Here is a 55528-nt window from a genome sequence, read left to right on the forward strand (position 1 = left end):
GACTGCGCCCCAGCTCGATCACATCCTCGATCTAAGCGAAGGGCGGATGGACTACGACACCGCGCGGCAATTTCTTCGCCAGGGCGAGGGGCTGCCGCTGTTCTACGAATTTACGTTCCACGAATGACGGCGATCGCGCCGCGGTCGATCCAATAACTGCAATCAGGAGGCTCCCATGGCAGATGCCTATATCTACGACCACGTCCGAACCCCGCGCGGCCGCGGCAAGGCTGACGGTTCGTTGCACGAGGTGACGGCGCTCGCGCTCGCCACCGTGCCGCTGAAGGCGCTGAAGGACCGCAACAATCTGCCGGAAGATTCCGTCGACGACGTCGTGCTCGGCGTGGTCGATCCGGTCGGCGAAGCCGGTAGCGACATCGCGCGTTTTGCCGCGCTGAAGGCGGGTCTTGGTGAAGCCGTCCCCGGCGTGCAGATCAGCCGCTTCTGTGCCTCCGGCCTCGATGCCGTGAACTTTGCCGCCGCGCAGGTGATGAGCGGCCAGCATGAGCTCGTGATCGGCGGTGGCGCCGAGTCGATGAGCCGCGTCGGCATCGGTGCCTCCGGCGGCGCCTGGCCGATGGATCCGTCGATGGCTGTCCCCGCTTACTTCATGCCGCAGGGCGTGTCGGCCGATCTGATCGCCACCAAGTACGGCTTCTCGCGCGACGACGTCGATGCCTACGCGGTGCAGAGCCAGCAGCGCGCCGGCAAGGCCTGGGACGAAGGCCGCTTCAACAAGTCGATCGTGCCGGTGAAGGACATCAACGGCCTCACCATCCTCGCCAAGGATGAGCACATGCGTCCCTCGACGACGATGCAGTCGCTGGCGCAGCTGCAGCCGGCGTTCACGATGATGGCGCAGATGGGCGGCTTCGACGGCGTCGCCGTGCAGTCGCATCCCGAGATCGAGCGCGTCAATTACGTGCACCACGCCGGCAACTCGTCGGGCATCGTGGACGGCGCCGGCGCCGTGCTGCTCGGCAGCAAGGAGGCGGGCAGCAAGTACGGCCTGAAGCCGCGCGCAAAGATCCGCGCGTTCGCGAACGTCGGCTCGGAGCCGGCGATGATGCTGACCGGTCCGGTCGACGTCACCGAAAAGCTGTTCGCACGCTCGGGCATGAAGAAGTCGGACATCGACCTGTTCGAGCTCAACGAGGCCTTTGCCTCGGTCGTGCTGCGCTACATCCAGGCCTTCGACATCGACAACGCCAAGATCAACGTCAATGGCGGCGCCATTGCGCTCGGCCATCCGCTCGGCGCCACCGGCGCGATGATTTTGGGCACCGTGCTCGACGAGCTCGAGCGCACCAACAAGTCCACCGCTCTCGTCACGCTGTGCATCGGCGGCGGCATGGGCACCGCGACCATCATCGAGCGCGTCTAAGGGTAGGGAGCAACCAACATGGCTTACAAGAACTTCAAGGTTGAGACCGATTCCGACGGCATCGCGCTCGTCACCTGGGACATCCCCGGCCGTTCGATGAACGTGCTCGACGAGACCTCGACCAGCGAGCTTGACGCGATCGTCAAGGAAACCACGGCCGACGCCGCGGTGAAGGGCGTCGTCATCACCTCCGCCAAGGAAGCGTTCTGCGCCGGCGCCGACCTGTCCATGCTCGAAGGCATGAACCAGGCCTACGCAAAGGTCTTGAAGGAGCAGGGCGAGACCGCGGCGAACCAGATGCTGTTCGACCAGAGCCGGCGCTTCTCGCTGGTGCTGCGCTCGATCGAAACGTCAGGCAAGCCGTGGGCGGCCGCGATCAACGGCCTCGCGCTCGGCGGCGGTTTCGAGATCACGCTGTGCTGCCATTATCGCGTCGCGGCGGAGAATCCCAGGACGCGTCTCGGCCTGCCCGAGGTCAAGGTCGGCCTGTTCCCCGGCGCCGGCGGTACGCAGCGCGTGCCGCGCCTGGTGCCCCCGCAGGACGCCATGACGATCCTCCTCAAGGGTGACCCGGTCACCGTCGAGAAGGCCAAGGCGCTGAATCTCATTCACGCCATCGTTCCCGCTGCGGATCTCATCAAGGCGGCGAAGGACTGGATCAAGGGCGGCGGCAAGGCCGTCGCGCCCTGGGACGAGAAGGGCTTCAAGCTGCCCGGCGGCCCGGTGTTCTCCAAGGCCGGCATGATGATGTTCCCGGCCGGCAACGCGATCTATCGCCGCGAGACCTACGACAATTATCCGGCCGCGCGCGCGATCATGAGCTGCGTCTATGAAGGCCTGCAGTTGCCGATCGACGCCGCGCTGCGCGTGGAGTCGCGCTACTTCACCTCGGTGCTGCGTTCGAAGGAAGCAGCGGCGATGATCCGCAGCCTGTTCCTGTCGATGCAGGAGCTCAACAAGGGCGCACGCCGTCCGAAGGACGTGCCAGCAACCAAGGTGAAGAAGATCGCCGTGATCGGCGCAGGCTTCATGGGTGCGAGCGTGGGCTACGTCTCGGCTCGCGCCGGCCTCGACGTCGTCCTGATCGATCGCGACCAGGCGAGCGCGGACAAGGGCAAGGCGCATGCGCAGAAGGTGATCGAGGACCAGATCAAGAAGGGCCGCGCCAAGCCGGATGATGCCGAGAAGCTGCTCGCGCGCATCACGCCGACCGCGGACTATGCTGCGCTCAAGGACGTCGACCTCGTCATCGAAGCGGTGTTCGAGGACCGCAAGGTCAAGGCCGAGACATTTGCCAAGGCGCAGGAGTATCTGAAGCCCGACGTGATCTTCGCGTCGAACACCTCGACGCTGCCGATCACCTCGCTGGCCGAAGGCTTCAAGGACCAGGGCAAGTTCGTCGGCATCCACTTCTTCTCGCCGGTCGAGAAGATGATGCTGGTCGAGATCATTCTCGGCAAGAACACCGGCGATGTCGCGCTCGCGACCGCGCTCGACTACGTCCGGCAGATCGGCAAGACGCCGATCGTCGTCAACGACAGCCGTGGCTTCTTCGCCAATCGCTGCGTCGGCCGTTACGTCGCCGAAGGCAACGAGATGTTCCTCGAAGGCGTGCCGCCCGCGATGATCGAGAACTGCGCCAAGATGGCCGGCATGCCGGTCGGCCCGCTCTCGCTTTCGGACGAAGTCGCGCTCGACCTCGGCCTCAAGATCATGAAGGCGACGGAAGCCGATCTCGGCCCCAACGCCATCAACCCCGATCAGAAGAAGCTGATGGTGGAGATGGTCGAGACGCAAGGCCGCCTCGGCCGCAAGAACAGCAAGGGCTTCTACGACTACCCCGAGAAGGGCAAGGGTCAGAAGAGCCTGTGGCCGGGCCTCTCGGCGCTGCAGCCGAAGCAGCTCGACCCTGATACGCTCGATATCGAGGAGCTGAAGCAGCGTTTCCTGGTGGTGCAGGCGGTGGAAGCCGCGCGCACGGTCGAGGATCACGTCATCACCGATCCGCGCGAGGCGGATGTCGGCTCGATCCTCGGCTTTGGCTTCGCGCCGTTCACCGGCGGCACGCTGTCCTACATCGACTTCATGGGCACGAAGAAGTTCGTCGAGCTCTGCCACAAGCTCGAGGCGAAGTACGGCTCGCGCTTCACCCCGCCGAAACTTCTCGAGGAGATGGCGGCGAAGGGTGAAACCTTCTACGGCCGGTTCGCGCCGAAGAAGACGGCGGCCTGAGTCGCATTCGTAGCCCGGATGGAGCGCAGCGAAATCCGGGACAGCTCTGCCCATACGTGAAGACCCGGATTGCGCTTCCATCCGGGCTGCGTAGAAACAGAAAGGCCGAATCATCGATCCGGCCTTTTTGCTTTTGGCGCCATCATCACGGTTGCGTCAGAACAATTCCGGGTTGTGGAACCATTCACAGAAACCGCGTAGGAACCGTGGCAGAGTCCCGCCCACGGTGTCGCGCAATTGTCATGAGCGCGTCAAAGCGGCGCCGTTCTTTTGCTTGGTCCTGGCACTAGTCTTGCTCTGGGTCAGGGTCACGAACTGGTTGGGACACTTGCCGACCCATCGGCAAGTCGAAGACGAAATAAGAAAGTGTCCTTGATGAACTCCTTGGTGCTGCGGAAGACCGCGCTCGCTCGCGATCTCACCGTGAAATATGCCTTTGCGCCCACAACCGGGCGCGTCGCCCCCCTGCCGAAGCCGGCGCGTCTGCGCCGCAAGGGGCCCGTGCTTTGGGCGGCGCTGGCGTTACTTGTTCTGGCGGCGGATTTCCTGCTCGCTTATCTCGCCTGGCTCGCCGTCGACTTCGTCATGCGCTGAGACGTGCCGCGCGTGCCGCAGATAGGATGTGGCGAGGTAGGCGAGCTGTGAGGCGGCAAGACAGAGCGCAATGACGGTCACGCCCGCCAGCATTCCGAATTCGTAGACGCGAAGAATGATGGCCGACACAATTGCGATGAACGGCGAGATGATGATCAGCGCCCAGATTCTGAAAATATAGCCTGTCGCTATGCCAACCAGTGCGCTTGCAGCGATCAGGACGATGGCACTCGTCAAGTTCAACCCCGGTGCGAGCCCAAATATTCTCTAAGCAATCCCGCAAGCTCGCCCGCTTTGCGGGTGCTGACAAGACAGCACTACTTACATTTGGCGAACAGTAGTTCATAAGTCCAATGAAAGGTACGATGATCCGGCGGAACGGTTGCGCGCCGGCGTCGCCTTGTTGCGAATAAAGGGCCGGATCGTTGATCCGGCGGGCCGTTTTACTTGCGGTCTCCGAACGGAGAGAAGGCGCGGCCCGAGACCGCCTCGTCGGCAAGACTGGCTTTCCAGGTGCCTTCGTCGCCGCGGCCGATCCGGACCACGAAGCGCCAGCCATTCTGGTTGGTGAAGGCGATGTCCGTGCCGCCCTTCGTCCTGGCGTAGCTGCAGGGATATTCGGTCGGCCGATCGGGAAAGACGATCTTGCCTTCCTTGCTCTCGAACACGGCCGAGGTGATCTGGGGATGGACCATGAAGATGCAGTCGCGCTGCGGCGCGACCAGCGTCGACAAGCCAAGCATCGCGAGCGGTGCGCCGGCGGCGGTCATGAGGACGATCATGTTCATGGGGCGGCAAGTCCCGTGGCGATGTCCCTTCGACGCCGTTGCCGGCCGGCCGGTTCACAACGAAGAAAGGCCGGATCGACGATCCGGACTTTGGTTTGTTGCCTGCCTCGAGCGTTCAGGCGGTCTGCGCCAGGCCTTCCTTCTTCAGCGCTTCCTGCACCTGCGGGCGCGCGGCGACGCGGGCCTTGTAGGCGGCGAGGTGAGGCATCGCCGAGAAGTCGAACTTCATCCGGTCGGCCCAGGTCAGCATCGTGAAGAGATAGCCGTCGGCGACGGTGAACTGCTTGCCCATCAAATAGTCGCGGCCGGCGAGCTGGCTGTCGATATATTTCAGCTTGCCCATGACGCGGTCCTTGAAGAACGCCTTGGCCTCGTCATTCAGCGCCGGCGCGAACAGCGGACCGAAGCTCTTGTGGACCTCCGAGGTGAGGAAGTTCAGCCATTCGAGCAGCTTGTAGCGCTCGGAACTGCCGTGGGCGGGCGCCAGCGCCTTGGCGGCGGCCCGGTCGGCGATCATCTGGACAATGACCGGGCCTTCGGTCACGATCTCGCCGCTGTCGAGGCCCAGCGCAGGGACCTGGCCCTTGGGGTTCAGCTTCAGATAATCCTCACCATTTTCGAGCTTCTTGGCCCGGATATCGACCTTGACCAGCTCATAGGGCAGGCCGGCTTCCAGGAGCGCGATGTGGGGGGACAGGGAGCAGGCGCCGGGCGAGTAATAGAGTTTCATGGAATTTCCTCCTCTTGATGCTTGGTTATGGCGAAAGAACGACTACATGCGCCTGCATGGAATAGTCAAGATTGATGCAGGTGCATCGAGTGGGGTAAGAGACGGACGACGAGCTTGAGCGGGACCATGAAACGCAAACCATCGACCGAGGCTACTTCCGCCTGGATCCGCCTGATGCGGGTGCAGAGCCGCGTGCTCGATTGCGTCGAGCAGGACCTGAAGAAGGCGGGGTTCCCGCCGCTGGCATGGTACGACGCGCTGCTCGAACTGTCGCGTGCGCCGACCGGTGAACTCCGGCCGGTGGAACTCGAGCGGCAGATGCTGATCCCGCAATATTCCACCTCGCGCCTGATCGACCGCCTGGTCGACGAGGGCCTCGCCTCACGGCGCGAATGCAAGATCGACAAGCGCGGCCAGTTCGTGGAGATCACGGAAGCGGGCCGCGAATTGCAGAAGCGGATGTGGGGCGCCTATTCGGCCGCAATCGAGAAATATGTCGGCTCGAAACTGTCCGATGCGGATGCCGTCAAGCTCAGCGGTCTGCTCGACCGGCTGGGCTGCTCGTGCGGTGAGATGAAGCTGCCGCCCGTCGTCCACGCCAACGAAACAACGCCGTCGCGATGATCCCGCGGCACACCAGCTCGTCCGTGCACCCGATGGGTTCGCGGACCATCCCCATCACCCGCGCGCCTTCGATCGAAGCGCCCTTTTGATTAGAGTTTGATATGGCGCGAGACCAGATCGATATGACGCCGCTGCAATCGCGCGACGAACTCGTCGCGTGGTTCGAGGCCGGCTGCAAGGACCCGTCCGAATTCCGCATGGGCACCGAGCACGAGAAGACGCCGTTCACGCTCGAAGGCCACCGCCCGGTGCCCTACGAGGGCGCGCGCGGCATCGGCGCGCTGCTCGAAGGCATGAAGCTCCTGCTCGGCTGGGAGCCGATCATGGAGAAGGGCAACATCATCGGCCTCTACGACGTCACCGGCGGCGGCGCGATCTCGCTCGAGCCCGGCGGACAGTTCGAGCTCTCCGGCGCGCCGGTCGAGAACGTACACCAGACCCAGAGCGAGCTGATGGCGCATCTGGCGCAGGTGCGCGAGATCGCAACGCCGCTCGGCATCGGCTTCCTCGGCCTCGGCATGACGCCGTCCTGGTCGCGCGCCGACATCCCGGTGATGCCCAAGGGCCGCTACAAGATCATGACCAATTACATGCCGAAGGTCGGCCAATACGGCCTCGACATGATGTACCGGACCTGCACGGTGCAGACCAATCTCGACTTCTCGTCGGAAGCGGACATGGTCAAGAAGCTGCGTGTCTCGCTCGCGCTCCAGCCGGTCGCGACCGCGCTGTTCGCCAATTCGCCGTTCACCGAGGGCAAGCCGAACGGCTTCCTGTCGTTCCGCTCCGAGATCTGGCGCGACACCGACAATGCGCGCGCGGGCATGATGCCGTGGGCGTTCGAGGACGGCATGGGGTTCGAGCGCTATGTCGACTACGCGCTCGACGTGCCCATGTATTTCGTCAAGCGCGGCGACGATTACATCGACGTGTCGGGTTCCTCGTTCCGCGCCTTCTTCGAAGGCCGCAACAACAATCTGCCCGGCGAGCGTCCGACGCTGTCGGACTGGGCCAACCATCTCTCGACGATCTTCCCCGAGGTTCGCCTCAAGCGCTATCTCGAGATGCGCGGCTCCGACGGCGGGCCGTGGGGCCGTCTGCCGGCGCTGTCGGCGTTCTGGGTCGGGCTGCTCTACGACGATGTGTCGCTCGATGCCGCCTGGGACATCGCCAAGCACTGGACCGCGTCCGAGCGCCAGGCGCTGCGCGACGACGTGCCGCGCTTCGGCTTCAAGGCGCGGATCAAGGACCGCTATCTGTTCGAGATCGCCAAGGAATGCCTCGTTCTGGCACATGCCGGCCTGCGCCGCCGCGGCCGGATCGACCAGCTCGGCCGCGACGAGACCCGGCATCTGGAGCCGCTCGACCGCATCATCGATTCCGGCCGGACCCCGGCCGAGGAGTTGCTCGAGAAGTTCAACGGCCCCTGGAAGGGCTCGGTGGAACCGGCCTACGCGGAATACGCCTTCTAGGGCGGCGTTTTCGAGCGAAGTGGATACCGGTTCGCGTCAAGAAAACGCGTCCAACCGAGAAGCTCTAGGTAAATAGGTCAACGACGGGCCATCAGCCGTTCATCGCCCATACAGGTTTGCGGCGATCAAATGACCGGCTGAAAAAACCTGAGCGTCGTCAATAACTCGAAAGCTGTTCCGATGGGGAAGGGCCGCCTGTCCGGGGCCGTCATGGCAAAGGGCCTGGCAAGGGGCCTGGTAAGCGTCGTGGCCTGCGTCACGCTGCTTATCCTCGTGCTTGCGAGCTCGCCTGCGCGCGCCCAGACGGCATTCGACCGCCCGGGCGGCGACTATTTCAGTCAGCCCGTCACGTCAGGCGATCCCGAGGACTGCGCGCTGCTGTGCGAGCGCGACCGCAAGTGCCGCTCCTGGAGCTTCAGCTATCCCGACATCGACGGCGCTGCGGCGGTGTGCTGGCTGAAGAACACGGTGCCGCCGCGGGTCCCTGGCAGTTGCTGCATCTCCGGTGTGCGCGGTGCCGGCGTGATCGAGCCGCGCGTCGAAGGCGTGGAGACCTCGATCGACCGCCCCGGCGGCGACCTGCGCAATTTCGAGCTCAAGGACGGCGAAGGCGAGGAGGCCTGCAAGGCCGCCTGCACCGCCGACAACAAGTGCCGCGCCTTCACCTATGCCCGCCCCGGCTACACCGGCCGCGAAGCGCGCTGCTACCTGAAGAAGGAAATCAAGCCGCCGCGCCGGAAGGCGGGGTTCACATCGGGCGTGGTGCGGTGATGCTTGCTCTCGCGCCCCGGGCGCAGCGCAGCACGTCAGTGATGCGCTGCTGAAGCGGGGCCCAGTCGCTGGGTCCCGGCTCTGCGTCGCGTCATTTCATGCCGCGCCGCGTCCGGGACACGAGACGGTCACTCTGCTGCGATCACGGTGATCTCCGGCCATAACGCCTTCCACCGCGCGGCTTTCGCTGCGTAGTTCGCCACCGAAAAATTCAGCGCCCGATTGGGCCGCACGATCAGCGCTGCCATGTCGTCGAACCCATGCGGCGCGTAGACCTCATAACCATCGCGCGTGCGCCTGACGCCGACTTGCGTGTTTTCGGTCAGGAAGCGGTCGATGCCATCCGTCGAGCGCATCAATGGCGGATAGGGCAGGCCGTGTTTGTCGGGATACCACAAGTGCACGCGGGCCTGGTTGCGAATCTCGACCTTGGCGCCGAGATGCCCGAGCCGCGCATGCACCTCGCGGATCACCGCGTCCTCCGCATCCCATGAGGTGTCGGGATCGAAATAAAAGACGTCATAGTCCGAGATGCCATGGTCGACTGCGCGCTTGGTGAGCACGTTCCACACGCTCTGCACCAGGCATCCCGCAACCAGCCATGCATCCGGCAGCGCGAGGCGATGGAGCTCCTCGACGATCGCGGCATTCACCGGATTCGTCAGCGCCAGGGCGATGAAGCGATCGCGATCCATCGCGGCCTACAGGTTTGCGTCGAGCTGCGTGCGCGCCGCTTTGGAGCAGAGCACAAGCCAGCGCCGCCGCAACAACGGCTCGACGATGGCGCGTTTCGCCTTGGACAGGCGGATCAGCACGATCGGATAGTCGGCATAGTGATCGGTGAAATAGAAGATCTTTGGCTGGCTCTCGACGAGCATCGTGCGCTCGTCGACCGGAACGTCAGGCATCACCAGGCTGTCGCCGTCCTCTTTCAGGCGCGCCAGCATCTTCTTGCGCACTTTCAGTGCGGGCGTGCCGTAGGACGTGCCGTCCTCGACCTCCGGCCACGTCAGCGCAAGTTTTCTGACGTCGTCGAAGGTCATTTTGAGATCAGCTCAGTGCACGGCGGTGAAGAACCGGGCGAGGCGGAAGCCGGACAGCCAGGTCCAGACCGGCTGGCCCCGCATGCCGAGATCCCAGGAGCCGAGCACGGCATCCGCGCGTCCGACCAGATTGTCGATCGGCAGCATGCCGACGCCGCCGGAGCGCAAGGGCACGCGGCTGTCGGCGGAGTTGTCGCGGTTGTCACCGAGCACGAAGAGATGGCCGGGCGGCACCGTCACCTCGGGCGTGTTGTCGAGCGGGCCGTTATCGCGCATCTTGAAGATCAGGTGCGAGACGCCGTTCGGCAGCGTCTCGACATAGCGATAGGCGGGCTCGCTGCCGCCATTGTCGTCCTCGGCAGCGCCAACGCCATCGGGCTTCAGCTCGGCGGGACGGTCGTTGATGAAGAGCTGGCCCTGGCGCATCTGGATGCGGTCGCCGGGCAGACCCACGACGCGCTTGACCCAGGCCTGCGAGCGATCACCCGGCCAGCGGAACACCACGACATCGCCCTGCTTCGGCGTTTCGGCGAAGACGCGTCCGGTCTCGGGCAGGTTGATCTGGATCGGCAGCGACGAGGTGCCGTAGCCGTAGGGGAATTTCGAGGCGAGCAGCGCGTCGCCGATCAGCAGCGTGGGCTCCATCGAGCCCGACGGCACGTAGAACGGCTCGGCGAGCGCGCCCTTGGCGATGAACACGGCGGCGACGATGCCGGCGAGCTGCATCAACTGGCCGCCCCATCCGCTGCTCTTCCGCTTCGGAGCGGCAGTTACCTTCTCAACGCTCATGCACCCGTTCCACCTACCGTAATACGTTCCATCAGAAGCGACGGCTGGCCGACGCCGACAGGCACGCCCTGGCCGTTCTTGCCGCACGTGCCGATGCCGGTATCGAGCGCGAGATCGTTGCCGATCATGCGGATGCGATGCAGGTCGGTCGGCCCGTTGCCGATCAGCATGGCGCCCTTCAGCGGTGCGCCGATCTTGCCGTTCTCGATCTTGTAGGCCTCGGTGCACTGGAAGACGTATTTGCCCGAGGTGATGTCGACCTGGCCGCCGCCGAAATTCGCGGCGAACACGCCGTTCTTCACGGACGCCAGGATCTCGGCCGGATCACGGCCGCCGGCGAGCATGTAGGTGTTGGTCATGCGCGGCATCGGCACATGGGCATAGCCCTGGCGACGGCCGTTGCCGGTCGGCTTCATGTTCATCAGGCGCGCGTTCTGGCGGTCCTGCATATAGCCGACCAGGATGCCGTCCTCGATCAGCACGGTGCGGTTGGTCGGTGTGCCCTCGTCGTCGATCGACAGCGAGCCGCGGCGCGAGGCGATGGTGCCGTCGTCGACCACGGTGACGCCCTTGGCCGCGACCTGCTGGCCCATCAGGCCGGCGAATGCCGAGGTCTTCTTGCGATTGAAGTCGCCTTCGAGGCCGTGGCCGACGGCTTCATGCAGCATCACGCCGGGCCAGCCGGCCCCGAGCACGACGTCCATCTCGCCGGCGGGGGCGGGAATCGATTCCAGATTGACCAGCGCCTCGCGCAGCGCGCCGTCGGCAGCATCGCGCCAGTTCTTGCTCTCGATGAACTCGGCATAACCGGCGCGGCCGCCATAGCCCTTGCTGCCGCTTTCCTGGCGGTCGCCCTGGCCGGCGACGACGGAGATGTTGACGCGCACCAGCGGGCGGATGTCGCGATAGCTCTCGCCGTCGGGCCGCAGGATCTCGACGACCTGCCAGGTCGCGCCCAGGCTGACGCTGACCTGCCGCACCCGCGGATCCTTGTCGCGCAGATAAGCGTCGATCTCGGCGAGCAGCTTGACCTTGGTCTCGAAGCCGGGGGCATCGAGCGGATTGTCATCGCCATAGAGGCGGACATTGGTGTGCGGGGGCGGCGCGGCGAAGCTGCCGGAATAGCCGCCGCGCACGGCTGCGACCGCGTCGGCGGCGCGAATCAGCGCCGGCAGCGACACGTCGGAGGAATGGGCGTAGCCGACCGCGTCGTCCTTGACGGCGCGCAGTCCAAAACCCTGCGAGGTGTCGTAGGTCGCCTGCTTGAGCCGCCCATTGTCGAACATCAGCGCTTCGGTCTGGCTGTATTCCAGGAACAATTCGCCGTCGTCGGCGCCGGCAAGCCCGCGCGCGACCTCGTTGCGAACCTGGTCGCGGTCGAGATTGGCACGGTCGAGCAGGGAGGTTGTGGCGGGGTTGGTCATCGATCACCCATTGTCGGAGAGATGTCAGGCAAGATAATGGCTTCCCGGCCGTTCGGCGAGAGGGCGGACCGTCACATTACTGAAACGACATGATTGAAATCATTGCGATATCCGAAGCACATATCGAAAGCTTCCATCGTGCGCTCGTCGCGAGCCCTCATCCATCCCCGACGCCCTTCGAGGCTCAACTCGCGACGCTTCGCATCGCGAGCGTCGCACCTCAGGATGACGGGATCTGCAGTTTGGATGTTGTAGCCGCAGCCTACGGCAGCTTGTCGTAGCCCTCGCCGAGGCCGTTCAGGCTGAGCGGGAAGCCGATGCCTTCTTCGGGCGTCTCGAAGATGATGAAGGTCGCGGTCTTGGCGCTGCGGAGCTGGCCGAGCAGCTTGTCGTCCATGACCACCTCGGCGACGCAGCCATTGGGCAGGCAGCGGACGAAGCCGGCGCGGCCGACGTCCTGATTGTCGAGCTTGAGGCCGAGGCCGGAGGGCAGGAGGACGCCGAGTGGCGCCACCACGCGCATCAGGCGGCTCTTCTGGTCGGCGGTCTTGAGCACGATCACGGTCAGGCCGGCATTGGAGCGGTCTTCGGCCACCACGCTCTGGATCAGGGCGCATTGCTCGGTCTGGGCGCCCGGCGGGGTGTCGCAGCGGATCTGCCAGTCGCCATGGACGGAGCGCACCGCGCCCTGCGCATGGGCAAGGCCGGGCAGCGCCAGGAGGGTGACCGCAGCCAGCAGGGCCGCCAGAAGCGTGAGGCTGCCAGCCTGCCCCTCAGCCCGCCTTGCCATGCCTTTCGAAAACCCCATCGGGTCGGTCCCTCTGCTCGCCTGGATCGCTCGCACCTGGCGGACTGATACGGGAATGACGGCGTCTTGAAGGCGATTCGCAAGCAAATTCCGCGCCGCCCACACCGCCATCGCCCGCACGAATCAGGCTCCTGCGCGGCTGTCCGCCAGTGCCTACCGCGGACAATTCCGCTGTCAAGCGGCAGCATCCCGGGAAACGGTATTTTTGTCTGATCTTACTAGGAAATATCTTGCGGGTGATCGCTGGCAGACAGGCCTCAAGACTGCATTGCGATAGATCAAGAATTATGGTTTGAGAAGCTTGATTTCGGCGTTCTAGCGATCTGGCCCCAATTCCTCTTAGAGGTATTCTTGCGTGGCGGTTTGTCAGGCGGACGAATCGAATAAGCGTTTCCCGGAAATAGGGGAATGCACTTGGGGTGATTTCGTAAGGGGAGCGCGACGGCATGAGGATGTCGATGGGCCAGGTGGGCCGGCACTTGCTGGGATTGGCCGTGGCGGGTCTGACGCTGGCGACGGGTGGCGCGGCATTCGCCGAGCTCGGGCAGCCGAGGCCGTGGGAATGGACACTTCAGGAATCCGGTTCCCCGGTGATGGACAACATCGTCTGGTTCCACAATTTCCTGTTCGTGCTGATCACGCTGATCACGCTGTTCGTCCTGGCGCTGCTGGTGATCGTGGTCATCAAGTTCAACGCGAGGGCCAATCCGGTGCCGTCGCGGACCACCCACAACACGCTGATCGAGGTGGCGTGGACGCTGGTTCCGGTGCTGATCCTGGTTGGTATCTCGGTGCCGTCGTTCCGCCTGCTGTTCCTCGAGCTCGACGTGCCGAAGGCGGATTTGACCATCAAGGCGACCGGCAAGCAGTGGTACTGGTCCTATGCCTATCCCGATAACGGCAAGTTCGAGTTCGACTCGCTGATGGCCCAGGACAAGCAGCCCCGCCTGCTCGGCGTCGACAACGAGATGGTGGTGCCGGTCAACAAGGTGGTTCGTGTCCAGGTCACCGGCGCCGACGTCATCCACGCCTTCGCGCTGCCGGCTTTCGGCGTCAAGATCGACGCCATTCCGGGGCGGCTGAACGAGACCTGGTTCAAGGCCACCAAGACCGGCATGTTCTACGGCCAGTGCTCGGAGCTCTGCGGCAAGGATCACGCCTTCATGCCGATCGCGATTCGCGTGGTGAACGATCAGGAGTTCGCCTCCTGGGTCGAGACGGCGAAGAAGAAATTTGCGAGCGGCGGCACCAGCACCTACGCCTCCGCGGCCGGCCCGACGCAGTAAGCGCCGGGTGACGGCCTGAGGGGAATGAGAGCGATATAAAAGGGCGGGACCTCCAAAGGTCCGATTGGGACGCAAGGCAGGATTTGAAAATGGCAACCAGCGCAGCGGCACACGGCGATCACGCGCAAGACCACGGACATGACCACGAGCACGCCCATCCGACCGGATGGCGACGTTATGTCTATTCGACCAACCACAAGGACATCGGCACGATGTACCTGATCTTCGCCGTCATCGCCGGCGTGATCGGTGCCGCGATGTCGATCGCGATCCGTGCCGAGCTGATGTATCCGGGCGTCCAGATCTTCCACGAGACGCACACCTACAACGTCTTCGTGACCAGCCACGGCCTGATCATGATCTTCTTCATGGTCATGCCCGCGATGATCGGCGGCTTCGGCAACTGGTTCGTGCCGCTGATGATCGGCGCGCCGGACATGGCGTTTCCGCGCATGAACAACATCTCGTTCTGGCTGCTGCCGGCCTCGTTCGGCCTGCTGCTGATGTCGACCTTCGTCGAGGGCGAGCCGGGTGCCAACGGCGTCGGCGCCGGCTGGACCATGTACGTGCCGCTGTCGAGCTCCGGCCATCCGGGCCCGGCCGTCGACTTCGCGATCCTGTCGCTGCATCTGGCGGGCGCCTCGTCGATCCTCGGCGCGATCAACTTCATCACCACCATCTTCAACATGCGCGCGCCGGGCATGACCCTGCACAAGATGCCGCTGTTCGTGTGGTCGATCCTGGTGACGGTGTTCCTGCTGCTGTTGTCGCTGCCGGTGCTCGCCGGTGCGATCACCATGCTGCTCACCGACCGCAATTTCGGCACGACGTTCTTCGCGCCCGATGGCGGCGGCGACCCCGTGCTGTTCCAGCATCTGTTCTGGTTCTTCGGTCACCCCGAGGTGTACATCCTGATCCTGCCCGGCTTCGGCATGGTCAGCCAGATCATCTCCACCTTCTCGCGCAAGCCCGTGTTCGGCTATCTCGGCATGGCCTACGCCATGGTCGCGATCGGCGGCATCGGCTTCGTGGTGTGGGCGCACCACATGTACACGGTCGGCATGTCCTCGGCGACGCAGGCCTATTTCGTCGCTGCCACCATGGTCATCGCGGTGCCGACGGGCGTGAAGATCTTCTCGTGGATCGCCACGATGTGGGGCGGCTCGATCGAATTCCGCGCCCCGATGATCTGGGCCGTGGGCTTCATCTTCCTGTTCACGGTCGGCGGCGTCACCGGCGTCGTGCTGGCGAACGCGGGCGTCGACCGCGTGCTCCAGGAGACCTACTACGTCGTCGCGCACTTCCATTACGTGCTGTCGCTCGGCGCCGTGTTCGCGATCTTCGCCGGCTGGTACTACTGGTTCCCGAAGATGTCGGGCTACATGTACAACGAGACACTCGCGAAGGCGCACTTCTGGGTCACCTTTGTCGGCGTCAACCTGGTGTTCTTCCCGCAGCACTTCCTCGGCCTGTCGGGCATGCCGCGCCGCTACGTCGACTATCCCGACGCGTTCGCGGGCTGGAACCTGGTCTCCTCGCTCGGCTCCTACATCTCCGGCTTCGGCGTGTTGATCTTCCTCTACTGCGTGCTCGACGCCTTCATGAAGAAGGTGCCGGCCGGCGACAATCCCTGGGGTGCAGGCGCGACCACGCTGGAGTGGACGCTGTCCTCGCCGCCGCCCTTCCATCAGTTCGAAGTGCTGCCCCGCGTGCAGTGATCGATCTCCCGCGGCGCCCGTGACGGGCGCCGCGGCTCTATAACGAAGCGAGTAAACTTAAGTGTCCGTCCTCGACCACAATGCCATCGACATCAATCCCCGCATCTCCGAAGCGGAGGTGGGCGACTATCTCGCGCTCCTGAAGCCGCGGGTGATGTCGCTGGTGATCTTCACCGCGCTGGTCGGGATGGCGATGGCGCCCGGACATTTCCACTGGGTGCTGGCGATCACCTCGCTGCTCTGCATCGCCGTCGGTGCCGGCGCGTCCGGCGCGCTCAACATGGCGCTCGAAGGCGACATCGACGCCAAGATGTCGCGCACGGCGAACCGGCCTATCCCGCGCGGCCGCATCACCCGGCCGGAGGCGATGGCGTTCGGCCTGACGCTGTCCTTCTTCTCGGTGATGACGCTCGGCATCCTCGTCAACTGGGTCGCGGGCGGGCTGCTCGCCTTCACCATCTTCTTCTACGTCGTGATCTACACGATGGGCCTGAAGCGCCGGACCGCGCAGAACATCGTGATCGGCGGTGCCGCCGGCGCGCTGCCGCCGGTGGTGGCCTGGGCCGCGGTGACCGGCACTGTCGACGTCGAGCCGCTGCTGCTGTTCGCCATCATCTTCTTCTGGACCCCGCCGCATTTCTGGGCGCTGGCGCTGTTCCGCTCCGACGATTACGCCCGCGCCGGCATTCCGATGCTGCCCAACGTCGCCGGTCCCGACGCGACGCGGCTTCAGATCCTGCTCTACACCATCGTGCTGATCGGGGTCGCCGCCGCGCCCTGGGCGCTCGGCTATTTCGACGCCGTCTACGGCGTGGTCTCGCTGATCCTCGGCGCCGGCATGCTGGTGCTCGCGATCAACGTCTATGTGCGCCGCGAGCGCAGCCAGTCGCTGCGCGCGACCCGCAAGCTATTTGCCTTCTCGATCCTGTATCTGTTCGCGCTGTTCGCGACCCTGCTGGCCGAGGTCGTGTTCCGGGCGCTTGCTCCGATGGTTTGGGGCGCATGAGGCAGGAATGGCTGACAAACGCGAGCCAGATGGAATCGTCCTCACCGAGGCGCAGCAGAAGAGCCGTCGCCAGCGCTCCATCGCCATTGCGTTGGCGCTCGGCGTGCTCGTGGTGCTGTTCTTCGCCGTCACCATGGTCAAGGGACCGGCAGTGCTAGTCCGGCCGATGTAGGAAACATGGATCACGAGCCCGCCATATCGCAGGACGTCAGCGCCAAGCCGGCCAAGAACCGTGCCAAGGGCCGTGGGCTCGGTCGCGATGTGGTGGTCGCCTCGATCTGCGGCGCCGTGGTCGCGCTGATGGTCGGTGCCTCCTACGCGGCGGTACCGTTCTACAATTGGTTCTGCCGCGCCACCGGCTTCAACGGCACGACGCAGGTTGCGACCTCGGCGCCGGCGACCGGTCCGATCGCGCGCAAGATCGCGGTCCGCTTCGACTCCAACGTCGCGCCAGGCCTGCCCTGGAAGTTCGAGCCGGAGCAGAACGAGATCGAGGTCAATATCGGCCAGGTCGTGACGGTGTTCTACACCGTGACCAACCAGGCCGCGCGGACCACCGCGGGCCAGGCGGCCTATAACGTCGCGCCACTGACGGTCGGCTCCTACTTCCAGAAGATCAACTGCTTCTGCTTCACCGAGCAGACCATGGCGCCGGGCGAGAAGCGCGAGATGCCTGTCGTGTTCTATGTCGATCCGTCGATCGCCGACGATCACGAGAACGACGGGCTGAACACGATCACGCTGTCTTACACGTTCTATCCGGTGAAGGATCCGGTGGTGAAGCCGCTGGCATCGGGCGACGACGACAAGCGCAAGGGAAATCTCTGACCTCTGGGCTTCAGGCCGCGGGGGTTGGACATAAGGGGATAAGTGCCGAACAGGCACGGGATTGAGGAGAGAGACGGAAATGGCTACGGCGCAAGGCAAGCATCACGACTATCACCTGGTCGATCCCTCTCCGTGGCCGGCGGTCGGTTCGCTCTCGGCCTTCATCATGGCGGTCGGCGCGATTGCCTGGATGCACCACATGTTCTCGGCTGCGCCGATCGTGTTCGGCGTCGGCACCGTCGGCGTGCTCTACACCATGGCGAGCTGGTGGGGCGACGTGATCAAGGAAGCCCAGTACAAGGGCGACCACACCCGCGTCGTGCAGATCAGCCATCGCTACGGCATGATCCTGTTCATCGCCTCCGAGGTGATGTTCTTCGTCGCCTGGTTCTGGGCCTATTTCAACGCCGCGCTGTTTCCCGCCGATGCCGTCCACGCCACCCGCGACGCGGTGTTCGGCTGCGGCCTCGGCACTGCGGCCGGCGCGTGCACCGCGCCGGGCACCTGGCCGCCGCATGGCATCGAGACCTTCGATCCCTGGCATCTGCCGCTGCTGAACACGCTGATCCTGCTCACGTCAGGCACCACGGTGACCTGGGCGCACCACGCGCTGCTCGAGAACGACCGCCAGGGCCTGAAGTACGGCCTGATCCTCACCGTCGTGCTCGGCGCGCTGTTCACCTGCGTGCAGGCCTATGAGTACAGCCACGCGGCGTTCTCCTTTGCCGGCAACGTCTACGGCGCGACCTTCTTCATGGCGACCGGCTTCCACGGCTTCCACGTGCTGGTCGGCACGATCTTCCTGCTGGTCTGCCTGTTCCGCGCCTATGCCGGCCACTTCACGCCGAAGCAGCATCTCGGCTTCGAGTTCGCCGCCTGGTACTGGCACTTCGTCGACGTGGTGTGGCTGTTCCTGTTCCTCTGCATCTATGTCTGGGGACACGGCGCCGAGACCATGGCCCACGGCGCGCACTAGGCCGCTTTGGATCGATCAGAGAGGGCGGCCGCAGGGCCGCCCTTTCGCTTTCCGGCCACGGCAAGCATCCGCAGAACTGTGATAGAGTCCGCGACATGAACGACACCACCGGCACACCCGCGCCCGAAGCCACCGTCCTGCAAAGCGCGATGCGCGGGCTTGCCTGCAAATGCCCGCGCTGCGGCCAGGGCAAGCTCTATGCGGGCTTCCTGACTCTCGCGCCTTCCTGCGACCGCTGCGGTCTCGACTACGCCTTCATCGACACCGGCGACGGTCCGGCGATCTTCATCATCATGCTGGCCGGCGGCATCGTCGTCGCCTGCGCGCTGATCGTCGAGGTCAAGTACCAGCCGCCATACTGGCTGCACGCGGTGCTGTGGCTGCCGCTGATCCTCGCCACGACGCTGTTGCCGCTACGCGCGATGAAATCGCTGCTGATCGCGCTGCAATTCCACCACAAGGCGGCGCCGGGCCGGCTGATCGACCGCCCGAAATGAACGAGACTGCGCGCAAGCCTCGCGTGGCCGGCTTCGCGCTGTTCACGCTGTTCCTGACTGCCGTCTTCCTCGGGCTCGGCTTCTGGCAATTGCAGCGCCGGACCGCCAAGCATGAACTCGTCGCGGCGCTCACCGAACGCCTTGCCGATGCGCCGGTCGCGCTGCCGCCGCCTGCGCAATGGTCCGCCCTCAATCCCGCACGCGACGAATTCCGCCGCGTCAGCTTCACCGCGACCTATGCGCCGCTGCCCGATGCGATGGTCTATTCGTCCGGCTCGGCGGTGCGCAAGGACGCCTCCGGTCCCGGCACCTGGGCTTTCCTGCCGGCACGGCTGCCGACCGGCGAGATGGTCGTGATCGATGCCGGCTTCGTCGAGAACACGATGCAGGACCGCAGCGTCGAGGATCGCGCGGTGAAGAAGCTCGTGACCGGCGCGCCCATCACGCTCACCGGCTATCTTCGCTTTCCCGAGCTGCCGGGCTGGATGACGCCGGCAGACAACCGCGACAAGCGGCTGTGGTTCGTGCGCGATCATCTGGCGATTGCGAATGCGCTCGGCTGGGGCGCGGTGGCGCCGTTCTATGTCGATCTGGAGCAGCCTGTGCCCGAGAACGGCATCCCGCGTCCGGGTGCGCTCGACGTGCATCTGAAGGACGACCATCTGCAATACGCCATCACCTGGTTCGCGCTTGCAGGTGCGGTGCTGATCGCATTCGGCGTCTGGGTGAGAGCACGTCGCCCGGCCTGAACTCCGTAGGTTCCCGGTGAGGAACCCGGTATCGCCCGGGGTTTATTATTCAGCGCATATTCACGAGGGTGATCCTAAGCCGCGCAAAATTTTTCGCGGCAGACAGGATGTTGGCGTGAGCGATATTGATCAGATGGGAATTGTCGTCGACTGGGTCGACGCCTGCCGCAAGGGCGACCTCGCGACGCTGCTCGACCTCTATGCGGACGACGCCCAGGTCGAATGCAGCTGCAACGGCACGCAGCACTATCGCGGACGGCGCGAGCTCGAGCGCTATTGGGGGCCGCGGCTCAACGCCTTCTCGTCGGCCGGCTTCGGCCTCGAGGAGATCAATCCCGTGCCTGATGGCATCGACCTCGAATATTCGGTCGCCGGCTCGCTGCGCGTTCACGCCTCGTTTCGCTTCAGCGCGGAAGGCAAGATCTACAGCACGCTGTGCACGCCATCGCCGCAGAACTCCAACGACGGCTGCGCCTGCTAAAGCATGATACGGAAAAGTGCGCAGCGGTTTTCCGAAAAGATCATGCTTAAACAACAGCCTGAAACGCGATAGCGATTCATCCACATCTCATCGCGCTCTAGACTAGCGTCTACGCTGACTCGTTTCGTGTCGTCTCGACCGGCAATCGGCAGCGCACATAGGTCCGCTCATCCGCGCGCAGCAGTGACAGCGATCCGCTGAGCGCACGCACGCGCTCGTGCATGCCGGTCAGGCCGCGGCCGAAGACGTTGCCCTCGGGAAAGCCGCCGCCGTCGTCGGAGATTTCGATCGCGAGCAGATCGCCGGCAATGGTCACCTCGACGTTGGCGCTGCTTGCTCCGGCGTGGCGCAGCACGTTGGTCAGCGCTTCCTGGATCACGCGGTAGACGGTCTGGGCCAGCGGACCGTCGATTGCGTTGAGATCGGGATCGAGCGTGGCTGTCAGGCCGACATGCGGTGCTTGCCTGCGAAAGTTCTGGAGCAGCGTCTGCACGCTGGTCGCGAGCCCCAATTCCTCGATGTAAAGCGGCCGTAGCCGGTCGAGAATGCGGCGATTGGTCTGCTGCAGCGCCTCGACCGATCGCATCACCTCCTGCACCGGCCTGCCGAGATTTCCCGCCGCCGGCGCAGCCTCGCTCAACGCGATTGTGCCGGCGCGGATGCTGAACAGCAGCGGACCGAGCTCGTCATGCAGCTCGCGGGCGAGGTCGCGCCGCTCGTTGTCCTGCAGCGACACCAGTCGGTGCAGCAGGTCGCGATTGTCCTGGCTCAATTGTGCGAGCGTCGTTGCCAGCGCGTTGGCTTCCTCACAGCTCTGGCGGAGCTCCGGCGGCCCCGCGACGGGGATCGGCGTCGTATAGTCGCCGCGACGGATTCGGGTGAGTCCTGCACCCAGATCTTGCAGGGGACGCAGCGCCGATCCCGCGAAGAGATAGGCGATCGTTCCAGTGAGCAGCATCAGCACCGCGATAAGGCTCGTGAGCGCCAGGAAGCCGATCCATTTTTCGAACAGGTCGGCCGACAGGTCGGGCATGAATACGACGTCGCCGACGTGCTTGCCGTCGATCATGACAGGAGTTGCTGCGTCCATGTCCGGGATGGCGATCAGGTCGATGAACCATTGCGGCACGCCATGCACACGGCGCAGGCTGTCCTTCGGAGAGGGCGCGGGACCCGCCTCCACTGGACGGAATTGAATATCCGAGGACGTGCCCAAAGAATGGACGAACGCGTCGAGCATCTTCCGCGGATTTTCCGAGACGCTCAGGGCGTCGTTGAGCGCCAGGGCGACGGTCCGGGTCGAGCGTCTGCCCGGCTCATTCTCGTCGGCCAGCTGGCCTGTGGCGAAGGTCTGGAGCAGCAGGCCGCCCATGGCCAGCGCGGCGAGAAAGCTGAGGCCAAGCGGAAGAAACAGTTGGGTTCTGAACGAAAGCCGTTGCCACATTAGGTCAATTCTAACGCGTCTTGGCGGGATTCTCTCTTTCCATTTGTTCCCGTCGGTCTATGAGTTGAAAAACAAGAGAGCGCGCGATGCAAGATACCGCCAAACCGGCGACCAAAGTTCTGATCGTCGACGACCATCCTGTTGTGCTGTCCGGTTGCCGGACCCTGTTCGCTTCCGACCATACGATCCGGATCGACGAAGCCACCGACGCCAAATCCGGGCACCGTGCCTATGTCAGCAAACGGCCCGATGTCACCGTGATCGACATCAGCCTGCCCGACGTTTCGGGCTTCGAGCTGATGCGGCGGATCCGCAAGGACGACCCCGACGCCAAGATCATCATGTTCAGCATGAACGACGATCCGGCCTTCGTGGTGCGGGCGGTGGAGCTGGGTGCGCAGGGCTATGTCTCCAAGGGCGACGATCCCCGGATCCTGCTGAAGGCGGTGCGCAAGGTGGTCGCGGGCGACAATTACATTTCGCCGCAGCTCGCGGAGGCCGTGACGTTCTCCGGCGCGGCGATCAAGGCCAATCCGGCCTCGCAGATGACGCCGCGGGAGCTCGAGATTCTCCGCCTGCTCGGGCGCGGCGACAAGATCGTCGAGGTCGCCGAGGCGCTCGGCATTTCCTACAAGACCGTTGCCAACACCACCTCCCTGCTCAAGCAGAAGCTCGGCGCCAAGAACCATTCCGACCTGATCAGGATCGCGGTGGAAATCGGGATGGGCTGATATTTCGGGGCATTCGCCAGGCACTGCCGGCCCGAGGGCACCGAACCGGCTGCTCCAGGATGCAGCCGGTTCGGCGGGGCGGATCGGCCTCGGCGTGCAGCCGGGCAATGCATGGACACCGCCGATTCCTTCCGCGGACACAATGGACGGAGGTGGCGTTCGTTCCAGGCTCATCTGTATTTTCGGGAAAAAGTGGTAATACCGCCCTGGGTGCTCGCCCCCGGCCTATCACCAAGCCCGCAGCATGTCGGGAAAAATAGGAACATCTTCCCGCATTCGTCGTTTTCACCCTTGACGATGTCGTGACAGGCGACGAAAGCTTGGGCCGACAGTTTTAGCGGGTCGGCGACCCGCACGAGGCAAACCGGGTCTGCACTTTCAACGACAGACCTTCCAAGAGGAGGGCTGCGGCATCGCCGCAGCCCTTTTTCGTTGGCGGGGATGTTTTCGTCAGCACTGCCCCTGTTTCGCTGGCGCGGCTTTGGCGGGAAGCGGTTTCCCGTTGCCGCAAAACACTTTATGGTGGCCCAAAGCCTCTGGCTGTTGACAAGTATTTTCGTAAAATCAAGGGCTTACGGATCGAGCTTCGGCTCGGCCTGCCTTTGGAGGGCAGTTTGACTCGTTATATCTCGACCCGGGGCGAGGCCCCCGAACTCGGCTTCTGCGACGTGATGCTGACCGGGCTTGCCCGCGACGGCGGCCTGTATGTGCCGGCCACCTGGCCGCAGCTTTCGGCGGAGACCATCGCCGGCTTCTTCGGCCGTCCCTATTGGGAGGTCGCCGTCGACGTGATCCGTCCCTTCGCCGGCGGCGAGATTTCGGATGCCGAACTCGGCCGCATGGCCAACGAGGCCTATGCCACCTTCCGCCATCCGGCGGTGGTGCCGCTGCGCCAGATGTCGCCGCACCAGTTCGTGCTGGAGTTGTTCCACGGTCCGACGCTCGCCTTCAAGGACGTGGCGATGCAGCTGATCTCGCGGCTGATGGACCATGTGCTGGCCAAGCGCGGCCAGCGCACCACCATCGTGGTCGCGACCTCAGGCGACACCGGCGGTGCCGCGGTCGAGGCCTTCGCGGGCCTCGAGAATGTCGATCTCATCGTGCTGTTTCCGCACGGCCGCATCTCCGAGGTGCAGCAGCGGATGATGACGACGACGGGCGCGGCCAACGTCCACGCGCTCGCCATCGAAGGCAATTTCGACGACTGCCAGGCGCTCGTGAAGGGCATGTTCAACAACCATCGCTTCCGCGATGCGACCTCGCTCTCCGGCGTCAACTCCATCAACTGGGCGCGCATCGTCGCCCAGGTGGTCTACTACTTCACCTCGGCCGTGGCCGTCGGCGCGCCGGCGCGCGCGGTGGATTTCGTCGTGCCGACCGGCAATTTCGGCGACATCTTCGCCGGTTATGTCGCCAAGCGGATGGGGCTGCCGGTGCGCACGCTGCGCATCGCCGCCAACGTCAACGACATCCTGGCGCGCACGCTCAAGACCGGCATCTACGAGGTGCGCGAGGTGCACGCCACCGCATCGCCCTCGATGGACATCCAGATCTCCTCGAATTTCGAGCGCCTGATGTTCGAAGCCGGCAAGCGCGATGCGGCCGGAGTGCGCCGCCTGATGGAGTCGCTGAAGCAGTCGGGGCGCTTCGTGCTGCCCGATGCGACGCTGGCTGCGATCCGCGAGGAATTCGACGCGGGCCGCGCCGACGAGACCGAGACCGCAGCCGCGATCCGCGCTGCCTGGCGCGAGGCGGGTGAGCTGGTCGATCCCCACACCGCGGTCGCGCTCGCTGTCGCCGACCGCGACACCACCGACACGACGGTTCCGAGCATCGTGCTCTCCACCGCCCATCCGGCCAAATTCCCCGACGCCGTCGACGCGGCCTGCGGCCAGCGGCCGCAACTGCCGGCCTGGCTCGACGGTCTCATGACCAAATCCGAACACATGAAGGTGATGAAGAACGATCAGGGCGAGGTCGAGCGGTTCGTGCTGTCGGTCAGCCGGGCTGCAAAACAAGGAGTTGCCGGATGAGCGTCGAGATCTCCAAGCTTGCCTCCGGCCTGACCGTCGTCACCGACAAGATGCCCCATCTCGAAACGGCGGCGCTCGGCGTCTGGGCCGGCGTTGGCGGCCGGGACGAGAAGCCGAACGAGCACGGCATTTCGCATCTCCTGGAGCACATGGCGTTCAAGGGCACGACCAGGCGCACCTCGCGCGAGATCGTCGAGGAGATCGAGGCGGTCGGCGGCGACCTCAATGCCGGCACCTCGACCGAGACCACGTCCTATTACGCGCGCGTGCTGAAGGCCGACGTGCCGCTGGCGCTCGACGTGCTCGCCGACATCCTCGCCAATCCGGCCTTCGAGCCGGATGAGCTCGAGCGCGAGAAGAACGTCATCGTGCAGGAGATCGGCGCGGCGCAGGATACGCCCGACGACGTCGTGTTCGAGCATCTCAACGAGCTCTGCTATCCCGACCAGCCGATGGGCCGCTCGCTGCTCGGCACCGCCAAGACCTTGCGCAGCTTCAACCGCGACATGCTGCGCGACTATCTGTCGACGCATTATCGCGGGCCCGACATGGTCGTGGCCGCGGCCGGCGCGGTCGACCACGCGCAGGTGGTCGCCGAGGTCGAGAAGCGCTTTGCGAGTTTTGAGGGGACGCCGGGTCCCAAGCCGCAAACCGCCATGTTCGGTAAGGGCGGTGCCAAGGTGGTGCATCGCGAGCTCGAGCAGGCGCATCTGACGCTGGCGCTGGAAGGCGTGCCGCAGAACGACCTGTCGCTGTTCTCGCTCCAGGTCTTCACCAACATCCTCGGCGGCGGGATGTCGTCGCGGCTGTTCCAGGAGGTGCGCGAGAAGCGCGGCCTCTGCTACTCGATCTACTCGTTCCACGCGCCCTATACCGATACCGGCTTCTTCGGCCTCTACACCGGCACCGATCCCGCCGACGCACCGGAGATGATGGAGGTCGTGGTCGACATCATGAATGATTCGGTCGAGACCCTGACCGAGGCCGAGATCGCCCGCGCCAAGGCGCAGATGAAGGCGGGCCTGCTGATGGCCCTGGAGAGCTGCTCGTCCCGCGCCGAGCAGCTCGCCCGGCATGTGCTGGCCTATGGCCGGCCGCAGACGGTGCAGGAGCTGGTGGCCCGGATCGACGCCGTCAGCGTCGAATCGACCCGGGACGCGGCGCGTGCGCTGCTTTCGCGGAGCCGCCCTGCAGTTGTCGCATTAGGCAGCGGCAGGGGTCTGGACACGGCGGTGTCTTTTGCGGAAGGATTGACCCGGGCACGTGCCAAGGCGCGGTTGCATTAGGAGCCGCGCGCGGGCCGATCTGCCCCGGGAAGCATCACCATGGCCCTCTTTCGCCTGCCTTCCAGTGGACCCGCCGCCCTCGCACCGCGCGGCAACGGGCTCTTGCTGCGCGCGCCGCAGATGTCGGACTTCCTACAGTGGGCGCATTTGCGCGAGTCCAGCCGCGATTACCTGACGCCGTGGGAGCCGATCTGGCCCTCCGATGACCTGACCCGGTCCGGCTTCCGCCGCCGTCTGCGCCGCTATTCCGAGGATATCGCCGCGGACCGCTCCTATCCCTTTCTGATCTTCCGCGAGCTCGACGGCGCCATGGTCGGCGGCATCACGCTCGCCAATGTCCGCCGCGGCATCGTGCAGGCCGGCACCATCGGCTATTGGATCGGCAAGCCCCATGCGCATCGCGGCTACATGACGGCGGCCCTGCGGGTGCTGCTGCCGACGCTGTTCGGCGAGCTCAATCTGCATCGGGTCGAGGCCGCCTGCATCCCCACCAACGCGCCCTCGATCCGGGTGCTGGAGAAGTGCGGCTTCTCCCGTGAGGGCCTGGCGCGTCGCTATCTCTGCATCAACGGGGTCTGGCAGGACCATCTGCTGTTTGGCCTGCTGCACGAGGATTTCCGCGGCTGAGCCGTTCATTCCTGTGACCAAAGTCTCTTGGCTGCCCTGTTTGCTGCCTTGGGTTCGCCGATTTTGACGATATAACCCGCAGGGCCTACCGGCGATCGGCCGGGATTTTGTCATGGAGTACGGGCTTTGATGGTGAAGCAGCTTCGGTCATCGCGGAATGTGCTGCGGCGGGTGCCGGCGATCGCGCTGGCTTTGTCGGTGTCGCTTGCGGCGGTCTCGCCGGTGGCGGCCCAGTCGTTGACCGACCGCTTCAAGGATCTGTTCGGCGGCAAGTCCGACGAGCCGGCCCCGCCCAAGCCGGCGCCTGCGCCCGGTCAGCCGCCCGAAGACGACCTCGATTGTCCGCAGGTCACGGTGCGTGCGGGAGCCTCGACCTATGCAGTCGGCGCTACCGGCAAGCCGGCCGTCGGCAACGATATCCGCTTCCAGGCTTCGGTTACCAAGATGGCACGCGAATGCGCCCGCAGTGCCGGTGGGATCACGGCCCGGATCGGCATCCAGGGCCGCGTCATTGCCGGTCCCGCGGGTGCGCCCGCCACGGTCGAGGTGCCGCTGCGTATCGCAGTGGTGCAAGGCGGCGTCGGCGAAAAGGTCATCGCCTCAAAGGCCTACCGGACCACGGTCGAGATGACCGACGGCGGCAGCGTGCCCTTCACCTTCGTTGCTGAGGATCTGACCTACCCGGTGCCCGCACCTTCGGTCGCCGATTCCTACATCTTCTATGTCGGCTTCGACCCGCAGGCACTCACGCCGGAGCCGAAGGCGCGGGGGAAGAAGAAGTAAGGCAAGGTCCCGCGCCGCGTCCGGGACACGAGCGCCATTCAGCCCAACAAAAAAGCCGGCGCTCATCGCGCCGGCTTTTTGATTGGTGAAGGCTGCGCCCTCAGTTCAGCTTCTGCCGAACCTCGGTGATGCCCTTGGTGAGCAGGTCGTCGGCAACCTGGCCCTTGACCGACTGCGACAGGATCGTGGAGGCGGCCTGGACGGCGGCTTCCGCGGCTGCGGCGCGGACATCGGCCAGCGCCTGGGCTTCGGCGAGCGCGATCTTGCTCTCCGCGGTCTTGGTGCGGCGGGCGACGAAGTCTTCCATCTTCGCCTTGGCCTCGGTCGCGATGCGCTCGGCTTCGGCCTTGGCGTTGGCGATGATGTCGGCGGCCTCGCGTTCGGCCGAGGCACTGCGCGCCTTGTAGTCGGCCAGCACCTTGGCGGCTTCCTGCTTGAGGCGCGTCGCGTCGTCGAGCTCGGCCTTGATGCGCTCGGCGCGATGGTCGAGTGCCGTCAGCGCCGACTTGAAGACCCCGAGATAGCCGAACACGACCATCAGGATCACGAAGGCGATGGCGACCCAGGTTTCAGGATCGAAGAACATATCGACTAACCCTTCAAGGACGCATCAACGGCGGCATTGACCGACGCCGCATCCGGAACGACGCCGGCGAGCTGCTGCACGATCTGGCCAGCCGCATCGGCCGCGATGCCGCGGACGTTGCCCATGGCGGTCGCGCGGGTCGAGGCGATGGTCTTCTCCGCCTCGGCGAGCTTGGCCGCCAGTTGCTCTTCCAGGATCTTGCGCTCGGCTTCCGCCTGCGCATTCGCCTTGTCGCGGGATTCGTTGCCGATCGCCTGCGCCCGCGAACGCGCCGAAGCGAGCTCGCCTTCATAGGCCTTCAGCGCCGCCTCGGACTGATCCTTGAGCGTCTGCGCTTCGGCGAGGTCACCCTCGATCTTGTTCTGACGCGCTTCGATCGCACCGCCGACCTTGGGCAGAGCGAGCTTGGACACGATGACGTAAAGCAGGACGAAGAAGATCGCGAGCGACACCAGCTGTGAAGCGAAGGTGCTGCTCTCGAACGGCGGAAACCCGCCACCGTGGTGACCACCGTCAGCCTCGGTGTGAGCGCCCGCCGCCGGACCTTTTGCGCTGCCATGACTCTCAGCCATGGAGTACTCCCGTTGCTGTCACGCGCCGCTTCGGATGAAGCGGCGCGAAAGAAGTCGTTCTCAGAAAACGAACAGCAGAAGCAGCGCGATCAGCAGCGAGAAAATGCCGAGCGCTTCGGTCACGGCGAAGCCGAAGATCAGGTTGCCGAACTGGCCCTGAGCGGCCGAGGGGTTGCGGACGGCCGCGGCGAGGTAGTTGCCGAAGATCACGCCCACACCGACGCCCGCGCCGCCCATGCCGATGCATGCGATGCCCGCGCCGATAAGTTTTGCTGCTGCCGGATCCATTTTAGACTCCTTGGAAGAAAGATTGGGTTGTGGGTGGAAATTCCCCGGACCGCTCAGTGTCCCGGATGAATGGCGTCGTTGAGGTAGATGCAGGTCAGGATCGCAAACACATAGGCTTGCAGGAACGCGACCAGAATCTCGAGCGCGTACAGCGCGATCGTGAGCGCCAGCGGCAGCACGCCGCCGACCCAGCCGATGGCGCCGAGGGAGAAGCCCAGCATGGCGACGAAGCCCGCAAACACCTTCAGCGCGATGTGGCCGGCCAGCATGTTGGCGAACAGACGAATGCTGTGCGAGACCGGCCGCAGGAAGAACGATAGGATCTCGATGAACATGACCAGCGGCAGGATATAGCCGGGGACGCCGTGAGGAACGAAAATCGAGAAGAATTTCAGGCCGTTCTTGGCGACGCCGTAGATCAGCACGGTGAAGAAGACCAGCAGCGCCAGTCCTACGGTGACGATCAGGTGGCTCGAGATCGTGAAGGTGTAGGGGATGATGCCGACCAGGTTCGAGACGCAGATGAACATGAACAGCGAGAAGATCAGCGGGAAGAACTTCATGCCTTCCGCGCCGGCCGTCGAACGGATGGTCGAGGCGACGAATTCGTAGGAGATCTCGGCGACCGACTGGAGGCGCCCGGGAACCAGTTGCGTGCCGCTGGCAAGCATCAGGATCGAGATGATGGCGACCGCCACCAGCATGTAGAGCGATGAATTCGTGAAGGCGATCGTCTGATTGCCGATATGGCCGATCGTGAAGAGAGGCTCGATGTTGAACTGGTGGATCGGATCGATTTTCATCGGCGCGGCATCTCTTGGTCTGCCGGGCGATGCCGGCTGGTCTCGGTCTGCCGGCCGGGCCGGCCCGCACCGGCGAAACCGGCGCGATCATTCCTCTCCTGTGCGGATCGCCTAAGAACCACCGCGCCTGTTTTGACCCGCGCCCGCCGACCTCACCACATTCACCACGCCGGCCACGAAGCCCAGCAGCAGGAACACGATAAATCCGAAGGGCGACGTCGACAGCAAGCGGTCGAACCCCCAGCCAATCCCCGCTCCGACAGCGACACCGGCGACCAACTCGGAGGATAACCGAAAACCAAGCGCCATCGCCGAGGCTCTGGCCGCTCCGTCTTCACCGTCACCTGCGGGTTGCTCGGTCTTGATCCTGCGGTCGCGAAATTCGGACAACCGCTGATCGAGATTTCCGAGCCGATCGGAAAGCGCAGCTTCCTCGGACGATCTATCGCGATCCCCATTCTCGCCGTGCCCCGTGCCCTGTGTCATGCAACGAAGACCCGAAACGCCGCGGCTGAATGGAAATTACGCCCGCCACCCTCAAAAGCCGCGCGGACCATACTGATGGCCTATAATCAAGTCAAGCCAAGTCACGATTGCGTCGCTTTCTATTATGTACCTGATTTATTTGATGATATTGGCCTGTCGGGCGGCGCTGCACACAGCGTGACGCCGCACCGCAGCAGCTCTCCGCGGGAACGGCGAATGAGGCCGCTGTTTTGTCCGCCTGGCGGGATCAAACCGGCCGCCGCGCTCGTTGATTGAATGGCTGTGTTTTCGGCGGCGGATTTGGACGCCCAAGTGTAGAACAAAGTGTAGAATGAGGATGGGCCACCTGCGCGTCGTGGCGGAGAGCGCGATGAGACCTGCGACGTCATCCACAGCATCTTGCACGGCATCCTGGTTTGCGGCGGCTGCGTTCGCCATGGTGATGACCGTTGGCGGCGGCCTCGTGGCCGCGCAGTCCGGCCCCGATAGCGAAAACGGCCGTTACAGCATGACACCGATCCCGGAAGGCGTGCTGCGGCTCGACACCCGCACCGGCACGGTGTCGACCTGCACCAAGAATGGTGCCGGCTGGGCCTGCTACGCGGTGCCCGACGAACGCACCGCGCTCGACGCCGAGATCGGCCGGCTCCAGTCCGAGGTCGAGAAGCTGAAGGGGCAGATCGCGGCGGGGCCGACTGTGTCGGGCAAGATCGACGAGCCGCTGCCGAAATCCGACCCGCTCAAGAAGGCCGAGCCGAAAGCCGCCGAAGGCGACCGCAAGATCGAGATCCCGCTGCCGAGCGACCAGGACATGGACCGCGTGATGTCATTCCTGGAAAAGGCCTGGCGCCGGCTGATCGACATGGCCAATCGCGTCCAGAAGGACGTGTCGGGGAAGATTTGAGGACCCCGTCGCGCTCTCCACGCGTTGAGCTGCCGTTGGTGGGCAAAGGCGTTCTTACGCCGTGCCCACCATGGTTCTACAACAATGAAGGAAGACGTGGGTACGGCGCGTACGCGCCTTTGCTCACCCTACGGCACTTTCCGAGTTGAGAGAATTTGATGACATCGGCCAAATCCGTCACCCGCTCGGCGCCATCGTCGGTGCAGGCCACCACCATCGCTTCGTCGCTGCTGACCGTGCAGACACACGGCCGCAGCTTCACCGATCTCACCAGCGAAGCTGCCAAATTCATCGCCGAGGTCCGCGCGCGCGACGGCGCCTTGACGCTGTTCATCCGCCATACCTCGGCGTCGTTGACGATCCAGGAGAACGCCGATCCGTCCGTGCTGGTCGATCTCGCCACCACGCTGGCGCGGCTGGCGCCTGAAAATGCGGCCTGGACCCATGACACCGAAGGGCCGGACGACATGCCCGGCCACATCAAGACGATGCTGACGCAGACCTCGCTTTAGGTCCCGGTCCTGAACGGCAAGCTCGCGCTCGGTACGTGGCAGGCGATTTATCTGATCGAGCACCGCGCTCGTCCGCACCGGCGCGAGGTGGTGCTGCAATTCATCGGCGGCAATCAGTAGGACGCCAAAAGCAAACCGGCCGCGGAGCGATCCGCGGCCGGTTTTCTTCAAGCGCCTTGCGAGGCGATCAGATCTTGCTGATGTCGACGTCCTTCGTTTCGGGCACGAAGAAGAAGCCGACGACCGCCGTGATGGCCGCGAAGATCACCGGATACCAGAGGCCGGAGTAGATATCGCCGGTCGAGGCCGTGATCGCGAAAGCGGTCGCGGGCAGCAGGCCGCCGAACCAGCCGTTGCCGATGTGATACGGCAGCGACATCGAGGTGTAGCGGATGCGGGTCGGGAACAATTCGACCAGCATCGCCGCGATCGGGCCGTACACCATGGTCACGTAGACCACGAGGATGAACAGCAGCGCGATGACCGCCGACACCTGCGGACGGAAGATGTCGAAGGGATGCGCCATCTTGACGATGCCGGCATCACCGACCTTCGGATAGCCCGCCGCCTGCACCGCCGCGGTGATCGCGGGGTTCGAGGTCTTGGCGTCCGTGTAGGGCACTTCCTTGTCGTTGACGACGATCTTCACCGCACCGGCAGGTCCCGGAACGGTCGCGTACTTCACCGACGACTGGGCGAGGAAGGCGCGTGCCGTGTCGCAAGGCGCGGTGAACACGCGGGTGCCGACCGGGTTGAAGAGATCGCCGCAGCTCGCGGGATCTGCCACCACCTGGACCTTCACCGACTCATAGGCCTTTTCCAGCGCCGGGTTGGCGTTGCTCGAGATCATCTTGAAGATCGGGAACAAGGTGAGGGCGCCGATCAGGCAGCCCGACAGGATGATCGGCTTGCGGCCGATCCTGTCCGACAGCGCGCCGAACACCAGGAAGAAGCCGGTGCCGAGCAGCAGCGACCAGGCGATCAGGAGGTTGGCGGTGTAGCCGTCGACCTTCAGGATCGATTGCAGGAAGAACAGCGCATAGAACTGGCCCGTGTACCAGATCACGGCCTGGCCCATGGTCAGGCCGAGCAGCGCCAGGATCACGATCTTGGCGTTGCTCCAGGTGCCGAAGGCTTCGGTCAGTGGCGCCTTGGAGCCCTTGCCCTCCTCCTTCATGCGCTGGAACACCGGCGATTCGTTCAGGCGCAGACGGATCCAGACCGAGATGCCGAGCAGTGCGACCGACACCAGGAACGGAATGCGCCAGCCGCCCCAATAGGAGCCGGGTGCGCCGGCGAAGGCAGCCTCGCCGGTGGCGGAGCGGGTGAACAGGATCACCAGCAGCGACAGGAACAGGCCGAGCGTCGCTGTGGTCTGGATGAAGGAGGTGTAGTAACCGCGCTTGCCCTGCGGCGCGTGTTCCGCGACGTAGGTTGCAGCACCGCCATACTCGCCGCCGAGCGCCAGGCCCTGCAGCAGGCGCAGGCCGATCAGAATGATCGGCGCCGCGATGCCGATCTGGGCCGCGCCGGGCAGGAGGCCGACGATGAAGGTCGAAAGACCCATGATGAGGATGGTGACGAGGAAGGTGTATTTGCGGCCGACGATGTCGCCGACGCGGCCGAACACGATCGCACCGAACGGGCGGACGAGGAAGCCCGCAGCAAAGGCCAGCAGCGCGAAGATGTCGCGCGTGGCCTGGTCGAACATCGGCTTGCCGTCGGCGCCGGCGATCGTGAAGAACTGCGTGCCGATGATGCCGGCCAGCGATCCGTAGAGGTAGAAGTCGTACCACTCGAAGACGGTGCCGAGCGACGATGCGAGGATGACGAACCGCTCATCCTTCGTCATGCCGGTCGATCGAGCCGACGTTGCAGCCATTGTGGACATTGTGCGTGCGCTCCCGAAATGCGTTTCCCCGCGCCCCGGCTGTCCGGGCAAGCCGGATCAACCTGGGTCTTAACGGCAAGGTAACATCGGCGTGAAACCTGCCCCAATACGACTTTCGGCTTTGCGCACTGACGCGCACCTGACGGTGCGGGGCCCCGGCTCCGGCATGATAGTGCTGGTCCATGGGTTAACCCCGTTGCAGCAAAGGGATAATGTCCACTTGCATGCCACGGCCGGCCGGGAAAGAATTGACCAAGGCCCCGGGCCGGCTTACTGGCCCGGTGCGATTGACCAAGAGAACGATGAACGCTCCCTCGACCCATCTTGTCATTGCCGATGATCATCCCCTGTTCCGCGATGCATTGCGGCAGGCGGTGGCTGGCGTCCTGACCTCGGCCAGGATCGACGAGGCCGGATCGTTCGAGGATCTGACCAAGCTGTTGGAACAGACCTCCGACGTCGATCTGGTTCTGCTCGATCTCTCGATGCCCGGGATATCGGGCTTTTCCGGCCTGATCTATCTGCGCGCGCAATATCCGGCGATCCCGGTGGTGATCGTCTCCGCCTCCGACGACAGTGCCACGATCCGCCGCTCGCTCGATTTCGGCGCCTCCGGCTTCATCCCGAAGCGTTTCGGCGTCGAGACGCTGCGCGATGCCATCCTCAAGGTGATGGAGGGTGACGTCTGGGTTCCCGCCGACACCGACCTGTCGGCCGCCGCCGACCCCGATATGACGCGCCTGCGCGACCGCCTGGTGACGCTGACGCCGCAACAGGTCCGGGTGCTGATGATGCTGTCCGAAGGTCTGCTCAACAAGCAGATCGCCTATGAGCTCGGCGTCTCCGAAGCCACCATCAAGGCGCATGTCTCGGCGATCCTGCAAAAGCTCGGCGTCGAGAGCCGCACCCAGGCGGTGATCGCCGCTGCAAGGATCGCCGGCGGCCAGTGGAAGCAGGGCACACCGACGGGGTAGGTGTCGGCTTTCTTCGTTAAATCACTTCAAGGGAAATCCGAGTCGCGCGTGTTGCGTTGCGACATCCATTTGCTACAACTTCCGCGTCAAATGGAATGTCGTGCCGGAGCAGGGGCGTGGGGCTGGAATGGAATGCGCGTGATCTCGTAGATTGTGCGCCGGTGCCGGAATGGGTCGATCACCAGCCCTACCGCTTTCCCATCCCCGAGACGGAAGCCGCGTGCATCGCAAATGGCACATGCCGGCTGCTGTTCGATGCTCAAACTGATCTCTCCACTAACGCCGTCGCCTGGCATTATCGGGTCGCCCAAAGTGTACTGACCCGCGAAGGTGCCGAGCGGGTGGCGCATTTCGTCGTGGATTTCGATCCCGGCTATCAGCGGCTCGAAGTGCACTTCATTCGCGTCATTCGCGGAGGCGAGTGCATCGAGCATGCGCGGCCCGAGGCCTTCCAGATCCTGCGCCGGGAGAGCAATCTCGAGCGTCTGGTGTTCGACGGCCGTCTGACTGTGTCGCTGCTGGTGCCCGACGTGCGGATCGACGACATCGTGGAGTTCAGCCTCACGATCTACGGCGGCGTACCGGTACTGAACGGCAAGTACCACTCGTGGATCACTTTCGACCGCGTCAATCCGTTCTATGAGGTACGTCAGCGCCTGCGTCGGCCGGTCGCGCGCAATATAAGCTTCAAGAGCTTCAACGATCCGCCGCAACCGCATGCCGGTACGACCGACGGGATCGAGGATCTGCGTTGGCAACTGACGGGTCAGAAGCGCCGTGATCCGGAGGACCTCACGCCACCCTGGGTTCTTCTGCACCCTTCGCTGCAGTTGAGCGAGTTCGAGAGCTGGAATGATGTGGCTGCGCTGCTGTCACCCCACTACGAGGCGAAAGGTCTTCCCGACGCGCTTGCAGAGGAAGTCGACCGCATTGGGCGAGAGCACGCCGAGTCGAGCGAGAGGGCTGCCGAATGGTTGCGCTTCGTGCAGCGGGAGCTCCGCTATTTTGCCTTCTCGGTCGGCGAGGGCGGGCTCACGCCGCGGCCGGTCGAGACGATCTGGAGCACGCGCTTCGGCGATTGCAAGGATGCATCGACACTCTATGTGGCCGGCGCGCGCCGGCTGGGCCTCGATGCCTGTGCGGCGCTGGTCTCGACGACCCACGGTTACGCGCTCAGGGATTTCCTCCCGAGTGCAGCTGTCTTCAATCATTGCATCGCGCGCCTGCGGCTCGATGGGCGGAGTTATTGGCTCGACCCGACGCTGTCGATACAGTGCGGTCGCTTGGAAGATATTTATCAGCCCCATCCCGGCTGGGCACTGCCGCTCACGCGCGAGACGGTCGAGCTGGAACAGATGGGGAGCGAAGAGCCGATCCAGATACTTCATTGGGAGGACGAGATCACGCTAGGTCCACGGCGCGACTCGCCTGCCACCGTGGATCGAACGATCGACTTCACGTCTTGGTATGCCGACGGGATGCGCAACCGGTTCGCCAATGAGGGCACCGGCGGCTACGTCGATGCCATGCTGAAGGAATGGCAATCCGTCTGGCCCGGCGTTGCCGAGGCCGCTCCGATCGAGATTCATGACGATCGCCTCCGCAATACGGTTTCGCTGGTGTTGAAGCTCACCATTCCAGGCGGCTGGAAAACCGGCGGCGCCAATTCGCCGCTGGTGTTTGCCGTTGCTGACATGGCGACGGTGCATGAGCTTCGTCCGCTCGCCGAAGTTCGGCGCGAGACCGAGATATTCCTTGGCCGGCCGCGCAAGGTCACCAATCTGATGAGGGTGCATATGCCACGGCGCTGGCCTGGTGACGGCTGGATACATCGGCTGGAGGCGCCCGGCATCGCTTATCAGAGCCGGGTTACGTTCGACGGGCGGACCATGAACAGCTTCCGAGAACTGACCGTTCATGGATGGTCTTCGCCGGCCTCCGGCGCGTATGCTTATAATGAAGTCGCCAACAAGCTGCAGGAAAATCTCTTACATGTCTGGGGAAGCGAGTTGTTTGGCCGGATCCGGCCGCATATCAGTATGCGCGGTCGGATCATCCTTGCCATTCGCTGGGTCGCGGGCGGTGCTTGGGGCGCGTATTTGTTATTCATTCTGCTGCGTACATTCCTCGCCTCCCTGCATTAGCTGGGCCGGTAAGGCTCGCCGAAGCCGCGCCATCTAGGTCATGCTCAACAGGCTGTTAGCGGCCCTGATATCTGCCGTCTCCGAGCCGTCCGCCAGGCCTTCGAGCGCCGATCGAAGCAATCGCCTCGCTTCCTCGTGCCGACCGCGTTCGGCTAGAAGCTTTGCAAGATCAATCGTTACTCGCAACTCCCAGACTCTTGCACCTTTGCGGCGGCTCAGATCAAGCGATTGCATGAAGTGAGCTTCTGCTTGCTCCACATTGGGCTCCGGCAACGACAATAGGACTCTGCCTCTTATCCGCAGCAGTTCGGGCATGTAGAGATGGTCGCCGCTCCGCTCGACGAGGCGGATGGCTTCGTCGATCAGGCGTGCGCTTGGCTCGACCTGCCCGAGCGCCAGAAGGCCATGAACCAGCGCGATGTTGAATGTCGTGGTGAGCAGCTCATAGCCGGCATCGTGAAGCTCGCGAAGGCAGGCTTGTATCGTCTCGACGCCGCCTGCGGCGTCGCCGCGCCGGATCGCGAGCTCGCCTTTGACGCCGCGGCCGGCTGCGAGATAGGGGCCCATCGCGTGCGAATCGGCATGGGCGATGAAGCGGTCGATGTTCGCGTCCGCACTGTCGAGCTCACCGCTCCAGAGATCGATCGACACCAGCCAGATCAGCGCGATGCAGAGCGTGATCGGATGATCCATCTGTGCGGCTTCGGCGACAGTCTGCAGCGCCAGTTGTTGCGCATCCGCGGGCCGGCCCTGCAGCCACAGCTCGCGCGCAAGCGAGATGCCGGCGCGGTTGCGGTGGTCGAAGCCGTACACCGTGCTGATGCGCTCCGTGCCCGGCCCCTTCCACGCGGCCTCCAGCATGGTCAGTGCGTCGCGATGTTCGCCGGCCAGATGCAAGGAGACACCGAGGAGCGAATGGGCGAGGGCGAGGGAGGCGGCATCGCCGAGCTTTTCGGCGACCGCGAGGCTCTGACGCGCATAGCCGAGCGCAGCGTCGAACTGTCCCATCCGCTCGTGGAAGATGTGCATGCGGCCGAGCAGCTGGAGCTGGTTCGGTGCGTCGCCGCGCGCCTCGGCGATCGCAAGGCTCCTGCGCAGCGCGGCGAGCGCCGCCTCGCTGCCGCCTCGCGTGAACATCAAGGTCAGCCCGAGCGCTGCCTGGATGTGCATTTCCTCGGTGCCGCCACGCGAAGATGGATCGATCGCAAGCAGCGCCCGTTCCGACCAGCGCCGGCATTCGATCAGCAGGGACATCGCGAGGAAGATCGGTACTGCTGCCGCGGCGAGCGCGATGCCGATGCCCGCATCGCCGTTCGCGCCAAAGCACCAGTCCAGCGCGGCGCGCACGTTGTGCAGCGCGGAGAAATGGATCGCGCGCTCGTCGGCGCTCGGCACCGTCGCCCATGTCGTGCCGGCCTGCTCCAGCCATCGCCGGTAATAGGTCGCGTGGCGGGCGGAAAGCGCCGCGTCATCCGGCTCGCTCTCGATCAGATAGGCGCGTGTCGTATCGAGCAGGCGGTAGCGCATCATGGCGCCGATGGGGCGCGGTGCGACCATCGACTTGGCGACAAGGCTGTCGATGGCGTCGAACAGGCGGGCGCGGTCGACCCGCTCGTCCGGCACGATGTCGAGCGCGGCGTCGATGGTGAAATGGCCGGCGAAGACCGCAAGCCGGCGCAGCACGAGGCGCTCGGTGTCGGACAAGAGCCCGTAGCTCCAGTCCAGCGTCGCCTGCAACGTCTTCTGCCGCGGCGGCGCGGTGCGCTGGCCCTGCCAGAGCAGATTGAGGCGCTCGTCGAGCAGCGCCGCGGTCTGCTCGAGGCCGTAGGCTTCGACCCTTCCGGCGGCAAGCTCGATCGCCAACGCCATGCCGTCGAGCCGACGGCAGATCCCCGCGACGATCGCCGCATTGCGATCGTCGAGCGCGATCTGCGCGCCGCCGGCCGTGGCGCGTTCGAGGAAGAGCTGGAGCGCTGGGTAGGTCTGTGCAGCAGCCGCCGTCAGTGCGGGATCGTCGGGTGGAACGGCAAGCGGCGCCAGCCGATAGACCTGCTCGCCCTCGACGCGCAGCGGCTCCCGGCTCGTGGCGAGGATGTGGACGTGCGGCGCGGCGTGGAAGATCTCCGCCGCCAGCGGCGCCGCAGCGGCGATGACGTGCTCGCAATTGTCGAGGATCAGCAGCATCCGCTTGTCGCGCAGATGCGCGAGTAGCGCCGGCAGGGGATCGTCGGCCTGCGCCGGCAGGCCCAGCATCAGCAGGATCGACGTGATCACGAGATCGGGATCGCTGAGTGCGGCCAGATCCACGAAATGTGAGGCATCGGCGAAGGTCTCGAGCAGATCGTGTGCGATCGCGACGGCAACGGCGGTCTTGCCGACGCCGCCGGGCCCGGCGATCGTGACGAAGCGCGAGATCATGAGCCTGTCGGACACGGCGGCGATCGCATCATCGCGCCCCACCATCCGTTGCAGGCGGTTAGGTAGTTTTACGGGCGGCAGGTTCGCTCGCGATGCAGGGTGCGGCTCGGCTGCGACATTCGCCCGCGAGATAGGCGCCACGAAGCAATAGCCGCGGCCGGAGAGCGTGGTGATGTAGCGGGCGCCGTCCTTGCCGTCGCCGAGCGCCTTGCGAAGCGCTGCGACGTGAAAGCGCAGGTTGGTTTCCTCGACAGCCATGCCGGGCCAGACCTGTGCCATCAGGTCCCATTTGCTGACGACCTCGTTTGGCCGCGACATCAGTGCGATCAGTGTATCGAAGCTCTTGGCACCCATCGGCAGCGCGACGCCGTCGCGCGTCACGAGCCGCTCATGCGGCTTCACGGTGAATGGCCCGAACGACAATGTCGCTGCCGCGGGCGCGGCCGGTTCAGTCATCGCGAAATCTGCTCATTTGGCAAACCGGATAGCCAGCGGGCTGCGATCCGGCAAGGCCGGCTTTGCATCGGCATCAGACCGCGTTTGCAGGTCTCGTAACCGGGTTCCCTGCCGGCCTCACAACTTCTCACAAGTCCCAACGGGTGCCTGGCGAAGGCGGCTGATAGTCAGTTGCGTGTCGGCAAGGAGACGATCATGACGCAAGCGGCAAAACTGCTCTACACGGCCAACATCCACACCAGCGGCGGACGACACGACGGCATCTCGCGTAGCTCCGACGGCCGCCTCGATGTAAAATTGTCGCCGCCGGGCGGCGCAGGCATCGGCACCAATCCCGAGCAATTGTTCGCGGCCGGCTGGTCGGCATGTTTCGAAGGCGCGATGGAGATCGCCGCGCGCAAGCGGAACATCGTGCTTCCGAGAAAAAGTGCGATCGATGCGGAAATCGACCTTCTTGTCGATGATGGAGCTTACACGCTCCAGGCGCGCCTCAATGTCAGCCTGCCGGGCCTCGATCGCGAGGTCGCGCGCGGCATCGTCGATGAGGCGCACCAGACCTGTCCTTATTCCAAGGCCGTGCGCGGCAACATCGACGTCACGGTCGCACTGATCTGACCATCACTAATCAACAAGGTAGCACCATCATGAAGCAGCTCATCGACCAGCATCGTCGCAAGTTCTTTGGCGTCGCCGCAGGAACCGTCGCCGCCGGTCTCGGCGTGATCGACCTCGTCCGCGCCGAAACGAAGGCGCCGCGATCCCAGGCATCGAACGCATCCTTCGGTCCGATCAAGCAGATCGACGCCGGCGTCCTCAACGTCGGCTATGCCGAGGCTGGTCCGTCGAACGGTCCCGTCGCGATCCTGCTGCACGGCTGGCCCTACGACATCCACGCCTTCGTCGACGTCGCGCCGATCATGGCGAAGGCCGGCTATCGCGTCATCATCCCGTATTTGCGCGGCTACGGCTCGACGCAGTTCCTCTCGAGCGAGACGCCGCGTAACGGCGAACCGGCGGCCTTGGCCGTCGACATCATCGCGCTGATGGACAAGCTCGATATCAAGAAGGCGGTCGTCGCCGGCTTCGACTGGGGCGCGCGCACCGCCGACATCATCGCCGCGCTGTGGCCGGATCGCTGCCGCGCACTGGTGTCGGTCAGCGGCTATCTGATCTCCAGCCAGGCCGCGGGAAGCGCCCCGCTGCCGCCGTCGGCCGAGCTGCAATGGTGGTACCAGTTCTATTTCGCGACCGAGCGCGGCCGTGCCGGATACGAGAAGTACACGCACGATTTCGCGAAGCTGATCTGGAAGCTCGCTTCGCCGCAATGGAAGTTCGACGATGCCACCTTCAACCGCAGTGCGGCGGCGCTGGACAACAAGGATCACGTCGCGATCACGATCCACAATTACCGCTGGCGGCTCGGGCTCGCCGAGGGCGAAGCGAAGTACGACGAGATCGAAAAGAAACTTGCGGCGGCGCCCTTCATCGAAGTGCCGACGATCACGATGGAAGGCGACGCCAACGGCGCGCCGCATCCCGATCCGAGTGCCTATGCCAAGAAATTCAGAGGCCGGTATGACTTCCGCCTGATCACCGGCGGCATCGGTCACAATCTGCCGCAGGAAGCGCCGCAGGCCTTCGCCAAGGCCGTCATCGACGCCGACGGCGCGTGATTCGTTCAATGCCCCGGTCCGGCGCGGCTGGACCGGGGATGTGTTGCGATCCCAGCTTAAAGAAGCGTCATGACGACAATCGAATCTGAAAAGAACAAGCGATCCTACGCGAAGGCGATTACTTTGGCCGTGCTGCTTCTCGTTATTCTCCTGACTTGCGTGCCCTACCTCGTCTCGATCGCGCTTGCCGAGGGCCCGGCGCAGAGCAACACGGCAGACGCTTCGCCGATCTTCGGTGTCACAATCCCTGAGGGCTACAAGCAGTGGGAGCTGGTTGCGCCGGCCGAAGAGGCCGCACCGCTCGACGAGCTTCGTGCCGTGGTCGGCAACCAAGCCGCTATCGACGCCTATCAGGCCGGAAAGCTCCCGTTCCCCGACGGCACCATTCTGGTCAAGCGCGCCTGGAAGCGGAAACAGTCGCCGGAATTCGCATCCGCGACGATCCCCGGCGCCGCGACGACGGTGCAGGTCATGGTCAAGGATTCCAGGAAATATGCCTCGACCGGAGGTTGGGGCTTTGGCCGTTTCATCAATGGCAAGCCGGTCGACGAGGCCCAGCACCGCACCTGCTGGGGCTGTCACGAAGCCCGCGCCAAGAGCCGCGATTACGTTTTCACCCGGCTTGCGCCTTGAGGTCTTGCGGAGGCAGATATGAAGACATGGTTCATCAGCGGCAGCTCTCGCGGGCTCGGGCGTGCCATCACGGAAGCGGCGCTCGCCGCGGGAGACCAGGTGGTTGCCACCGCCCGGGATCTCACCCCGCTCACACCCTTGCGTGAACGCTTCGGTGAGAGACTGCGGCTCGCAAGACTCGACGTCACCGATGAGGCCGCCGCGCAAGCAGCCATCGACCTCGCCGTGACAGCGTTCGGCGGCCTTGATGCGGTCGTGAACAATGCCGGTTATGGCGATCTCGGATCGGTCGAGGACACGAGCCTGGACTCGTTCCGGCGGCAGATCGAGGCCAATTTGATCGGCACCATCATCGTCACCAAGGCCGCCATCCCCGTGCTGCGCCGGCAGCGCCGCGGACACATCGTGCAGGTCTCGTCTGTCGGCGGCCGGATCGGCGCGCCGGCACGCGCGGCCTATTCGGCTGCGAAATGGGGAATCGAAGGTTTTTCGGAGTCGCTCGCGCGCGAGATGACGCTGATCGGCGTCCATGTGACGATCGTCGAGCCCGGCGGCTTCCGGACAGGATTTGCGCAGGCCGCGCATGCGACCGATGAGGGGCGCGCCGAGTACGACGCCGTCGTCGGGGCCGCCGTCAGGATGCAGCGCGATTACGACGGCCGCCAGCCCGGCGATCCCGCCAAGGCGGCCGCCGTCGTCCTGAAGCTTGTCGGGATGGATCGTCCGCCCTTGCGCATCGCGCTCGGCAGCGACGCTGTGAACGCGATCGCAGCCACGGACCGGCAACGTCTCGAAGAGCTGGAGCGGTGGCGCTCGCTCAGCGTATCGACCGACTACTGACTGCGTCTCACTCCGCCGCAACCATCTGCTGCGTGCGCCACTGTCCGAGCAGCGCGCGGAGCGAGGCCGGCTTCACCGGCTTGTTGAGCACCGCGATCTTCTCGTCGCGCGCGGCGACCTGGACGGCCGGGCTGCGGTCCGCGGTGATCAGGATCGCCGGGATGGTGTCGCCGAAGCGGCGGCGGATATCGCGGATGGCGGCGATGCCGTTGCCGCGGTCGAGGTGATAGTCGACCAGGAGGCCGGTGACGCGCTTGCCGGCGGCCTCGATCGCGGCGATCGCGCCTTCGGGATCGGCGACCGCGATCACTTCGGCGTCCCACGCCTTCAGGAGCGTGCGCATGCCGTCGAGGATGGCGGCATCGTTCTCGATGCAGACGATCAGCGCGCCCGCGATGGGCGTGCGCGCCAGCGGCGTTGCACTGGTGACGGCGGCGGTGAGGGTTATCGCTTTCGCCGTCGGCACTGTTACTGAGAATACCGAGCCGCCGCTTTTGTTGCCGTCGATGGCGATGCCGTGCTTGAGCACGCGCGCCAGACGTTCGACGATCGACAGGCCGAGGCCGAGGCCGCGCGCGATCCGCGCGCCCTGCTCGAGGCGGTGGAATTCCTTGAAGATCTCGCCGCGCTTGACCGCGGGGATGCCGACGCCGGTGTCGTAGACGCAGATCTTGAGCGAGGGGCCCTGACGGCGGCAGCCGACCAGCACGCGGCCGCGCGGGGTGTATTTGATTGCGTTGGAGATCAGGTTCTGCAGCAGCCGCCGCAGCAGCAAGCGGTCGGACTCGACCGGCAGCGAGCAGGGCACGAAGGTGAGCTCGAGGCCCTTGGCGCGCGCGATCGGTGCGAACTCGATCTCCAGCGAGCGCATCAGATCGGCCATCTTGAAGCTCGAGATCGAAGTTGCCATCGCGCCGGCGTCGAGCCTCGAGATATCCAGCAGCGCGCCGAGGATCTCCTCGATTGCCTGCAGCGATTCGTCGATATTTTCGACCAGCCGTGTCTCCTCGCCATTGTGCTGGCGTTCGACGAGGCTCGTGACATAGAGCCGTGCCGCGTTGAGCGGCTGGAGGATGTCGTGGCTGGCGGCGGCAAGGAAGCGCGTCTTGGAGATGCTGGCGTCTTCCGCCGTGCTCTTGGCCTGCGCCAGCTCTGAGTTGAGCCGCGTCAGTTCCTCGGTGCGGTCGCGCACACGCTTTTCCAGGGTCGCGTTGGCGCGCTCCAACGCTTCCGCCGCCTCGAAAGTGGGCGTGACGTCGGTGAAGGTGATGACGAAGCCGCTGCCGGGCATGCGGTTGGTCAGGACCTCGATCACCATGTGGCGTTCCGGCAGGCGTTCGAGATAGGGCTCGCTGTCGGTGGTGTAGGCGGCAAGCCGCCGCTCCAGCATGGCCTCGCGCTCGACCGGGTCATCCGGGTTGCTGACATCCATGAATTCGAGGATTTCGCGCAAGGGCGTGCCGAACTGGATGAAGTGCGGCGGAACGTTGAGAAGGTCGCCGAACTGCCGGTTGGAGCAGATCAGTTGCAGATCATCGTCGAAGACCGCGATGCCCTGGCGCACATGGTTGAGCGCGGTCTGGAGGATCTCGCGGTTGAAATGCAGCGCCGCATGGGAATCGTCGAGCAGTTTCAGTGCGGCCTTCGCGGACACCGTGCGTTTGCGCAGCAGCAGCGACATCACGAGGCGCGAGGACGCCGCGCCGATCGACGAGGCGATCAGGTGCTCGGCATGCTGCAACAGCTCGAAATCCGCGGGCGCGGCCGGCTCGAGCCGCACATTGCGCCGCGCCGAGAAGGCCTCGAACGAATGCCGGGCGCGGTCGGGGCCGAGATATTGCGCCACCGTGGTCTGGATATCCTGCACCGTGACGGTGGTGCGCCAGCGGCGGAAGCTCGGGGCGATCGGCGCGAGCGTGTTGGGCACGAACAGGTCGGCCTGCACCAGCTCGATCGACGACGGCCGCCGTGCCAGCGAGAGCAGCACATAGGTCAGGATGTTGAGCGAGAGCGACCAGATCACGCCGTGCATCAGCGGCGGCAGATCGGCGCCGAACAGCGCCTGCGGCCGCAGCGCCTCGATGCCGAACGGGCCGTGCTGCAGCCACAGGATACCGGCCGTGGAGGAGTCCATGAAGCTCGGCATGAACAGCGTGTAGAGCCAAACCGCGAAACCGACCAGCATGCCGCCGATGGCGCCGCGCGCGGTGGCGCGACGCCATAGCAGTCCGCCGAAGAAGCTCGGTGCAAGCTGGGCGATGGCGGCAAAGGAGAGCAGGCCGATCGCGGCGAGCTGGGTGTTGCCGAGCGCGCGGTAGTAGAAATAGGCCATCACCATGATGGCGAAGATGGCGAGGCGCCGCGAGCGCAGCAGGAAGTCGCTGAAATCGGCGCCGCCGGTGCGTCCCTCCGGCCGCCGTTGCAGCACCAGGGGCACCACGAGGTCGTTCGAGACCATGATCGAGAGCGCGACGCATTCGACGATCACCATTGCGGTCGCTGCCGACAGGCCGCCGACGAACACGGCGACGCTGAGCAGATCCGCGCCGCCCTCCATCGGCAGCGCCAGCACGTACATGTCGGGATCGGCGGCGCCGAACGGGAAGGTGACAAGGCCGGCGATCGCGATCGGGATCACGAACACGTTGATGGCGACGAGGTAGAGCGGGAACAGCCAGCGCGCGCGGCCGACTTCGGCATCGGATGAATTCTCGACCACGCTGACATGGAACTGGCGCGGCAGCAGCATGATCGCGCACAGCGACAGCAGCGTCATGGTCAGGAAGTTGCCGATCGACGGCGCGTAGTTGATGGCGCGCACCGCCTCCGGCGTCTTCATCGCGCGCTCGATCAATTCATGCGGCGAGAACATCCAGAAGGTGACGAAGATGCCGGCGGTGAGGAAGGCGACCAGCTTGACGATGGATTCGGTTGCGACCGCCAGCATCAGGCCGTGCTGGTGCTCGGTGGCATCGGTCTGTCGCGTGCCGAACAGCACGGCGAAGGCGGCCATCGCCAGTGTCACCATCAGCGCCATGTCGCCGAGGATCGGAATGTGGGAAAACGCCTGGTCCTCACTCAGGATCGTTTCGAGCGAGGACGCCACCGCCTTGAGCTGGAGCGCGATGTAGGGCACCGAGCCGATGATCGCGATCAGCGCCACGGTGGCCGCCACCGCCTGGCTCTTGCCGTAGCGCGCGCCGATGAAGTCGGCGATCGAGGTGATGTTGTGGGCCTTGGCGAGCTGGATCACGCGGCGGAGCACGCCGGCGCCGAGCCCGATCATCAGGATCGGACCGACATAGATCGCGAGGAAGTCGGTCGAGGTGCGGGTGGCGAAGCCGACCGAGCCGAAGAAGGTCCAGGAGGTGCAGTAGATCGCCATCGACAGCGGGTAGATCAGCCCGGACGCGCGCCCGTGCCCCGCCGGCGAGCGGCGGTCGCCATGGCTCGCCACCAGGAACAGGAAGCCGATATAGCCGAAGGCCGCGGCGATCACGCCCCAGTCGTGCAGCATTGCGAGCGCGCTTCTCCCTGGGCGCGCATGCGCCCGGTCTCATTTTCCCAGCAAATCTAGCGCGTTGGGCGGGTGGAGGCGACAGCGAAATGGCAGATTGCGGCGGGAACTGGGGTTGTCGTTAAGCCATGGGTGAGCTGCCTGCTCACCCTCGCCCCGCTTGCGGGGCGAGGCGAAAGAAGCGCCTACTCTGCCGCCAGCGACTTCTCGCGCAGCGGCAGGCCGAGGCGGTCCCACACCTGCAGCAGGGCTTCGGCGAGCTGATCGATCAGGCCGTCGTCGTGATACGGCGAGGGCGTGATGCGCAGGCGCTCGGTGCCCTTGGCCACGGTCGGATAGTTGATCGGCTGGATGTAGATGCCGTGCTCTTCGAGCAGCATATCCGAGGCCTGCTTGCACTTTTCGGGATTGCCGACGAACAGCGGCACGATGTGGGTGTCGTTCGACATCACCGGCAGGCCGGCGGCATTGAGGATCGCCTTGACGCGCGCGGCGCGGTCCTGGTGGCGCTCGCGCTCCCAGCTCGAGGTCTTCAGATGCTTGATCGCGGCGGTCGCGGCCGAGCAGATCGCCGGCGGCAGCGCGGTGGTGAAGATGAAGCCCGGCGCATAGGAGCGCACGGCGTCGATGATCTGGCCGTTGGCGGCGATATAGCCGCCGAGGCAGCCGAATGCCTTGGCGAGGGTGCCTTCGAGAATGTCGATGCGATGCATGACGCCGTCACGCTCGGCGATGCCGCCGCCGCGCGGACCGTACATGCCGACGGCGTGGACCTCGTCCACATAGGTCATCGCGCCGTACTTCTCGGCGAGATCGCAGATCTTGGCGAGCGGCGCGACGTCGCCGTCCATGGAGTAGAGGCTCTCGCAGGCGATCAGCTTCGGCCGGCTAGGACCCGCCGCCTTCAGCTGCGCTTCGAGATCGGCGAGATCGTTGTGACGAAACACGACGCGCTCGCAGCCGGACTGGCGGATGCCCTCGATCATCGAATTGTGGTTGAGCTCGTCCGACAGGATCAGGCAGTTCGGAATGAGTTTTGCGATGGTCGCGATGCCGGTCTGGTTCGAGACGTAACCCGAGGTGAACAGCAGCGCGGCTTCCTTGCCGTGGAGGTCGGCGAGCTCGGCCTCGAGCTGCACCAGCGGATGATGCGTTCCGGCGATGTTGCGGGTGCCGCCTGCGCCGGTGCCGACGCGGGTTGCGGTTTCAACCATAGCGCCGACCACCTTCGGGTGCTGGCCCATGCCGAGATAATCGTTGGAGCACCAGATCACGACGTCGCGCTTGCCCTTCGGCGAGTGCCATACGGCGTGCGGGAACCGCCCGGCGGTGCGCTCGAGGTCGGCGAACACGCGGTAACGCCGCTCGGAGTGCAGACGATCGAGGGCGGAATTGAAGAACTGGGCGTAATCCATCGGTGCAACCTGAGAAGGAACTGACCAAAAGGGCGCATCTTCTTAGAGCTTTTCCAGCTCCAATGTCTATGCGCTATCCCACATTTGGCCGTGAGGGGCATTTGGGCAAAATGCCCTATCGTGCGATTTGAAACTTGATCCCGATCAAGTTCGCGCGAGATGTGATGTTGCTCTGCACCATCCGCCGAAGCGCTGACTTAACCAGCCTTGGTCCTTTTGCGCGGCTCGGCACGCGCGTCCTTGACCACGACCGGCTTCAACCAATCGGAATTGCGCAAGGCATGCGCGACGCAATCGTGGATGTGGGTGTGCAGCACCTTGTTCGCGCCTTTGGCGTCGCGCTTCAGCGCGAGCTCCTTCAACTCGCGATGCTCGGATGCCGCCATCTCGCCGCGGAACACAACGGCGATCATCTGGTAGCGCAGATAGCGGTCGTAGACCGCAGCATGCGCGTCGAGCAGCACCTTGGAGCCGCAGGCCGCGACGAGTGCGCGATGAAACTGGAAATCACACTGTTTCCAGCTCTCGGCGTCGGATCGCTCGCCTGACAGCAGCATCCGCTCCATCGCCGCGAGCTTGTGATGCGCGGAGACGATGTGCGCCTCCCAGTCGAGATCGCCGGCCGCGAATGATTTCTCGATCATGTGGCCTTCGAGCAGCTCGCGAAGCTCCGCGATCTCCTGGAATTCGGTCGCCGAAATCGGCGCGACCTCGAAGCCGCGTTGGCCCTCGGCGACGACAAAACCTTCCGAGCACAGCCGGTTCAGCGTCTCGCGCAGCGTCGAGATGCTGGTGCCGTAGGCACCGCTCATGCGCTCGAGCTTCAGCTTCTGCCCCGGCGTCAGCTTGCCGAAGATCAGGTCGGTGCGGATGCGGCGGTAGGCACTGTCGCCCACCGTCTCGGCGGTCGTGTCGGGAGAGATGTCCATGCCTCATCCTAGCGTCTTGGACGTGCGTTTCGACAAATTTCGCAACTTTATCAAGCGTTTCTCATAATATCATATGAAATACAAAATATAGGTTGATTTATATTTCGTCATATAAGACCTTTCCGCCCCTAAGAACGAGATCATCAGGGGAGGGCACGATGCCTGTTCGGTTCAAAGGTCTGGCGTGGGTGGCGGCGATCGGCGCGGTCGCTTTGGGGACGATGGGGCCGGCCTCGGCGCAGGCCATCCAGGAACGCACTATCCGCTGGGGACACCTCAACAACACCGACCATCCCGTCAGCAAAGGCGTGCAGAAATTCGCCGAGATCGTCGCGGCCAAGAGCGGCGGCAAGATCAAGGTGCGCGAATATCCGGCCAATCAGCTCGGCAGCGAGATGCAGCAGCAATCGGCGCTGCGCGCCGGTACCCAGGAGATGCAGTCGCCGGCGACGACGTCGCTGGTCGGCATCGTCAAGGACTATGGGCTGATCGATTTCCCGTTCATCGTCTCGACGCCGCAGCAGGCGGACGCCTTGCTCGACGGCCCGCTCGGTGCGGCGCTGCTCGCCAAGCTGCCGGAGAAGGGCCTCGTCGGCCTCGCCTATTGGGACCTCGGCTTCCGCAACGTCACCAACAGCAAGCATGCCATCACCAAGGGCGAAGACCTCGGCGGCATCAAGATTCGCGTGATTCCGAATCCGGTCTATCTGGAGACCTTCAAGGCCTTCAACGCCAATCCGGTGCCGATGAGCTTCTCCGAGCTCTACAGCGCGCTGGAGACCGGCACGGTCGACGGTCAGGAGAACCCGTTCTCCGTGATCCTGTCGAACAAGTTCTATGAAGTGCAGAAATATCTCAGCGTCACCAACCACACCTATTCGACTAACATCATCCTGATCAGCAAGAAGTTCTGGGACGGGCTCTCGCCCGACGAGCAGAAGATCCTGCAGGACGCCGCGATCGAGGCGCGCGACTACCAGCGCAAGGTCAGCCGCGAGCAGGCCACGGCGGCGATCGACGAGCTCAAGACCAAGGGCATGGAGGTCAACGCGATCGCGCCGGCCGAGCTCGATCGCATGCGCGCCAAGACGAAGCCGATCGCGGAGAAATTCTCTGCCGACTACGACCCGGCGATCGTCAAGCTGTTCAACAGCGAGCTCGACCGCGTTCACGCTCTGAAGCCCTGAGCCGGCACGCAGGGCAGGCCGGAAATCATGAAAACGATCGTGAACGCATATTTCTGGCTGCTCCGCGCTGTCATCGCCGCGCTGCTGGCCGCTATGGTGGTGCTGGTGTTCGGCAATGTCGTGCTGCGCTACGGCTTCAACTCCGGCATCGCCATCTCGGAAGAGCTGTCGCGCTGGCTGTTCGTCTGGATGGTGTTCCTGGGCGCCATCATCGGTATGAAGGAGCACGCCCATCTCGGCGTCGACAGCCTCGTCAAGGTGCTGTCGCCATTTGGACGCAAGGTCTGCTACGGCCTCAGTCACGCGCTGATGCTCTACGCCTCCATCCTGCTGACGGAAGGCTCGTGGAAGCAGACGGTGCTGAACTGGGACACGGTGGCGCCGGCCTCGGGCCTTTCGGTCGGACTGTTCTACGCCGCCGGCCTCGTGTTCGGCGCCTCCTCCTGCGCGATCATCGTCTACGAGCTCTACCGGCTCGTGACCGGGCAGATCGCCGATGCCGATCTCATCGCCATCAGCGAGTCCGAGGAGCTCTCGCATTCTCCTGACGCCGCCGGCGGAAAGCTCCAGGCATGACCGTCGCCGTCTTCACCTTCTCGCTGCTGGGCGCGATGGCGATCGGGATGCCGATCGCATTCGCGCTGATCATCTGCGGCATCGCGCTGATGACGTATCTGGCGATGTTCGATTCCCAGATCATCGCGCAGAACGTCATCAACGGCGTCGATTCCTTTCCGCTGATGGCGGTGCCGTTCTTCATCCTCGCCGGCGAGGTCATGAACACCGGCGGGCTGGCGCGCCGCATTCTCAACTTCGCCATCGCGCTGGTCGGCCATTTCCGCGGCGGGCTCGGCTATGTCGCGATCCTCACCTCCTGCATCCTGGCCTCACTGTCGGGCTCGGCGGTCGCGGACGCCGCGGCACTCGGTGCGCTGCTGGTGCCGATGATGGCCGCCGCCGGTCACAATCGCGCCAGTGCGGCCGGCCTCGTGGCGGCCGGCGGGATCATCGCGCCGGTGATCCCGCCCTCGATCGGCTTCGTCATCTTCGGCGTCGCCGCCAATGTCTCGATCTCGAAGCTGTTCCTGGCCGGCATCGTGCCGGGCCTCTTGCTCGGGGTCGGCCTGTGCCTTGCCTGGTGGTGGGTGGTGCGCAAGGAGAACCCGGCCCGCCTGCCGCGCAAGAGCGCCGCCGAGATCTGGCGCGCGCTGATCGACGGCTTCTGGGCCCTGATGCTGCCGATGATCATCATCTTCGGCCTGCGCTTCGGCATCTTCACCCCGACCGAAGCGGCCGTCGTGGTCGCGGTCTATTCGCTGGTGGTGGCGATGGGCGTCTATCGCGAGCTCAAGCCGGCGCAGTTGCCGGCGCTGCTGGTCTCGACCGCGCAGACCACGGCTGTCGTGATGTTTCTCGTGGCGGCCGCGCTGGTTTCGTCCTGGCTGATCACGGTCGCCGAAATCTCCGACCAGATTGTGGCCCTGGTCAAGCCGTTCGCTGGCAACCGGACGCTCCTCACCATCGTCCTGATGATCATCGTCGTGATCGTCGGCACGGCGCTGGACATGACGCCGACGATCCTGATCCTGACGCCGATCCTGATGCCGATCGTCAAGCAGGCCGGCATCGACCCCGTCTATTTCGGCGTGCTCTTCATCATCAACAATGCGATCGGCCTGATCACGCCGCCGGTCGGCGTCGTGCTCAACGTCGTCTGCGGTGTCTCCCGCGTCTCGATGGACGATTTGATCCGCGGCGTCTGGCCCTTCATGATCGCACAGCTGGCCGTGCTGGCCCTGCTGACGCTGTTTCCCGTTCTCGTCACCGGCCCGGCCAAGTGGTTCGGTGGCTAGAGCATGATCCGGAAAAGTGTGCAGCGGTTTTCCGATAAGATCATGCTCAAACAAAACTTTGAAAGGTCCTGTCCATGAAGCGCGTGATGATCCTCAACGGTCCCAACCTCAACATGCTCGGCATCCGCGAGCCGCACATCTACGGCACCACGACGCTCGACCAGGTCAATGCGAGCTGCGAGGAAGCCGCCGCCAAGCTCGGGCTCAAGCTCGCTTTCCACCAATCCAACCATGAAGGCGTGCTGGTCGATCTGATCCAGTCGGCGCGGCAGGATGCCGATGCGATCATCATCAATCCGGCCGGGCTGTCCTTCACCTCGGTCTCGATCATGGACGCGATCAAGACATTCGAAGGTCCCGTGCTGGAGGTCCACATCTCCAACATCCACGCCCGTGACGAGTATCACCGCCACTCCAAGATCTCGTTCGTGGCGACCGGTGTGATCTGCGGGCTGGGACCGTTCGGCTACATCGCGGCGCTGCACGCGATTGCGAATATGAAGTGAGATACTCTCCCTCTCCCCGCAGCCGGGGAGAGGTGAAAAACTCACGTCGTCCTGAACTGCAGCACGCCGTCCTTGGTCTCGGCCGTCAGCCGACCCTCGACGATCATGTAGTTGACATGAGCGACGAGCTCGCCAGCGGCAAAGCCCATCTGGTGCTCGTCCAGCACGTGCTTGTTGAAGACGACAGGCACCAGGGCGCGTGAGGTCTGCGGCACCTCGCGGCAGGCTTCCGCGATCAGGCGGCAGCGCTCCTCGTGGTGATCGGCGAGCTGCTTGATCCGGGTCTTCAGGCCATAGAACGGCACGCCATGGCCGGGCAGCACCAGCAGATCATAGGGGAGCGTCGTCGTGAGGCTCGCGAGCGAGGCCAGATATTCGCCGAGCGAGTTCTGATCCGGCTCGACCGCCCACACGCTGACGTTCGGCGAGATCTTGCTCAGCACCTGGTCGGCGGAGAGGAACAGCTTGTCGTCGGCGCAATACAGCATCACCTGGTCGAGCGCGTGGCCGCCGCCGGTGATCACCTTGAAGCGGCGCGTGCCGATCACGACCTCGTCGCCGTGCGAGATGCGGTGATAGGACGGCGGCAGCACCGACACCTGCTTGAGGTAATCCTGGCCGCGGCCGAGCAGCTTCTCGGTGAGCGATTCATCCATGCCGTGGCGGCGGAAGAACAGCCGCTGCGCGTTGCGGCGCTCCTCGGTGCCGCGGTTCTGATGATAGACCGACTGCAGATATTCGACCTGCGACATCACCAGCGGGCAGTTGAAGCGCTCGACGATCCAGCCCGCGAGGCCGACATGGTCGGGGTGCGAGTGGGTGACGATCAGGCGCGTGATGTTGACGCCCTTCAGCGGGCCCTCGAACAGTTTCGTCCAGGCCTCGATGGTCTCCTCGTTGCCGAAGCCGGCATCGACCATCGCATAGCCGTCGACGTCGGCGAGCAGGTAGATGTTCACGTGGTTGAGGCGGAACGGCAGTTTCAGCCGCGCCCACAGCACGCCGGGACGCACCTCCACCACCTCTTCGGGGCCCGGATGCTGTTCCCAGGGATAACGCAGGGCCTCGGCGGAGGACTGCACAGTGTCGGATTTCGGGTTCATGCTACCGGCTTAAACCCAGCGCGGGCGGGGCGCCAGCCGAAAAACCACGCTGGTGCGCCCCCGCATAGCGGACATTCCGGCCGTATTCCGTAGCCCGGATGGAGCGAAGCGAAATCCGGGATCGGTGCTACACGCCGATAAGTCCCGGATTACGCTTCGCTCCATCCGGGCTACGGGCCGTCGGGTGGCGTCCTTACGCCGCCCGCATGTTGTTGAGGAACGCGTCGATCTCTCCGCGCAGCATATCGGCTTCGCGGCGGAGCGCGTCCGAGGCGCCGAGCACTTCGGTCGCCGCTGCGCCGGCCTCGGCGGATGCCGTCGAGACGCCGACGATGTTGCTGGAGACCTCGCTGGTGCCGCCGGCAGCATGCTGGATGTTGCGGGCGATCTCACGGGTGGCCGCGCCCTGTTCCTCGACTGCGGCAGCGATCGTGGTGGTGACGTCGTTGATCTCGCCGATGATCCGGCCGATGCCCTGGATGGCGCCGACCGCCGAGGTCGTGACCGACTGCATGCTGGCGATCTGGGTGCGGATCTCTTCCGTAGCCTTGGCGGTTTGGCTTGCGAGGCTCTTCACCTCGGATGCGACCACCGCGAAGCCGCGGCCGGCCTCGCCTGCGCGCGCCGCCTCGATGGTGGCGTTGAGCGCCAGCAGGTTGGTCTGCGAGGCGATGGTCTGGATCAGGTCGACGACAACGCTGATGCGGCTGGCGCTGTCGGCGAGGCTCTGCACCGTGGTGTCGGTGGCGCCGGCTTCGTCCACCGCCTTCTTGGCGATCGCGGCCGAGGTGACCACCTGCTTGCTGATCTCCTCGATCGAGGACGACAGCTGCTCGGTGCCCGACGACACCGTCTGCACGTTGACCGAGGTCTCCTCCGCGGCGGAAGCGACCGCGTTCACCAGCGCGTTGGACTGGTCGGCGGTGTTCGACATGCTCTGCGCGGTCGTCTGCATCGAGTTGGCGGACTGCGCGAGATTGTCGAGCGCCGTGCGCACGGTGCTCTCGAATTCGGCGATCTTCGCCTCCATGTTCGCGGCACGCTCGGCCTTGGCGACACGGTCCTTGTCCTGCTCGCCGGCGAGCGCCCGGGCTTCGATCATGCTGTCGCGGAACACCGTCAGCGTTTCCTTCATCGCACCGATCTCGTCGTTCTGCCGGGAGCGGACGATCTCGGTGTCGAGGTCGCCGGCCGAAAGCAGCTGCATCGCGCGCTGAAGCTCGCGGATGCGGCGCAGGATGTTGCGGCCGACATAGAGCCAGACGAACAGCGCCGAGCCGCCCAGCATCAGCCCGCCGAGCGCCAGCATGGCGGTGGTGGCGAGCGAAATCTCCTGACGCGCCTGGAAGGTCGACGCGTTGGTCGCCTTCTGCACGCCGTCGACGAGCTGCTGCACGCTGATGCCGAGGCCGACATTGAGCTTGCGGGTCTCGTCCAGGATGGTCTGGCCGTAGTCGATGGAGTCGAGCTCCTTCTGGCGGATCTTGAACACGCCGGTCTTGCCCTCGCCGAAGGCGAACAGCTTCTGCACGGCGTCGCGCACGGCCTGCATCGAGGCCATGTTCGGGAGGTCCTCGAGGTTCGACTTGACGCGGTCGCGCGTCGCCTTGAATTCCTTCTCGATCACCTCGAGCGTGTCGCTGTTGCTCGCCGAGAGCGCCGCCATCATGTCGGCAGCCATCAGATTGCCGTTGGCGGAAACCGTCGAGATCTGGGCAACGGTGCGGGCGGCTTCGGTGGCGTCGTCAGCGGAGACGTCCGCCGCGCCCAGGATAGCGTTGAGGCGCGTCTGCGCATCCAGCATCGCCGGGCCGGCCGCGCCGACGAAGGCGAGCTGGGCCTTGCGCAGCGCTTCGTATTGCTTGTCGTGCTGCGCGCCGGTCTCGAGCCGCTCGCGTGCCGCCGAGACGAGGCTCTGCGTGGCTTCGTCGATGCTCTTGGCGGTGTCGCGCAGTGCGGTCGCGATCTGCTTGTCGGCGCCGAGCTCGATGATCTCGCCGAGCTTGGCCATGGCGAGTTGCTGGATGTCCTTCACGCCCTTGGTGCGTTCGGTCAGCGCCTCTTCGGAGGGCGATGCCAGCAGGCCCGGGCCCTGCGCCGCGAGCGTTGCGCTCTGTGAGGCGAGCTGAAGGCTGGCGGAGAGACGCGGAATGTCGCGGCCGCTCAGATCCATCATGGTGCTGCCGAGATGATTGAACACGAAGCCGGCGCCGCCCGCGATCACGAGGCCCATGGCGGTGATCACCGCGAAGGCCGCGAACAGGCTGCCGCGCACGCCCCATTTCGGCATCTTGAAGCGAGGCTTGAAACGGCCGAACACACGGCCAACGCCCAGACGGATCGCCATCGAAATTCCCCCACCCATGATCTTTATGTTTTCGCGGCGGAGTATCCTTTGGGCGGGTTAAAAAATCGCAAGTTGCACAATTGGTTGGCTAGTTCCGCAGAGCGAAAAAGAAAGGGCCGGCAAAGTTGCCGGCCCTTGATTGCGAAGAGATTTTTGGAGGCGCGATCAGTAGCGCGCGACGGCCGAGTTGGCCCAGTTGAAGCGGTAGTTGACGCCCGCCTTGATGGTGTGGTCGTCGGTGGTGAAGTTGCCGGTGCCGACCAGCGGGCCTGCAGTGAAGTGCGCGTCGCCGAAATTGTAGTACTGGTACTCGGCCTTGGCCGACCAGTTCGGGGCGAACATGTATTCGAGGCCGGCACCGACGGTGTAGCCGTTGCGGTGATCGCC

At 64.7% G+C, this 55528-nt stretch carries 54 protein-coding genes and 1 pseudogene (2 of these 55 cut by a window edge); 33 read left to right on the top strand and 22 right to left on the bottom strand.

Annotation, left to right across the window (positions count from 1 at the left end; genetic code table 11):
* The 3 genes in view from VGR99_RS29125 to VGR99_RS29135 are tightly spaced (at most 48 nt apart) and all read left to right on the top strand, a layout consistent with a single transcriptional unit that may run on beyond the window.
* On the top strand, window positions 1-127 hold the 3' end of the coding sequence (locus tag VGR99_RS29125) for a hypothetical protein (RefSeq protein ID WP_326903398.1). It extends 161 nt beyond the left edge of the window; the window shows 127 of its 288 coding nt (coding positions 162-288); the start codon falls outside the window, past its left edge; it ends in the stop codon at window positions 125-127.
* 48 nt (window positions 128-175) lie between these two features.
* The gene (locus VGR99_RS29130) at window positions 176-1384 is read left to right on the top strand and encodes an acetyl-CoA C-acetyltransferase (RefSeq protein WP_326903399.1); all 1209 of its coding nucleotides are present in this window, start codon (window positions 176-178) and stop codon (window positions 1382-1384) included.
* 18 nt (window positions 1385-1402) lie between these two features.
* Window positions 1403-3616, top strand: a complete 2214-nt coding sequence (locus VGR99_RS29135) for an FAD-dependent oxidoreductase (protein ID WP_326903400.1) — start codon at window positions 1403-1405, stop codon at window positions 3614-3616.
* A gap of 522 nt (window positions 3617-4138) precedes the next feature.
* On the opposite strand, the gene VGR99_RS29140 is transcribed toward VGR99_RS29135, so the two are convergent.
* The 3 genes from VGR99_RS29140 to gstA all read right to left on the bottom strand — a co-directional run bounded on the left by VGR99_RS29140 (window position 4139) and on the right by gstA (window position 5728).
* Complete coding sequence (locus VGR99_RS29140) at window positions 4139-4447, bottom strand: hypothetical protein (RefSeq protein WP_326903401.1); 309 nt, start codon at window positions 4445-4447, stop codon at window positions 4139-4141.
* A gap of 206 nt (window positions 4448-4653) precedes the next feature.
* Window positions 4654-4998: a hypothetical protein gene (locus tag VGR99_RS29145; protein ID WP_326903402.1), complete on the bottom strand. Its 345-nt coding sequence runs from the start codon at window positions 4996-4998 to the stop codon at window positions 4654-4656.
* 115 nt (window positions 4999-5113) lie between these two features.
* The gene (gene gstA, locus VGR99_RS29150) at window positions 5114-5728 is read right to left on the bottom strand and encodes a glutathione transferase GstA (protein ID WP_326903403.1); all 615 of its coding nucleotides are present in this window, start codon (window positions 5726-5728) and stop codon (window positions 5114-5116) included.
* A gap of 126 nt (window positions 5729-5854) precedes the next feature.
* Here gstA and VGR99_RS29155 point away from each other — a divergent pair, with 126 nt between their 5' ends.
* The 3 genes from VGR99_RS29155 (at window position 5855) to VGR99_RS29165 (ending at window position 8595) form a co-directional block, all read left to right on the top strand.
* Entirely contained in the window at window positions 5855-6352 is a 498-nt protein-coding gene (locus tag VGR99_RS29155) for a MarR family winged helix-turn-helix transcriptional regulator (RefSeq protein ID WP_326903404.1), read from the top strand.
* Between the two features lie 101 nt (window positions 6353-6453).
* Window positions 6454-7824: a glutamate--cysteine ligase gene (locus VGR99_RS29160; RefSeq protein ID WP_326903405.1), complete on the top strand. Its 1371-nt coding sequence runs from the start codon at window positions 6454-6456 to the stop codon at window positions 7822-7824.
* A gap of 180 nt (window positions 7825-8004) precedes the next feature.
* A complete protein-coding gene (locus VGR99_RS29165; RefSeq protein WP_326903406.1) occupies window positions 8005-8595 on the top strand; it encodes a PAN domain-containing protein in 591 nt (196 codons plus the stop codon).
* A 128-nt stretch (window positions 8596-8723) separates the two neighbouring features.
* Here VGR99_RS29165 and VGR99_RS29170 read toward each other — a convergent pair whose 3' ends face one another.
* The 5 genes from VGR99_RS29170 to VGR99_RS29190 form a co-directional block, all read right to left on the bottom strand.
* On the bottom strand, window positions 8724-9290 hold the full coding sequence (locus VGR99_RS29170; protein ID WP_326903407.1) for a nucleotidyltransferase family protein: 567 nt from the start codon (window positions 9288-9290) through the stop codon (window positions 8724-8726).
* Between the two features lie 6 nt (window positions 9291-9296).
* Window positions 9297-9638 (bottom strand): MmcQ/YjbR family DNA-binding protein, encoded by a 342-nt coding sequence (locus VGR99_RS29175; protein ID WP_326903408.1) that lies wholly within the window; start codon window positions 9636-9638, stop codon window positions 9297-9299.
* Between the two features lie 12 nt (window positions 9639-9650).
* Window positions 9651-10427 carry a signal peptidase I gene (gene lepB / locus VGR99_RS29180; RefSeq protein WP_326903409.1) on the bottom strand — a complete coding sequence of 259 codons (777 nt, stop codon included), beginning with the start codon at window positions 10425-10427 and terminating at the stop codon, window positions 9651-9653.
* Complete coding sequence (gene tldD / locus VGR99_RS29185) at window positions 10424-11851, bottom strand: metalloprotease TldD (RefSeq protein ID WP_326903410.1); 1428 nt, start codon at window positions 11849-11851, stop codon at window positions 10424-10426. The genes lepB and tldD overlap by 4 nt, the downstream gene beginning before the upstream one ends.
* Before the next feature lie 262 nt (window positions 11852-12113).
* Window positions 12114-12659, bottom strand: coding sequence for an invasion associated locus B family protein (locus tag VGR99_RS29190; RefSeq protein ID WP_326903411.1), 546 nt, complete (start codon window positions 12657-12659; stop codon window positions 12114-12116).
* A 446-nt stretch (window positions 12660-13105) separates the two neighbouring features.
* Here VGR99_RS29190 and coxB point away from each other — a divergent pair, with 446 nt between their 5' ends.
* From coxB to VGR99_RS29235, 9 genes are all read left to right on the top strand, one after another.
* Window positions 13106-13945, top strand: a complete 840-nt coding sequence (coxB, locus tag VGR99_RS29195; protein WP_326903412.1) for a cytochrome c oxidase subunit II — start codon at window positions 13106-13108, stop codon at window positions 13943-13945.
* A gap of 89 nt (window positions 13946-14034) precedes the next feature.
* Entirely contained in the window at window positions 14035-15663 is a 1629-nt protein-coding gene (ctaD, locus tag VGR99_RS29200) for a cytochrome c oxidase subunit I (protein ID WP_326903413.1), read from the top strand.
* 61 nt (window positions 15664-15724) lie between these two features.
* Window positions 15725-16669 carry a heme o synthase gene (locus VGR99_RS29205; RefSeq protein ID WP_326903414.1) on the top strand — a complete coding sequence of 315 codons (945 nt, stop codon included), beginning with the start codon at window positions 15725-15727 and terminating at the stop codon, window positions 16667-16669.
* A gap of 7 nt (window positions 16670-16676) precedes the next feature.
* A complete protein-coding gene (locus tag VGR99_RS29210) occupies window positions 16677-16841 on the top strand; it encodes a CoxF protein (RefSeq protein WP_183245705.1) in 165 nt (54 codons plus the stop codon).
* Between the two features lie 5 nt (window positions 16842-16846).
* Complete coding sequence (locus VGR99_RS29215; RefSeq protein WP_326903415.1) at window positions 16847-17497, top strand: cytochrome c oxidase assembly protein; 651 nt, start codon at window positions 16847-16849, stop codon at window positions 17495-17497.
* A 79-nt stretch (window positions 17498-17576) separates the two neighbouring features.
* Window positions 17577-18473 carry a cytochrome c oxidase subunit 3 gene (locus tag VGR99_RS29220; RefSeq protein WP_326903416.1) on the top strand — a complete coding sequence of 299 codons (897 nt, stop codon included), beginning with the start codon at window positions 17577-17579 and terminating at the stop codon, window positions 18471-18473.
* 95 nt (window positions 18474-18568) lie between these two features.
* Window positions 18569-18970, top strand: a complete 402-nt coding sequence (locus tag VGR99_RS29225) for a DUF983 domain-containing protein (RefSeq protein WP_326903417.1) — start codon at window positions 18569-18571, stop codon at window positions 18968-18970.
* Window positions 18967-19719, top strand: a complete 753-nt coding sequence (locus VGR99_RS29230; protein WP_326903418.1) for an SURF1 family protein — start codon at window positions 18967-18969, stop codon at window positions 19717-19719. Before VGR99_RS29225 ends, VGR99_RS29230 begins: the two co-directional genes overlap by 4 nt.
* 115 nt (window positions 19720-19834) lie before the next feature.
* Entirely contained in the window at window positions 19835-20200 is a 366-nt protein-coding gene (locus VGR99_RS29235; RefSeq protein WP_326903419.1) for a nuclear transport factor 2 family protein, read from the top strand.
* Between the two features lie 109 nt (window positions 20201-20309).
* Here the strand turns inward: VGR99_RS29235 and VGR99_RS29240 are convergent, their stop codons facing one another.
* A complete protein-coding gene (locus tag VGR99_RS29240; RefSeq protein ID WP_326903420.1) occupies window positions 20310-21644 on the bottom strand; it encodes a histidine kinase in 1335 nt (444 codons plus the stop codon).
* Window positions 21645-21730: 86 nt separating this feature from the next.
* On the opposite strand from VGR99_RS29240, the gene VGR99_RS29245 reads away from it, so the two are divergent.
* From VGR99_RS29245 to VGR99_RS29265, 5 genes are all read left to right on the top strand, one after another.
* On the top strand, window positions 21731-22375 hold the full coding sequence (locus tag VGR99_RS29245) for a response regulator transcription factor (protein WP_326903421.1): 645 nt from the start codon (window positions 21731-21733) through the stop codon (window positions 22373-22375).
* Between the two features lie 614 nt (window positions 22376-22989).
* Window positions 22990-24408: a threonine synthase gene (gene thrC / locus VGR99_RS29250; RefSeq protein WP_326903422.1), complete on the top strand. Its 1419-nt coding sequence runs from the start codon at window positions 22990-22992 to the stop codon at window positions 24406-24408.
* On the top strand, window positions 24405-25694 hold the full coding sequence (locus tag VGR99_RS29255) for a pitrilysin family protein (RefSeq protein ID WP_326903423.1): 1290 nt from the start codon (window positions 24405-24407) through the stop codon (window positions 25692-25694). Before thrC ends, VGR99_RS29255 begins: the two co-directional genes overlap by 4 nt.
* 39 nt (window positions 25695-25733) lie before the next feature.
* Window positions 25734-26321: a GNAT family N-acetyltransferase gene (locus VGR99_RS29260; RefSeq protein ID WP_248881259.1), complete on the top strand. Its 588-nt coding sequence runs from the start codon at window positions 25734-25736 to the stop codon at window positions 26319-26321.
* Window positions 26322-26450: 129 nt separating this feature from the next.
* Window positions 26451-27104 carry a hypothetical protein gene (locus tag VGR99_RS29265; RefSeq protein ID WP_326903424.1) on the top strand — a complete coding sequence of 218 codons (654 nt, stop codon included), beginning with the start codon at window positions 26451-26453 and terminating at the stop codon, window positions 27102-27104.
* A gap of 100 nt (window positions 27105-27204) precedes the next feature.
* Here VGR99_RS29265 and VGR99_RS29270 read toward each other — a convergent pair whose 3' ends face one another.
* The 5 genes from VGR99_RS29270 to VGR99_RS29290 all read right to left on the bottom strand — a co-directional run bounded on the left by VGR99_RS29270 (window position 27205) and on the right by VGR99_RS29290 (window position 29839).
* A complete protein-coding gene (locus VGR99_RS29270; RefSeq protein WP_326903425.1) occupies window positions 27205-27690 on the bottom strand; it encodes an ATP F0F1 synthase subunit B in 486 nt (161 codons plus the stop codon).
* 5 nt (window positions 27691-27695) lie between these two features.
* Window positions 27696-28262 (bottom strand): F0F1 ATP synthase subunit B', encoded by a 567-nt coding sequence (locus VGR99_RS29275; protein WP_326903426.1) that lies wholly within the window; start codon window positions 28260-28262, stop codon window positions 27696-27698.
* Window positions 28263-28322: 60 nt separating this feature from the next.
* Window positions 28323-28550 (bottom strand): F0F1 ATP synthase subunit C, encoded by a 228-nt coding sequence (locus VGR99_RS29280; RefSeq protein WP_018643436.1) that lies wholly within the window; start codon window positions 28548-28550, stop codon window positions 28323-28325.
* Between the two features lie 53 nt (window positions 28551-28603).
* Entirely contained in the window at window positions 28604-29353 is a 750-nt protein-coding gene (locus VGR99_RS29285; protein WP_326903427.1) for a F0F1 ATP synthase subunit A, read from the bottom strand.
* Between the two features lie 111 nt (window positions 29354-29464).
* A complete protein-coding gene (locus VGR99_RS29290; protein WP_326903428.1) occupies window positions 29465-29839 on the bottom strand; it encodes an AtpZ/AtpI family protein in 375 nt (124 codons plus the stop codon).
* Between the two features lie 75 nt (window positions 29840-29914).
* On the opposite strand from VGR99_RS29290, the gene VGR99_RS29295 reads away from it, so the two are divergent.
* From VGR99_RS29295 to VGR99_RS29305, 3 genes and pseudogenes are all read left to right on the top strand, one after another.
* Window positions 29915-30115 (top strand): hypothetical protein, encoded by a 201-nt coding sequence (locus VGR99_RS29295; RefSeq protein WP_326903429.1) that lies wholly within the window; start codon window positions 29915-29917, stop codon window positions 30113-30115.
* Window positions 30116-30209: 94 nt separating this feature from the next.
* Window positions 30210-30743 carry a hypothetical protein gene (locus VGR99_RS29300; RefSeq protein ID WP_326903430.1) on the top strand — a complete coding sequence of 178 codons (534 nt, stop codon included), beginning with the start codon at window positions 30210-30212 and terminating at the stop codon, window positions 30741-30743.
* Window positions 30744-30901: 158 nt separating this feature from the next.
* Window positions 30902-31375: pseudogene (locus tag VGR99_RS29305) on the top strand (secondary thiamine-phosphate synthase enzyme YjbQ).
* A 67-nt stretch (window positions 31376-31442) separates the two neighbouring features.
* On the opposite strand, the gene VGR99_RS29310 reads toward VGR99_RS29305, so the two are convergent.
* Window positions 31443-33107 carry an MFS transporter gene (locus tag VGR99_RS29310; RefSeq protein WP_326903471.1) on the bottom strand — a complete coding sequence of 555 codons (1665 nt, stop codon included), beginning with the start codon at window positions 33105-33107 and terminating at the stop codon, window positions 31443-31445.
* Window positions 33108-33448: 341 nt separating this feature from the next.
* On the opposite strand from VGR99_RS29310, the gene VGR99_RS29315 reads away from it, so the two are divergent.
* Both VGR99_RS29315 and VGR99_RS29320 read left to right on the top strand, forming a co-directional pair.
* A complete protein-coding gene (locus tag VGR99_RS29315) occupies window positions 33449-34120 on the top strand; it encodes a response regulator transcription factor (protein ID WP_326903431.1) in 672 nt (223 codons plus the stop codon).
* A 116-nt stretch (window positions 34121-34236) separates the two neighbouring features.
* Complete coding sequence (locus VGR99_RS29320) at window positions 34237-36264, top strand: DUF3857 domain-containing transglutaminase family protein (RefSeq protein ID WP_326903432.1); 2028 nt, start codon at window positions 34237-34239, stop codon at window positions 36262-36264.
* Window positions 36265-36297: 33 nt separating this feature from the next.
* Here the strand turns inward: VGR99_RS29320 and VGR99_RS29325 are convergent, their stop codons facing one another.
* Window positions 36298-39138 (bottom strand): ATP-binding protein, encoded by a 2841-nt coding sequence (locus VGR99_RS29325; protein WP_326903433.1) that lies wholly within the window; start codon window positions 39136-39138, stop codon window positions 36298-36300.
* Between the two features lie 195 nt (window positions 39139-39333).
* On the opposite strand from VGR99_RS29325, the gene VGR99_RS29330 reads away from it, so the two are divergent.
* The 4 genes from VGR99_RS29330 (at window position 39334) to VGR99_RS29345 (ending at window position 42284) form a co-directional block, all read left to right on the top strand.
* Window positions 39334-39753, top strand: a complete 420-nt coding sequence (locus tag VGR99_RS29330) for an organic hydroperoxide resistance protein (protein WP_326903434.1) — start codon at window positions 39334-39336, stop codon at window positions 39751-39753.
* A 29-nt stretch (window positions 39754-39782) separates the two neighbouring features.
* Entirely contained in the window at window positions 39783-40811 is a 1029-nt protein-coding gene (locus tag VGR99_RS29335) for an alpha/beta hydrolase (RefSeq protein ID WP_326903435.1), read from the top strand.
* A gap of 69 nt (window positions 40812-40880) precedes the next feature.
* A complete protein-coding gene (locus tag VGR99_RS29340) occupies window positions 40881-41444 on the top strand; it encodes a cytochrome P460 family protein (protein ID WP_326903436.1) in 564 nt (187 codons plus the stop codon).
* 18 nt (window positions 41445-41462) lie between these two features.
* Entirely contained in the window at window positions 41463-42284 is an 822-nt protein-coding gene (locus VGR99_RS29345; protein ID WP_326903437.1) for an SDR family NAD(P)-dependent oxidoreductase, read from the top strand.
* Window positions 42285-42291: 7 nt separating this feature from the next.
* On the opposite strand, the gene VGR99_RS29350 is transcribed toward VGR99_RS29345, so the two are convergent.
* From VGR99_RS29350 to VGR99_RS29360, 3 genes are all read right to left on the bottom strand, one after another.
* Window positions 42292-45801, bottom strand: coding sequence for a hybrid sensor histidine kinase/response regulator (locus VGR99_RS29350; RefSeq protein WP_326903438.1), 3510 nt, complete (start codon window positions 45799-45801; stop codon window positions 42292-42294).
* 185 nt (window positions 45802-45986) lie between these two features.
* A complete protein-coding gene (gene hemA / locus VGR99_RS29355) occupies window positions 45987-47216 on the bottom strand; it encodes a 5-aminolevulinate synthase (protein ID WP_326903439.1) in 1230 nt (409 codons plus the stop codon).
* 197 nt (window positions 47217-47413) lie between these two features.
* Window positions 47414-48145, bottom strand: a complete 732-nt coding sequence (locus VGR99_RS29360; protein ID WP_326903440.1) for a GntR family transcriptional regulator — start codon at window positions 48143-48145, stop codon at window positions 47414-47416.
* Between the two features lie 158 nt (window positions 48146-48303).
* Here VGR99_RS29360 and VGR99_RS29365 point away from each other — a divergent pair, with 158 nt between their 5' ends.
* The 4 genes from VGR99_RS29365 to aroQ all read left to right on the top strand — a co-directional run bounded on the left by VGR99_RS29365 (window position 48304) and on the right by aroQ (window position 51691).
* Window positions 48304-49332: a TRAP transporter substrate-binding protein gene (locus VGR99_RS29365; RefSeq protein WP_326903441.1), complete on the top strand. Its 1029-nt coding sequence runs from the start codon at window positions 48304-48306 to the stop codon at window positions 49330-49332.
* Between the two features lie 27 nt (window positions 49333-49359).
* Entirely contained in the window at window positions 49360-49908 is a 549-nt protein-coding gene (locus VGR99_RS29370) for a TRAP transporter small permease (RefSeq protein ID WP_326903442.1), read from the top strand.
* Complete coding sequence (locus tag VGR99_RS29375; RefSeq protein WP_326903443.1) at window positions 49905-51185, top strand: TRAP transporter large permease subunit; 1281 nt, start codon at window positions 49905-49907, stop codon at window positions 51183-51185. The genes VGR99_RS29370 and VGR99_RS29375 overlap by 4 nt, the downstream gene beginning before the upstream one ends.
* 74 nt (window positions 51186-51259) lie before the next feature.
* On the top strand, window positions 51260-51691 hold the full coding sequence (aroQ, locus tag VGR99_RS29380) for a type II 3-dehydroquinate dehydratase (protein WP_326903444.1): 432 nt from the start codon (window positions 51260-51262) through the stop codon (window positions 51689-51691).
* A gap of 41 nt (window positions 51692-51732) precedes the next feature.
* Here the strand turns inward: aroQ and VGR99_RS29385 are convergent, their stop codons facing one another.
* The 3 genes from VGR99_RS29385 to VGR99_RS29395 form a co-directional block, all read right to left on the bottom strand.
* Window positions 51733-52794: an MBL fold metallo-hydrolase gene (locus VGR99_RS29385; RefSeq protein WP_326903445.1), complete on the bottom strand. Its 1062-nt coding sequence runs from the start codon at window positions 52792-52794 to the stop codon at window positions 51733-51735.
* A 193-nt stretch (window positions 52795-52987) separates the two neighbouring features.
* Window positions 52988-55141 carry a methyl-accepting chemotaxis protein gene (locus VGR99_RS29390; protein ID WP_326903446.1) on the bottom strand — a complete coding sequence of 718 codons (2154 nt, stop codon included), beginning with the start codon at window positions 55139-55141 and terminating at the stop codon, window positions 52988-52990.
* Between the two features lie 165 nt (window positions 55142-55306).
* A protein-coding gene (locus tag VGR99_RS29395) for an outer membrane protein (RefSeq protein ID WP_326903447.1) crosses the window boundary here: on the bottom strand, window positions 55307-55528 show its end. It continues 504 nt past the right edge of the window; the window shows 222 of its 726 coding nt (coding positions 505-726); the start codon falls outside the window, past its right edge — the gene reads right to left on this strand; its stop codon occupies window positions 55307-55309.

Origin of the sequence: Bradyrhizobium sp. (genome assembly GCF_035935975.1) — a bacterium.
GTDB lineage: Bacteria > Pseudomonadota > Alphaproteobacteria > Rhizobiales > Xanthobacteraceae > Bradyrhizobium.

Excerpts from the sequence above, each read along its gene's own strand:
- VGR99_RS29190 (WP_326903411.1), bottom strand. The coding sequence starts at position 12,659 with ATGGGGTTTTCGAAAGGCATGGCAAGGCGGGCTGAGGGGCAGGCTGGC.
- VGR99_RS29265 (WP_326903424.1), top strand. The coding sequence starts at position 26,451 with ATGGTGAAGCAGCTTCGGTCATCGCGGAATGTGCTGCGGCGGGTGCCG.
- VGR99_RS29215 (WP_326903415.1), top strand. The coding sequence starts at position 16,847 with ATGGATCACGAGCCCGCCATATCGCAGGACGTCAGCGCCAAGCCGGCC.
- VGR99_RS29340 (WP_326903436.1), top strand. The coding sequence starts at position 40,881 with ATGACGACAATCGAATCTGAAAAGAACAAGCGATCCTACGCGAAGGCG.
- VGR99_RS29135 (WP_326903400.1), top strand. The coding sequence starts at position 1,403 with ATGGCTTACAAGAACTTCAAGGTTGAGACCGATTCCGACGGCATCGCG.
- VGR99_RS29295 (WP_326903429.1), top strand. The coding sequence starts at position 29,915 with ATGGCCTATAATCAAGTCAAGCCAAGTCACGATTGCGTCGCTTTCTAT.
- VGR99_RS29290 (WP_326903428.1), bottom strand. The coding sequence starts at position 29,839 with ATGACACAGGGCACGGGGCACGGCGAGAATGGGGATCGCGATAGATCG.
- aroQ (WP_326903444.1), top strand. The coding sequence starts at position 51,260 with ATGAAGCGCGTGATGATCCTCAACGGTCCCAACCTCAACATGCTCGGC.
- VGR99_RS29155 (WP_326903404.1), top strand. The coding sequence starts at position 5,855 with ATGAAACGCAAACCATCGACCGAGGCTACTTCCGCCTGGATCCGCCTG.
- VGR99_RS29160 (WP_326903405.1), top strand. The coding sequence starts at position 6,454 with ATGGCGCGAGACCAGATCGATATGACGCCGCTGCAATCGCGCGACGAA.
- VGR99_RS29280 (WP_018643436.1), bottom strand. The coding sequence starts at position 28,550 with ATGGATCCGGCAGCAGCAAAACTTATCGGCGCGGGCATCGCATGCATC.
- VGR99_RS29350 (WP_326903438.1), bottom strand. The coding sequence starts at position 45,801 with ATGCTGCACGACTGGGGCGTGATCGCCGCGGCCTTCGGCTATATCGGC.
- VGR99_RS29285 (WP_326903427.1), bottom strand. The coding sequence starts at position 29,353 with ATGAAAATCGATCCGATCCACCAGTTCAACATCGAGCCTCTCTTCACG.
- VGR99_RS29225 (WP_326903417.1), top strand. The coding sequence starts at position 18,569 with ATGAACGACACCACCGGCACACCCGCGCCCGAAGCCACCGTCCTGCAA.
- VGR99_RS29335 (WP_326903435.1), top strand. The coding sequence starts at position 39,783 with ATGAAGCAGCTCATCGACCAGCATCGTCGCAAGTTCTTTGGCGTCGCC.
- VGR99_RS29145 (WP_326903402.1), bottom strand. The coding sequence starts at position 4,998 with ATGAACATGATCGTCCTCATGACCGCCGCCGGCGCACCGCTCGCGATG.
- gstA (WP_326903403.1), bottom strand. The coding sequence starts at position 5,728 with ATGAAACTCTATTACTCGCCCGGCGCCTGCTCCCTGTCCCCCCACATC.
- VGR99_RS29325 (WP_326903433.1), bottom strand. The coding sequence starts at position 39,138 with ATGACTGAACCGGCCGCGCCCGCGGCAGCGACATTGTCGTTCGGGCCA.
- VGR99_RS29365 (WP_326903441.1), top strand. The coding sequence starts at position 48,304 with ATGCCTGTTCGGTTCAAAGGTCTGGCGTGGGTGGCGGCGATCGGCGCG.
- tldD (WP_326903410.1), bottom strand. The coding sequence starts at position 11,851 with ATGACCAACCCCGCCACAACCTCCCTGCTCGACCGTGCCAATCTCGAC.
- VGR99_RS29310 (WP_326903471.1), bottom strand. The coding sequence starts at position 33,107 with ATGACGAAGGATGAGCGGTTCGTCATCCTCGCATCGTCGCTCGGCACC.
- VGR99_RS29210 (WP_183245705.1), top strand. The coding sequence starts at position 16,677 with ATGGCTGACAAACGCGAGCCAGATGGAATCGTCCTCACCGAGGCGCAG.
- VGR99_RS29375 (WP_326903443.1), top strand. The coding sequence starts at position 49,905 with ATGACCGTCGCCGTCTTCACCTTCTCGCTGCTGGGCGCGATGGCGATC.
- VGR99_RS29390 (WP_326903446.1), bottom strand. The coding sequence starts at position 55,141 with ATGGCGATCCGTCTGGGCGTTGGCCGTGTGTTCGGCCGTTTCAAGCCT.
- VGR99_RS29130 (WP_326903399.1), top strand. The coding sequence starts at position 176 with ATGGCAGATGCCTATATCTACGACCACGTCCGAACCCCGCGCGGCCGC.
- lepB (WP_326903409.1), bottom strand. The coding sequence starts at position 10,427 with ATGAGCGTTGAGAAGGTAACTGCCGCTCCGAAGCGGAAGAGCAGCGGA.
- coxB (WP_326903412.1), top strand. The coding sequence starts at position 13,106 with ATGAGGATGTCGATGGGCCAGGTGGGCCGGCACTTGCTGGGATTGGCC.
- VGR99_RS29360 (WP_326903440.1), bottom strand. The coding sequence starts at position 48,145 with ATGGACATCTCTCCCGACACGACCGCCGAGACGGTGGGCGACAGTGCC.
- VGR99_RS29345 (WP_326903437.1), top strand. The coding sequence starts at position 41,463 with ATGAAGACATGGTTCATCAGCGGCAGCTCTCGCGGGCTCGGGCGTGCC.
- VGR99_RS29240 (WP_326903420.1), bottom strand. The coding sequence starts at position 21,644 with ATGTGGCAACGGCTTTCGTTCAGAACCCAACTGTTTCTTCCGCTTGGC.
- VGR99_RS29245 (WP_326903421.1), top strand. The coding sequence starts at position 21,731 with ATGCAAGATACCGCCAAACCGGCGACCAAAGTTCTGATCGTCGACGAC.
- VGR99_RS29275 (WP_326903426.1), bottom strand. The coding sequence starts at position 28,262 with ATGGCTGAGAGTCATGGCAGCGCAAAAGGTCCGGCGGCGGGCGCTCAC.
- VGR99_RS29255 (WP_326903423.1), top strand. The coding sequence starts at position 24,405 with ATGAGCGTCGAGATCTCCAAGCTTGCCTCCGGCCTGACCGTCGTCACC.
- VGR99_RS29300 (WP_326903430.1), top strand. The coding sequence starts at position 30,210 with ATGAGACCTGCGACGTCATCCACAGCATCTTGCACGGCATCCTGGTTT.
- hemA (WP_326903439.1), bottom strand. The coding sequence starts at position 47,216 with ATGGATTACGCCCAGTTCTTCAATTCCGCCCTCGATCGTCTGCACTCC.
- VGR99_RS29175 (WP_326903408.1), bottom strand. The coding sequence starts at position 9,638 with ATGACCTTCGACGACGTCAGAAAACTTGCGCTGACGTGGCCGGAGGTC.
- ctaD (WP_326903413.1), top strand. The coding sequence starts at position 14,035 with ATGGCAACCAGCGCAGCGGCACACGGCGATCACGCGCAAGACCACGGA.
- VGR99_RS29330 (WP_326903434.1), top strand. The coding sequence starts at position 39,334 with ATGACGCAAGCGGCAAAACTGCTCTACACGGCCAACATCCACACCAGC.
- VGR99_RS29165 (WP_326903406.1), top strand. The coding sequence starts at position 8,005 with ATGGGGAAGGGCCGCCTGTCCGGGGCCGTCATGGCAAAGGGCCTGGCA.
- VGR99_RS29270 (WP_326903425.1), bottom strand. The coding sequence starts at position 27,690 with ATGTTCTTCGATCCTGAAACCTGGGTCGCCATCGCCTTCGTGATCCTG.
- VGR99_RS29220 (WP_326903416.1), top strand. The coding sequence starts at position 17,577 with ATGGCTACGGCGCAAGGCAAGCATCACGACTATCACCTGGTCGATCCC.
- VGR99_RS29385 (WP_326903445.1), bottom strand. The coding sequence starts at position 52,794 with ATGAACCCGAAATCCGACACTGTGCAGTCCTCCGCCGAGGCCCTGCGT.
- VGR99_RS29230 (WP_326903418.1), top strand. The coding sequence starts at position 18,967 with ATGAACGAGACTGCGCGCAAGCCTCGCGTGGCCGGCTTCGCGCTGTTC.
- VGR99_RS29315 (WP_326903431.1), top strand. The coding sequence starts at position 33,449 with ATGAACGCTCCCTCGACCCATCTTGTCATTGCCGATGATCATCCCCTG.
- VGR99_RS29260 (WP_248881259.1), top strand. The coding sequence starts at position 25,734 with ATGGCCCTCTTTCGCCTGCCTTCCAGTGGACCCGCCGCCCTCGCACCG.
- VGR99_RS29370 (WP_326903442.1), top strand. The coding sequence starts at position 49,360 with ATGAAAACGATCGTGAACGCATATTTCTGGCTGCTCCGCGCTGTCATC.
- VGR99_RS29170 (WP_326903407.1), bottom strand. The coding sequence starts at position 9,290 with ATGGATCGCGATCGCTTCATCGCCCTGGCGCTGACGAATCCGGTGAAT.